This window comes from Enterococcus sp. DIV0800 (assembly GCF_050559735.1).
In the GTDB taxonomy this organism is placed as follows: domain Bacteria; phylum Bacillota; class Bacilli; order Lactobacillales; family Enterococcaceae; genus Enterococcus_A; species Enterococcus_A devriesei.
Window position 1 is genome coordinate 288358 of sequence record NZ_CP187899.1, and the last position, 57671, is coordinate 346028.

General features: G+C 42.1%; 54 protein-coding genes (2 of these 54 only partly in view). 16 read left to right on the plus strand and 38 right to left on the minus strand.

What is annotated here, in order from left to right; translation table 11 throughout:
- Positions 1–41 carry the end of a galactokinase gene (locus tag IGI54_RS13285; RefSeq protein ID WP_430621932.1) on the plus strand. It extends 1129 nt beyond the left edge of the window, so 41 of the gene's 1170 nt are visible here — the last part of the coding sequence; the start codon falls outside the window, past its left edge; its stop codon occupies positions 39–41.
- 135 nt (positions 42–176) lie between these two features.
- Positions 177–1070 carry an EamA family transporter RarD gene (rarD, locus tag IGI54_RS13290; protein WP_430621933.1) on the plus strand — a complete coding sequence of 298 codons (894 nt, stop codon included), beginning with the start codon at positions 177–179 and terminating at the stop codon, positions 1068–1070.
- A gap of 15 nt (positions 1071–1085) precedes the next feature.
- Here the strand turns inward: rarD and IGI54_RS13295 are convergent, their stop codons facing one another.
- The 5 genes from IGI54_RS13295 to IGI54_RS13315 form a co-directional block, all read right to left on the minus strand.
- A complete protein-coding gene (locus IGI54_RS13295) occupies positions 1086–1250 on the minus strand; it encodes a hypothetical protein (RefSeq protein WP_216429986.1) in 165 nt (54 codons plus the stop codon).
- A gap of 187 nt (positions 1251–1437) precedes the next feature.
- Positions 1438–2337, minus strand: a complete 900-nt coding sequence (locus tag IGI54_RS13300; RefSeq protein WP_430621934.1) for an NAD(P)-dependent oxidoreductase — start codon at positions 2335–2337, stop codon at positions 1438–1440.
- A 119-nt stretch (positions 2338–2456) separates the two neighbouring features.
- Positions 2457–3290 (minus strand): diaminopimelate epimerase, encoded by an 834-nt coding sequence (dapF, locus tag IGI54_RS13305; RefSeq protein WP_430621935.1) that lies wholly within the window; start codon positions 3288–3290, stop codon positions 2457–2459.
- Positions 3291–3311: 21 nt separating this feature from the next.
- Positions 3312–4610: a diaminopimelate decarboxylase gene (lysA, locus tag IGI54_RS13310; protein ID WP_430621936.1), complete on the minus strand. Its 1299-nt coding sequence runs from the start codon at positions 4608–4610 to the stop codon at positions 3312–3314.
- A 2-nt stretch (positions 4611–4612) separates the two neighbouring features.
- Entirely contained in the window at positions 4613–5776 is a 1164-nt protein-coding gene (locus tag IGI54_RS13315) for a M20 metallopeptidase family protein (RefSeq protein WP_430621937.1), read from the minus strand.
- A 212-nt stretch (positions 5777–5988) separates the two neighbouring features.
- Between IGI54_RS13315 and IGI54_RS13320 the strand changes: the two genes are divergently transcribed.
- A complete protein-coding gene (locus tag IGI54_RS13320) occupies positions 5989–6198 on the plus strand; it encodes a hypothetical protein (RefSeq protein WP_430621938.1) in 210 nt (69 codons plus the stop codon).
- A gap of 54 nt (positions 6199–6252) precedes the next feature.
- Here IGI54_RS13320 and IGI54_RS13325 read toward each other — a convergent pair whose 3' ends face one another.
- A complete protein-coding gene (locus IGI54_RS13325) occupies positions 6253–7653 on the minus strand; it encodes a glycoside hydrolase family 1 protein (protein WP_430621939.1) in 1401 nt (466 codons plus the stop codon).
- A gap of 146 nt (positions 7654–7799) precedes the next feature.
- On the opposite strand from IGI54_RS13325, the gene celB reads away from it, so the two are divergent.
- From celB to IGI54_RS13355, 6 genes are all read left to right on the plus strand, one after another.
- Entirely contained in the window at positions 7800–9071 is a 1272-nt protein-coding gene (celB, locus tag IGI54_RS13330) for a PTS cellobiose transporter subunit IIC (protein ID WP_430621940.1), read from the plus strand.
- A 96-nt stretch (positions 9072–9167) separates the two neighbouring features.
- Entirely contained in the window at positions 9168–9884 is a 717-nt protein-coding gene (locus tag IGI54_RS13335; protein WP_430621941.1) for a GntR family transcriptional regulator, read from the plus strand.
- Positions 9885–10064: 180 nt separating this feature from the next.
- Entirely contained in the window at positions 10065–10952 is an 888-nt protein-coding gene (gene dapA, locus IGI54_RS13340) for a 4-hydroxy-tetrahydrodipicolinate synthase (RefSeq protein WP_430621942.1), read from the plus strand.
- Complete coding sequence (gene dapB / locus IGI54_RS13345; RefSeq protein ID WP_313631510.1) at positions 10952–11707, plus strand: 4-hydroxy-tetrahydrodipicolinate reductase; 756 nt, start codon at positions 10952–10954, stop codon at positions 11705–11707. The genes dapA and dapB overlap by 1 nt, the downstream gene beginning before the upstream one ends.
- Before the next feature lie 526 nt (positions 11708–12233).
- Complete coding sequence (gene dapD, locus IGI54_RS13350) at positions 12234–12935, plus strand: 2,3,4,5-tetrahydropyridine-2,6-dicarboxylate N-acetyltransferase (protein ID WP_430621943.1); 702 nt, start codon at positions 12234–12236, stop codon at positions 12933–12935.
- Between the two features lie 199 nt (positions 12936–13134).
- Positions 13135–13800 (plus strand): hypothetical protein, encoded by a 666-nt coding sequence (locus IGI54_RS13355; protein ID WP_430621944.1) that lies wholly within the window; start codon positions 13135–13137, stop codon positions 13798–13800.
- Positions 13801–13845: 45 nt separating this feature from the next.
- On the opposite strand, the gene IGI54_RS13360 is transcribed toward IGI54_RS13355, so the two are convergent.
- The 18 genes from IGI54_RS13360 to IGI54_RS13445 all read right to left on the minus strand — a co-directional run bounded on the left by IGI54_RS13360 (position 13846) and on the right by IGI54_RS13445 (position 31846).
- Positions 13846–14388: a TetR/AcrR family transcriptional regulator gene (locus tag IGI54_RS13360; protein ID WP_313631507.1), complete on the minus strand. Its 543-nt coding sequence runs from the start codon at positions 14386–14388 to the stop codon at positions 13846–13848.
- Positions 14389–14472: 84 nt separating this feature from the next.
- Entirely contained in the window at positions 14473–15162 is a 690-nt protein-coding gene (locus IGI54_RS13365; protein WP_313631506.1) for an ABC transporter ATP-binding protein, read from the minus strand.
- A 34-nt stretch (positions 15163–15196) separates the two neighbouring features.
- Positions 15197–16258, minus strand: a complete 1062-nt coding sequence (locus IGI54_RS13370; RefSeq protein ID WP_216429976.1) for an ABC transporter permease — start codon at positions 16256–16258, stop codon at positions 15197–15199.
- A 198-nt stretch (positions 16259–16456) separates the two neighbouring features.
- Complete coding sequence (locus IGI54_RS13375; protein WP_216429975.1) at positions 16457–16819, minus strand: MoaF-related domain-containing protein; 363 nt, start codon at positions 16817–16819, stop codon at positions 16457–16459.
- Between the two features lie 120 nt (positions 16820–16939).
- Entirely contained in the window at positions 16940–17725 is a 786-nt protein-coding gene (locus IGI54_RS13380; RefSeq protein WP_430621945.1) for a DUF4931 domain-containing protein, read from the minus strand.
- A 96-nt stretch (positions 17726–17821) separates the two neighbouring features.
- A complete protein-coding gene (locus IGI54_RS13385) occupies positions 17822–18310 on the minus strand; it encodes a GNAT family N-acetyltransferase (protein ID WP_379947383.1) in 489 nt (162 codons plus the stop codon).
- A gap of 6 nt (positions 18311–18316) precedes the next feature.
- Entirely contained in the window at positions 18317–18775 is a 459-nt protein-coding gene (locus tag IGI54_RS13390) for a MarR family winged helix-turn-helix transcriptional regulator (RefSeq protein ID WP_430621992.1), read from the minus strand.
- A gap of 128 nt (positions 18776–18903) precedes the next feature.
- Complete coding sequence (gene pnuC / locus IGI54_RS13395; protein WP_313631502.1) at positions 18904–19647, minus strand: nicotinamide riboside transporter PnuC; 744 nt, start codon at positions 19645–19647, stop codon at positions 18904–18906.
- A gap of 54 nt (positions 19648–19701) precedes the next feature.
- On the minus strand, positions 19702–20409 hold the full coding sequence (locus IGI54_RS13400) for a deoxynucleoside kinase (protein WP_430621946.1): 708 nt from the start codon (positions 20407–20409) through the stop codon (positions 19702–19704).
- A 222-nt stretch (positions 20410–20631) separates the two neighbouring features.
- On the minus strand, positions 20632–21846 hold the full coding sequence (locus IGI54_RS13405; protein WP_430621947.1) for an MFS transporter: 1215 nt from the start codon (positions 21844–21846) through the stop codon (positions 20632–20634).
- A gap of 3 nt (positions 21847–21849) precedes the next feature.
- Positions 21850–23022, minus strand: a complete 1173-nt coding sequence (locus IGI54_RS13410; RefSeq protein ID WP_430621948.1) for a M20 metallopeptidase family protein — start codon at positions 23020–23022, stop codon at positions 21850–21852.
- Positions 23023–23212: 190 nt separating this feature from the next.
- Complete coding sequence (dhaM, locus tag IGI54_RS13415) at positions 23213–23581, minus strand: dihydroxyacetone kinase phosphoryl donor subunit DhaM (protein ID WP_216429968.1); 369 nt, start codon at positions 23579–23581, stop codon at positions 23213–23215.
- Positions 23574–24152, minus strand: a complete 579-nt coding sequence (gene dhaL / locus IGI54_RS13420; protein WP_071862496.1) for a dihydroxyacetone kinase subunit DhaL — start codon at positions 24150–24152, stop codon at positions 23574–23576. The genes dhaM and dhaL overlap by 8 nt, the downstream gene beginning before the upstream one ends.
- Before the next feature lie 73 nt (positions 24153–24225).
- A complete protein-coding gene (dhaK, locus tag IGI54_RS13425) occupies positions 24226–25209 on the minus strand; it encodes a dihydroxyacetone kinase subunit DhaK (RefSeq protein WP_430621949.1) in 984 nt (327 codons plus the stop codon).
- A 72-nt stretch (positions 25210–25281) separates the two neighbouring features.
- Positions 25282–26004 carry an MIP/aquaporin family protein gene (locus IGI54_RS13430; protein WP_071862494.1) on the minus strand — a complete coding sequence of 241 codons (723 nt, stop codon included), beginning with the start codon at positions 26002–26004 and terminating at the stop codon, positions 25282–25284.
- A gap of 134 nt (positions 26005–26138) precedes the next feature.
- On the minus strand, positions 26139–27650 hold the full coding sequence (gene glpK / locus IGI54_RS13435) for a glycerol kinase GlpK (protein ID WP_430621950.1): 1512 nt from the start codon (positions 27648–27650) through the stop codon (positions 26139–26141).
- Between the two features lie 21 nt (positions 27651–27671).
- Positions 27672–29453 (minus strand): type 1 glycerol-3-phosphate oxidase, encoded by a 1782-nt coding sequence (gene glpO / locus IGI54_RS13440; protein WP_430621951.1) that lies wholly within the window; start codon positions 29451–29453, stop codon positions 27672–27674.
- Positions 29454–30049: 596 nt separating this feature from the next.
- Positions 30050–31846: a heavy metal translocating P-type ATPase gene (locus tag IGI54_RS13445; RefSeq protein WP_430621952.1), complete on the minus strand. Its 1797-nt coding sequence runs from the start codon at positions 31844–31846 to the stop codon at positions 30050–30052.
- Positions 31847–32115: 269 nt separating this feature from the next.
- On the opposite strand from IGI54_RS13445, the gene IGI54_RS13450 reads away from it, so the two are divergent.
- Positions 32116–33105: an aldo/keto reductase gene (locus IGI54_RS13450; RefSeq protein WP_430621953.1), complete on the plus strand. Its 990-nt coding sequence runs from the start codon at positions 32116–32118 to the stop codon at positions 33103–33105.
- Positions 33106–33157: 52 nt separating this feature from the next.
- On the opposite strand, the gene IGI54_RS13455 is transcribed toward IGI54_RS13450, so the two are convergent.
- Positions 33158–34165 carry an LPXTG cell wall anchor domain-containing protein gene (locus tag IGI54_RS13455; protein WP_430621954.1) on the minus strand — a complete coding sequence of 336 codons (1008 nt, stop codon included), beginning with the start codon at positions 34163–34165 and terminating at the stop codon, positions 33158–33160.
- 176 nt (positions 34166–34341) lie between these two features.
- Between IGI54_RS13455 and IGI54_RS13460 the strand changes: the two genes are divergently transcribed.
- On the plus strand, positions 34342–35886 hold the full coding sequence (locus IGI54_RS13460; protein ID WP_430621955.1) for a helix-turn-helix domain-containing protein: 1545 nt from the start codon (positions 34342–34344) through the stop codon (positions 35884–35886).
- 34 nt (positions 35887–35920) lie between these two features.
- On the opposite strand, the gene IGI54_RS13465 is transcribed toward IGI54_RS13460, so the two are convergent.
- The gene (locus IGI54_RS13465; protein WP_430621956.1) at positions 35921–36811 is read right to left on the minus strand and encodes a glycosyltransferase family 8 protein; all 891 of its coding nucleotides are present in this window, start codon (positions 36809–36811) and stop codon (positions 35921–35923) included.
- The gene (locus tag IGI54_RS13470) at positions 36808–37662 is read right to left on the minus strand and encodes a glycosyltransferase family 8 protein (protein ID WP_313631491.1); all 855 of its coding nucleotides are present in this window, start codon (positions 37660–37662) and stop codon (positions 36808–36810) included. The genes IGI54_RS13465 and IGI54_RS13470 overlap by 4 nt, the downstream gene beginning before the upstream one ends.
- A gap of 291 nt (positions 37663–37953) precedes the next feature.
- Between IGI54_RS13470 and IGI54_RS13475 the strand changes: the two genes are divergently transcribed.
- Complete coding sequence (locus IGI54_RS13475; RefSeq protein ID WP_430621957.1) at positions 37954–38763, plus strand: Cof-type HAD-IIB family hydrolase; 810 nt, start codon at positions 37954–37956, stop codon at positions 38761–38763.
- Between the two features lie 54 nt (positions 38764–38817).
- Here the strand turns inward: IGI54_RS13475 and IGI54_RS13480 are convergent, their stop codons facing one another.
- Positions 38818–39789 carry a Gfo/Idh/MocA family protein gene (locus tag IGI54_RS13480; protein ID WP_430621958.1) on the minus strand — a complete coding sequence of 324 codons (972 nt, stop codon included), beginning with the start codon at positions 39787–39789 and terminating at the stop codon, positions 38818–38820.
- Positions 39790–39802: 13 nt separating this feature from the next.
- Entirely contained in the window at positions 39803–40822 is a 1020-nt protein-coding gene (locus IGI54_RS13485; protein WP_430621959.1) for a Gfo/Idh/MocA family oxidoreductase, read from the minus strand.
- A gap of 144 nt (positions 40823–40966) precedes the next feature.
- On the opposite strand from IGI54_RS13485, the gene IGI54_RS13490 reads away from it, so the two are divergent.
- Entirely contained in the window at positions 40967–41827 is an 861-nt protein-coding gene (locus IGI54_RS13490; protein ID WP_430621960.1) for a MurR/RpiR family transcriptional regulator, read from the plus strand.
- 40 nt (positions 41828–41867) lie between these two features.
- Here the strand turns inward: IGI54_RS13490 and yghU are convergent, their stop codons facing one another.
- The 7 genes from yghU to IGI54_RS13525 form a co-directional block, all read right to left on the minus strand.
- Positions 41868–42647, minus strand: a complete 780-nt coding sequence (yghU, locus tag IGI54_RS13495) for a glutathione-dependent disulfide-bond oxidoreductase (RefSeq protein ID WP_430621961.1) — start codon at positions 42645–42647, stop codon at positions 41868–41870.
- Positions 42648–42770: 123 nt separating this feature from the next.
- Positions 42771–43460, minus strand: a complete 690-nt coding sequence (locus IGI54_RS13500) for a response regulator transcription factor (RefSeq protein ID WP_313631485.1) — start codon at positions 43458–43460, stop codon at positions 42771–42773.
- Positions 43461–43481: 21 nt separating this feature from the next.
- A complete protein-coding gene (locus IGI54_RS13505) occupies positions 43482–46064 on the minus strand; it encodes a DUF4118 domain-containing protein (RefSeq protein WP_430621962.1) in 2583 nt (860 codons plus the stop codon).
- 82 nt (positions 46065–46146) lie between these two features.
- Positions 46147–46683, minus strand: coding sequence for a potassium-transporting ATPase subunit C (locus tag IGI54_RS13510; protein ID WP_430621963.1), 537 nt, complete (start codon positions 46681–46683; stop codon positions 46147–46149).
- 12 nt (positions 46684–46695) lie between these two features.
- Entirely contained in the window at positions 46696–48726 is a 2031-nt protein-coding gene (gene kdpB, locus IGI54_RS13515; protein ID WP_430621964.1) for a potassium-transporting ATPase subunit KdpB, read from the minus strand.
- 15 nt (positions 48727–48741) lie between these two features.
- The gene (gene kdpA, locus IGI54_RS13520) at positions 48742–50418 is read right to left on the minus strand and encodes a potassium-transporting ATPase subunit KdpA (RefSeq protein WP_313631480.1); all 1677 of its coding nucleotides are present in this window, start codon (positions 50416–50418) and stop codon (positions 48742–48744) included.
- A 255-nt stretch (positions 50419–50673) separates the two neighbouring features.
- On the minus strand, positions 50674–51075 hold the full coding sequence (locus tag IGI54_RS13525) for a VOC family protein (RefSeq protein ID WP_430621965.1): 402 nt from the start codon (positions 51073–51075) through the stop codon (positions 50674–50676).
- 142 nt (positions 51076–51217) lie between these two features.
- Here IGI54_RS13525 and IGI54_RS13530 point away from each other — a divergent pair, with 142 nt between their 5' ends.
- Positions 51218–51547, plus strand: a complete 330-nt coding sequence (locus tag IGI54_RS13530) for an ArsR/SmtB family transcription factor (protein WP_071862480.1) — start codon at positions 51218–51220, stop codon at positions 51545–51547.
- A 77-nt stretch (positions 51548–51624) separates the two neighbouring features.
- Positions 51625–53181, plus strand: coding sequence for an MFS transporter (locus IGI54_RS13535; protein ID WP_430621966.1), 1557 nt, complete (start codon positions 51625–51627; stop codon positions 53179–53181).
- A 55-nt stretch (positions 53182–53236) separates the two neighbouring features.
- Here IGI54_RS13535 and IGI54_RS13540 read toward each other — a convergent pair whose 3' ends face one another.
- Both IGI54_RS13540 and IGI54_RS13545 read right to left on the minus strand, forming a co-directional pair.
- On the minus strand, positions 53237–54652 hold the full coding sequence (locus tag IGI54_RS13540) for a glycoside hydrolase family 1 protein (RefSeq protein WP_430621967.1): 1416 nt from the start codon (positions 54650–54652) through the stop codon (positions 53237–53239).
- Between the two features lie 573 nt (positions 54653–55225).
- Positions 55226–56683: an alkaline phosphatase gene (locus IGI54_RS13545; protein ID WP_430621968.1), complete on the minus strand. Its 1458-nt coding sequence runs from the start codon at positions 56681–56683 to the stop codon at positions 55226–55228.
- 410 nt (positions 56684–57093) lie between these two features.
- Between IGI54_RS13545 and IGI54_RS13550 the strand changes: the two genes are divergently transcribed.
- Positions 57094–57671, plus strand: partial view of a histidine phosphatase family protein gene (locus tag IGI54_RS13550; RefSeq protein WP_313631475.1) — the 5' portion only. 16 nt of this gene lie beyond the right edge of the window; 578 of the gene's 594 nt are visible here — the first part of the coding sequence; the start codon lies at positions 57094–57096; the stop codon falls past the right edge of the window.

The window sequence follows — 57671 nt, forward strand, 5'->3', positions numbered from 1 at the left end:
ACGTTGCCCATATCGGCAGCGGCACCACTAAAATCGACTAAAAATTGCTCTCAAAACTTCTCTGTCATTTACGGCAGAGAAGTTTTTATTTTGCTCAAAGAGAGAATCCTTTTATGTTAGAATGAACACATGACATTGAATATAGTGCATGGCATTCATGCTTGAAGGAGGGCAAAGTGAAAAAAGATTCGGGATTGTTATATGGTTTCAGTGCTTATATCATTTGGGGTATCCTACCCCTTTATTGGAAATTATTAGGCGAAGTCGGTTCGGTGGATGTGTTGTTCTATCGGATTTTTTGGTCATTGATTTTTATGACGCTCTACTTAATCGCTTTAAAAAAAATTCCGCTATTCATTCAAGAAGTCAAAGAGTTGCTAAAAAGTCGGCGCCACACCATCGCGATTATTTCAGCCGCTTTTCTGATTTCAATCAACTGGGGTGTCTTTATTTACACCGTCTCCATCGGCCAAGTCCAGCAAGCCAGCCTAGGCTATTACATCAATCCGTTGTTAAATGTTTTAGCCGGCGCCTTTTATCTGAAAGAACCTTTATCAAGACAAGCCAAGCTAGCGAGTCTGGCCGCATTGACCGGCGTCGTTTTACTAACGATTCAAACTGGCGTCTTCCCTATCAACTCGCTGCTGCTAGCTACGAGCTTTTGTCTCTACGGATTAACTAAGAAACAGTTGAATTTAAGTGCAGCGACCAGCATCACCTTAGAGACATTGATCATTGTACCAATCGGCTTAATTTATTTATTTTTCTTGTCAGATGTAGGCTTCATGAATTATTCATTGATGACAAATCTGCTGCTGATGGGAGCTGGGATCGTAACAGCGATTCCCTTATTACTATTCGCTACCGCGGTAAAAAAATTATCCTATATCACGATCGGCTTTTTACAATACATCAACCCTACGATCATGCTGATTATGGCGATCTTCCTATTTCATGAACCTTATCAGTTACCGCAATTTATTGCTTTCGCCTTTATTTGGCTAGGAATCATTATTTTTGTCGTTGGCAACCTAATTGACACACGCCATAAAAAAAGGATTCGCTCGTAAGCGGATCCTTTTTTATTAATAATTAAATTCGTTAACTAATTCGCCCAACTTTAAAATCTTACTCATTTTGACCCGTTCGTAATTGGTCGCACAGCACAATGCTTCACGATAGGTCTTGAAATATTCTTCTATCCGCTCTCCCACCAATGTTTCTACCTGCACGATATAGCGATACTCCATTGCTTTTCCCCATTTCTTTTTAATCGACGTGTTCTCATACATAGCAGCTTTTTTTAATCATAGCGACTCTCAATTAAAAAGGCAATAACCTATGCAAGGTTATATAACACGAAATAAAAATAATTTTGAAAAAGAAACAAAGTGTGTAACATCTCATTACATTTAGTTGGGAAATCGATTGAATTGTTTATCCTTTAGTTTGGAAGACTTCGATGTTTTTTATTACTTTTTGCGCCAATCGCACTTTAGCCAGTGACGTCAAGCCCGCGTTGGTTTTCCCCGTGAAAGCATTAGATAAATCAATCACTTCTGCACCTAACCCAGCTTCCGTATCGCTGAAAGCAAAATTTCCCGGTTGCGCCAACCAGTTTTTCAAAGCTGGTATTTCATGGGAAGGGGCGATCGAGACATTCATCAAAATTTTTCCATTGCCGAATGTTGCAAAAGCCGCTTCATCAAGTAGCACCACATTTTTATTCAAACAAGTAATCAATATATCGACGTTTCCTAATAACTCAGTTAGCGGCAAATAATCCATGCCCAATTCCTTTTCAAGCCCAGGCTTACGAGTTCGGCTGAAATAATTCACATCCATCCCAAAAAATTCCATTGTTCTGGCAAGTAAGCTGCCTACCGTTCCCATACCAACAATCCCAACTTTGACATCCGTCAATTCCAACGGCTCCTCTTTCCACATCGCGGGCCCCCGTCCTTGCAGCAGACGGACCAGCTCACTAATCGCATATTCCTTGACGCCTTCATCGCCATAATCCCGCACGCCGGTCACTACGATGCCCTTTTCATTGGCATACAAAATATCAACGTTAGCATTTTCCGGCGCATACAAACTGGCACAAATTCCAATGTAGCGAATATTCGGACAAGCATCCAACACTTGACGATCAATAAAACTAGTAAAGCTCAGCATCACGCAATCCGCGTCGCCAATCCGCTCAATGATCGTTTGAGCATCTTGCGGGATATCAGTGTAAAAAATCGCTTCTTCCGCGTACTCTTTCAATTTTTGATCCCACTCTGGCAGTAGTTTCGTTGGTTCGATCGCCACCATCTTCTTGAATTTTTTCATTTTGTCCTCCTAAAACTCGTTCTTTTTTTATGATAAGTTTTGTGGGATACGACGTCAATAACGATTATTGGCTAAAAAAAGATGCTTGCTGAACTTTCGCAAGCACCTTTTTCAAATGTTTAATCTAAGAACAAATCATCATCCAAAATCGTCCCGGCAGCCACCATATTAGTATCACCGATCAAATAAAGTTCTTCAGCCACGACTTCAACTTGCAACGCACCGCCTAGTACTTCGATGGTGACTGGGTTTACTTGAGTCAATTCTTTTTTGTTTAAGACATAAGCAGTCGAGCCTGTTCCGGTTCCACAAGCTAAGGTGAAATCCTCCACTCCTCGCTCATACGTCCGTTCCACGACCGTTTGATCAGAAAGGATGTCATAAAAATTGACATTTGCCCCCTTTTCAAACGCTGGATGGTTACGCAGCTTCCGGGCTAAATCAAAAATGGTTTCGAGCTCCGTCATGGCTAAGTCCGGCTGATAGACAACTAGATGGGGAATTCCAGGGTCGCCTAGTTCGACATAATCAACGGTTAGCTCTTTGCCATCGACTTGGATTTTTTTATCCGCTTCAAAAACCGTTGGCGAATTTAGCTGTACGCGATATGTTCTAGTATTGATTCGCTCTGCTGGGACATTGCCGGCAATCGTTTCAATCACCATTTTTTCATCAGCCAAGCCTTGTTCATAGGCATAGCGGGCGACACAGCGAGCGCCGTTCCCGCACATTTCTGCCTCAGATCCGTCAGCGTTGAAGAAGCGGGCATAAAAATCCCCCATCCCGCGTGATGCTTCAATCACGATCACGGTATCCGCACCGACTGAGACGCGACGAGTACAGACGCGAGCAGCAAATTTAGTTAGTACTTCCGTAGAAAATTGCAAGGCTTGATTGTCAATTAAAATGAAATCATTGCCTGCTCCTTGCATTTTATAAAAAGGAATCTCCATTTCATACCCTCATTTCAATTTTTACTGTAAAAAATCCGGGATCACTTCATTTTGGATGATTTGATCTAAACTTTGACGTTTGACGATGACTTCCGCCTTCCCGGCTTTGGTTAAAACCACCGCTGGAATCGCCAATTTATTATAGTTATTGGCCATTGAATAGCCGTATGCTCCCGTTGAGAAGGTAGCGAAAATATCCCCTGCTTCAACCTTAGGCAGTTGGATATCTTTGACTAAAATATCGGTACTTTCACAGGCCTTACCGGAAACAGTGACCGTTTCTACCGCTGGTTGATCGGCTTGATTGGCTAAAACGCCGGTATACTCCGCTTGATACAAACCCGGTCGAATATTGTCCGTCATCCCACCGTCGATACTGACATATTTCCGTAAGCCCGGCAATTCTTTGATTGCACCGATAGTATGCAAACTGATTCCCGCTTCAGCCACGATACTGCGGCCCGGCTCGATCACCACTGCCGGTTGAGGATAACTTTCTTTTTCGCAAAAAGCTAAGACAAGCTTCATCATTGGATCCGTGAAATAGCTAAACGGCTTCGGCTGGTCCGCATCAGTATAACGCACCCCAAAACCGCCGCCGAAATTCAACTCCTCAATCACATAATCATAACGTTCTTTGACCACTTTGACTAAATCCAGAGCGATTCCCACCGCCGCCAAGTGAGCTTGATTATCAAACAGCTGGCTGCCTACGTGAAAATGAAAGCCTAAAAAATTCACTTCGGGTGTGTCGATCGCTTTTTTTATTTGCGGAAATAAAATTTCTTCGTCAATTGGAATCCCGAATTTAGAATCCTTTTGGCCGGTGGAAATAAAAGAATGAGTGGTAACATTGACTTCGGGTGTGATCCGAAACAAAATGTTGACGACTTTTTGCTTTTCTTTGGCGATCGCCGCAATCAGATCTACTTCCTGCAAACTGTCGACAATGATTCGTCCAACGCCGTAATCGATCGCCATTTCTAATTCTTCAATCGATTTATTATTGCCGTTCATCTCGATCTGCTCCGCTGGAAAAACTGCTTTGATCGCGGTATACAGTTCGCCGTCTGACACGACATCTAGCGAAAACCCTTGCTGCTGAATGATCTTCAGCATGGCCAAAGTTGAGAAGGCTTTACTAGCAAAGGCCACACGAACCTTGTCATACTTCTCAACAAAGTCACGTTGCAGCTCCTGACATTTCTCTTCGATCATTGTTTGGGAAAAAACATACAGCGGTGTGCCGAATTTTTCTGCTAAAGCGACGGTATCGCAGCCATCCCAGATCAAGTGCCCATTCTTTGTTTCAAATTTCATAATTAGCCCCCTCTATTTTCATTCAAACCAGCGATCAGATTGACATAGGTTTGGATGCCTAATAATAAATTCACTTCATCAAATTTCATTTTTCCACTATGGAGTGGATAAGTGTAGCCCTTGGCTTCATCGCGAATTCCTAAGAAGAAAAACATGCCAGGGATTTCTTGCTGATACCAAGAAAAGTCTTCTGCAATCAAATACGGTGGTGTCTCAACATAATAATCAGCAGCGACCTTTTCCAAGACCGTGACCATTTCAGCATCATTATCCACGACCCGATACATATGATTGAAGATGACTTCCGCTTCACAGCCGTAGCCCTTAGCGATCTCACCGGCTAATAATTCCACTCGCCGCACGACTTCATCATAAACCTTGTCATCAAACGCCCGCATCGTGCCATGCAAAACGACCTCTTTGGCAACGATGTTCATCGCTTCGCCGCCATGGATCGTGCCAAAGGTTAAAACGACATTGTCTAATGGGCTAATGTTTCTAGCTAAAATACTATTTAATCCAGAGATCACACCGCCGGCCGCCACAATCGCATCTTCGCCTAATTGCGGCTGAGCCCCATGTGTGCTGACGCCTTTGATCGTGATCGTTACTTCCGCATTTCGAGCCATCATTGGGCCCGGCCGACAAGCAATTTTCCCCGTTGGTAAATCAGGAAAGACGTGCAACCCAACGATTTCTTCAACGCCGAGTTTTTGCAAAATCCCCGCCTTCATAATCAGCTCCGCTCCACCCGGACCTTCTTCCGCCGGTTGAAAAACAAAGACCAACGTCCCTTGAAGCGCTTCAGGATGTCGATGAAGATACGCGATAAAGCCAAGCAAGGTCGCCATGTGACCATCGTGTCCGCAGGCGTGCATTTTTCCCGGTATCTTTGAGGCAAAATCATACCCTGTTTGTTCTTCTACCGGCAATGCATCGATGTCTGTGCGAAAGGCCAACGTCTTCCCAGCTTTTTCGCCTCGAAGAACAGCGATCGTACCGGTTCCTAACACCTCATAAGTCTCGGTGACACCGAATGATCGTAATTTTTCGCGAATATAAGCCGCTGTCTGCACTTCCTCTAAACCTAATTCTGGCATCTGATGTAGCTCACGGCGCATTGTCGTGACTAATTCTTCCAACTCTTTGACCTGCGTATCAATCATCGTCTCACTCATTTCCAGCTTATAATTATGTTCATTTGATTAAAAAACCATTGATAGTTTCTCATATTATAGTACAGAAAGTCGCTGAGGTCATCAATTTGTTTTCATAATTATTTGTCGAATTTCAGAAAATCGAACAGGAAGTTCTTTTCCTTTTTAATCTGCCTTAACAGCAGTACACTTTAAGTGAAATTCTTTTGGAGGGACATACGATGAAACTTTATAAAAACCAACAAACCGGTCTGATCTTATCCGAAGCCGATTTGAAAACCAACTTCACTCGCGAAGCACTCACGTTATGGGAAGATGATCGCAACGATTTTCCTGAACACTATGAAACCTTTGAAGTATTTTTGATCGACTACCAAAATCAGCAGCAAGCCAATTACCGATCCTTTGAGAAAGAAAACTTGAATAAATAAATAGTAAAACAAACGGCGAAGACAATCAAAAGGTTGTCTTCGCCGTTTGCTTTACTATTCTTCTATTATAAACCCATTATTATCAGCAACCGTTTTAAACCAATGACCTGATTTTTTGATGGTTCGTTTGCCTTCATTTTTGATGTCCACAGAGATAAAGCCATAGCGATTTTTGTAGGCATTGGTCCACGACCAGTTATCCATGCAAGTCCACATATGATAGCCCAAACAGTTGGTGCCTTCTTGGATCGCTTGGTGAACATATTTCAGATGCTCGGTTACGAACTCGATTCGGTAATCATCATCGATCTGACCCTCAGCATTGATGTAGCGTTCCTCACCTTCAACCCCCATCCCATTTTCGGAAATGAAGCAGCGAATGTTTCCATAATTTTCCCGCGTATTGGTTAAAATATCATAGATGCCCTTTTCATAGATTTCCCACCCGCGATAAGGATTGATTTTCTTGCCTGGCAGATCATAATAATCGAAATAATCATCCGGCAGTGGGCCGTGAGTATGATCGATCGGTGTTTCTTTGGCCTTGATCCGGCGCGGCTGGTAATAATTGATGCCTAAGAGATCCACGGTATTATTTTTGATCAGCTCCAGATCGCCCTCTTGGATATCTGGTAAAATGTCCAATTCCTTGACTACCTCAATTAATGCTTGCGGAAATTCGCCTTTGATGGCCGGGTCTAAGAAAGAACGATTAAAAAAGACATCCGCCATTTCCGCGGCCTTGACGTCGGCCGGATTCTGTTCATCCCGGGGATAGCTTGGTGTCAAATTTAGAATAATTCCAATCTCGCCGCCTAAGTTCATTTCATGATAGGATTTGATCGCCTTTGCACTGGCCAGATTTTCGTGATAGCCCACTGCGACCGCTTCTTTAAAGCTAATCTGATTTGGGTAATGGAATTGATACAAATAGCCGCCTTCAACTGGCACAATCGGTTCATTATGGGTGAACCATTTTTTTACGCGGTCGCCGAATAATTTGAAGCAGGTCTTAGCATAGCTCACATATGCATCGACTGTCTTACGATTGGTCCAGCCGCCGATTTCTTGCAAAGCCATCGGCATATCAAAATGATAGAGATTCAAAAAAGGTTCGATATCATTAGCGAGCAGTTCATCGATATAATCGTTGTAAAATGCGACAGCTTTAGAATTCACCTCGCCTGTTCCATCGGGAATCAGTCGGCTCCACTGGATTGAACTGCGAAAAGAATTATGCCCAATCTGTTTCATTAATTGAATATCTTCTTGATACTTCTGATAGACCCGTGAAGTTTTGTCTGGACCTACTTGGGCAAAGAATTTTTCCGGTTCTTCTTGGTACCAATGATCCCAAATATTTTCTCCTTTACCGTCACTGTCGAAGCAACCTTCTGTTTGCGGCCCGCTTGCAGAAGAGCCCCACCAAAAATTTTCTGGAAATGTATACTTCATTTTTCTCGTCCTCCTATTCTTTCATCACCATGATAAACAATTTAAAAATAAAAATCAATCATTAAAAATAAATGACTAGACATAGTTAAAAAATCGTGCTAAATTAAACTCGTAATCGATTACAAAAAAATATAGAGGTGAAGAAAATGAATGGGTTTATGGATAAACTAGCGGAAAAAATCATGCCTTTAGCCAATAAGCTTGGGCAAAATCGTTACTTGATGGTACTTAGAGACGCTTTCATGTTATCATTCCCGCTGACCATGTTTGGTTCGATCGTTGTTGTTATTAATAATCTGCCCTTTTTCAATGATGCGACGAAAGGCATTTTAACGAATCTTTTCGGTAATGGACAAAATGCTACGATGAGCATCATGTCCGTATTCGTCACATTTGGTATTGGCTATTATTTATCTGAATCGTATGAAGTAGAAGGAATTTTCGGTGGCGCTGTTTCATTGGCCAGCTTCTTGATTTTGACGCCCTTCGTCATGACTTTAGAAAATGGCGAAGACATCAGCGGAGTCTTATCTTTAGATCGCTTGGGGGCTAAAGGGATGTTCATCGGAATGATCGCCGCCTTTATAGCTGCGGAAATTTATTGTCGCGTCACTAAAAAAGGCTGGCAGATTAAAATGCCGGACGGAGTTCCGCCAGCAGTTACGAAATCATTTGCGGCTTTGATTCCTGCTGTGTTGACTTTGACTGTTTTCTTATTGATTAATGCACTTATGACCGGGGTTTTCCACGTCAATCTACATGATGTAATCTATGAAGTGATCCAAAAACCTTTGACTGGTCTTGGCAGTGGCTTGCCAGCAACCTTATTAGCGCTCTTTTTTGTTCAATTTCTATGGTTCTTTGGACTTCATGGTCAAATCATCGTCAATTCTGTAATGGACCCGATTTGGAATACCTTGATGCTAGATAACTTAGAAGCTTATAAAGCCGGAAACCCATTGCCTCATATTATTACAAAACCTTTTATGGAAACGTTCACAGTCGGCTTAGGCGGTTCCGGCATGACCTTGGCTGTTGTGTTATTGATGGCTTTTGTTTTGAAGAAAAAACAATACCGTGATGTTGGTCGGTTAGCTTTAGCGCCGGGGATCTTCAACGTCAATGAACCGGCGATCTTTGGCTTACCGATCGTTTTGAACGCGACGATTATGATTCCATGGATCATCGCGCCCTTAATTGTCACCACCTTGAATTATTTAGTTATGGCAGCCGGCATCGTGCCGCCGCCAACCGGAGTCTCCGTTCCTTGGACGGTTCCGATTATCGCCAGTGGTATTTTAGCGACCAACTCTTGGCTAGGCGGTGCGTTACAAGTCATTGATTTCATTATCGTTGGCTTGATTTGGTATCCATTCTTGCGGGTGCTTGATCGTCAACCAAATTTCGATGTAGAATAATAAAAAAGTTAAGGCAAACCCAAAAAGTTTGTCTTAACTTTTTTAGTCATTGTATAGACATTTAAACTTAGGTATAATCATATTGAGGTGGTCGAATTGCCAAAATACGAAGAAATTGCACATACCCTAAGAAATCGCATTAAAAGTGAGGCTTACCCTGCTGGCTCGCTTTTGCCAAAACAAATTGATCTCGTAAAAGAATTCTCTGTTAGTCGGATGACCGTTCAAAAAGCCTTAGAGATTCTAACGCTAGAAGGCTTGATTCTATCTAAAAAAGGTGTGGGAACGACGGTACTACCTCATCCCTTTTTAACAAAAGATACGTCCGTCCTATCCTATTACGAAGGCCTAAGCATGGAAATGAAAAAAGCCAAGCGAAAATTAGAAAGTCAGATTATTGAATTTAATGTCGAATTTCCCGACGAAACAATCCAAGAAAAACTGCATCTGACAGCGGAAGAACCGGTTTATAAAATCATTCGTCTACGTATTTTAGAGGATAAGCCTTTTATTTTAGAGCATACCTACATGCCGATCCAATCCGTTCCTAATTTAAAAAAAGAAGTTATTGAATCTTCCATCTATCAATATATTAAAAATGATTTAGGGATCAAAATCACTGGTGCCTATCGTACCATACGCGCGGATAGAAGCTCAGAATATGATCAAATCTATTTGAATTGTTCGGAAAATGATCCCGTTTTAGAGATACGTCAGATTGCCTATCAGCAAGATGGGACGCCAATCGAGTATTCTCGCAGTCGCAATCGATTTGATGTCAGGGATTATTCTTATCTGGATATGAAAGGATAAAAGATAATGAATCAAGAGCAATGGCTACGGTCATTGCTTTTTTTCTTTTATTGACTAAAATTTACATTAGATTTACATTGGCAGATACTCATAATTGAGCTATAATTCTACTATTAAGGACCTTTTCCAGTCGAAATCGTCTTTGAACGAAAATAAAAATGAATGAAGGAGTTGTTTCTTTTGAGAATATTTGAAGGATCTGCAGTTGCGTTAGTCACCCCAATGAAGGCCGATGGTGCGGTTGATTTCAAGAAGATCGACGAACTGGTCGAATGGCATATCAATGAAGGAACCGACGCGATCGTTGCTTGCGGAACGACAGGTGAAGCCTCTACTTTGGCAAACGCGGAACACATTGCCGTAATCGAAGCTGTAGTCAAAAAAGTCGCTAATCGGGTGCCGGTCATCGCCGGAACTGGTGTCAACGATACTCAACATGCCATCGAATTATCCACGGGTGCCGAAAAAGTCGGTGCTGATGCTCTATTGATCGTGACTCCTTATTACAATAAAGCTTCTGATGAAGGACTATTTTTACATTATCAAGAAATTGCGAAAAGCGTGAAACTGCCAATTATTTTATACTCAGTCGCCTCGCGAACCAACATGAATATTGAGCCATTGATGGTGAAACGTTTAGCGCAAATTCCGAATGTCGTTGCTATCAAAGAAGCCAGTGGCAATATTTCGCAAATTGCTGAGATTGCCCGTCTCTTACCAGAAGATTTTACGATCTACTCCGGCAACGACGATCAAGTCTTACCAATCATGGCGTTAGGTGGACGCGGCTCCATTTCGACAGTCGCCAACATCGCGCCAAAACAGACACACGAATTAACCCAAGCTGTTTTAGCTGCTGATTTTGCGCTTGCCAAAGAATTACAGTTGGCACAACTGCCTTTAATCCATGCGATTTTCTGTGAAGTCAACCCGATTCCAGTCAAAACCGCGGTAGGTTTATTAGGTAAGATTGAGCCAAATTTCCGTCTCCCGCTTTCTGCTGCTAAAGGCGAAACCGTTGAACGATTGAAAAAAGAAATGACTGCTTACGGACTGGAGGTCAACTAATGATCGACATCCTTTTAAGTGGCGCCAACGGGCGGATGGGCCAGGTTTTACAGACTATGATCGCTCAGCAATCAACTATGCAAGTCGTAGCCGGTGTGGATCGCGAAGCTTTTGAAGCCGACTTTCCTACCTATCAATCCATTGCTGATTGTCAGGTGGCTGTTGATGTGATCATTGATTTCTCACACTACACCGCCGTACCTGCCGTTTTAGATTACGCCGTTGAAAAAAACGTTCCCGTTGTGATCGCAACGACTGGTTTAACCGATGAAGTAAAGAATCAGTTATTCGCTGCCAGTGAAAAAACCGCCGTCTTCTTCTCTGCTAATATGTCTTTAGGCATCAATTTGTTAGCCAAAGCGATCCGCGAGATCACACCAGTCTTAGAAGATGAATTCAATATCGAGATCGTAGAAAAACACCACAATCAGAAAAAAGATTCTCCTAGCGGAACGGCTTTATTGTTAGCAGATGCTGTCAACGATGCCGTAAGCGAAAAGAAAACGTATATCTATGGCCGTCACGGGAATGATCTAGAAAATCCTTTATCAGAACTTGGTATTCACGCCGTTCGCGGTGGAACCATTCCCGGAGAGCACACTGTGATTTACGCTGGACCAGATGAAGTGATCGAATTAAATCACTTGGCCCTCTCTCGTAATATTTTCGCCAGCGGTGCCGTCAAAGCCGCGAAATATATCAGTACCAAAAATACTGGCTTATACGATATGGAAAAATTAATTGACGAGAAATAAAACGATTAAGTAAGAAAAAATAGTTACATTATTATGAGATAGGATCTCAGTCCAGCTTTTCGTAGTACCTCATAAACAAAACACAGAATCGATAGTTGAGCCAATCAATGAGTAAGCTGTTTAGTTGGACAATATACGTAATGAAAATAAAATCTATTTTTTGGGGGCTTCGAAAAAATAGTTACATTATTATGAGATAGGATCTCAGTCCAGCTTTTCGTAGTACCTCAGAAATAAAACACAGAATCGATAGTTGAGCCAATCAATGAGCAAGCTGTTTAGCTGGATGATATATGTAACGAAAATAAAACCTATTTTTCTGAGCTCTAAAAAAATAGTTACATTATTATGAGATAGGATCTCAGTCCAGCTTTTCGTAGTACCTCATAAACAAAACACAGAATCGATAGTTGAGCCAATCATTGAGTAAGCTTGTTTAGCTGGATGATATACGTAACGAAAATAAAATCTATTTTTTCTGAGCTCTGAAAAAATAGTTACATTATTATGAGATAGGAGTAATTCAATGACTTTAACTGATCCTTATGAAATTGCAAAATATATTAAAAATGCCGAAAAAAAAACACCGGTCAAAGCCTATGTTCAAGGTGATCTGACAGGTATCACGAAAACGAATGTTCAATTTTTTGGCCAAGAAAAGACTTGGATCTTAATTGGTGAAAGTCAGGCAGTAGCAGAAGTTTTAAACGAACAACAAGACAAAATCAGTGATGTACACCTTGAAAATGATCGGCGTAACTCAGCGATTCCGATGCTGGATATTACTTCAATCAACGCCCGAATCGAGCCAGGAGCGCTGATTCGTGAACGCGTGGAAATTGGCGACAAAGCGGTCATTATGATGGGCGCAATCATCAATATTGGCGCATCCATCGGAGAAAGTACCATGATCGATATGGGAGCAATTTTAGGTGCTCGTGCCACCGTCGGCAAGCATGCCCACATTGGAGCCGGTGCTGTTTTGGCTGGTGTTCTTGAACCGCCTAGTGCCTCCCCTGTGGTTGTTGAGGATAATGTTTTAGTAGGGGCAAACGCCGTGGTGCTGGAGGGTGTTCATATCGGCAAGGATGCCGTAGTCGCTGCTGGTGCGATCGTGACAAAAGATGTTCCCGCTGGTGCAGTCGTCGCAGGTGCTCCCGCTAAAATAATAAAGACAAAAGATGAAGTCGCTGCAAATAAGACCGAATTTTTAGATGATTTAAGATAAACAAGTGCTGTTACGAAAAACCGGTATAATTTTCGTAACAGCTTTTTTGTCTTTAAAATCGGTACTCTGCTTCAAGCCTGTCCGTCTTTTTATCATTCAAAAAATAAGAATTCAGCCCTAGACATCACGTCTTTTTTCTTATTCCTACTGCACTTTTCATGAAGTATGCTATAATACTAACGATTATAACAACTCTAAAATGAAAGTGACTGAAAAAATACTCGTGAATTTGAAAAGTATCAAGAAATCAATTAAAACTCGCAACAAACAAATCAGTAAAGCTTTTGCTCAAGTAGAAACTACTTTAGCTGACCACATTCATAGTGATGTTAAGCTTTATTTTGATAAGGCCGACAACTATCGGATTCATCTCGATGAAAAAACTCCTGAAGGTCAAATCCGCCATGTTGAAAGCGCAGAGGGCGATCATTCTTTCAAAAATTTGATGGATACGTATTTGCAAAAACCTCAAACGGATACACTGAATCAGTTGACCAATAGCATTTATAATCTTTGGTCTGAGAGCTTCAAGAATACGGCGGTCAAAGTCAGCGCTGAAACAGAAAAAGCTAGCGAACTAGCGCAAGATATTTTAGCTGACGTTGTGAAACAACCCGCCAACCCAGAAGTGGCTCCCGAACAAGCAGAAGCATTGAATCAAGCCTTAAAGGGTAAAGCAAATTACTCGGCTGAATGGTCAGATGTCGATCACGCCATTGAAGTTTTCTACAACCCACCAAAAAAAGACCGTCAATTATTAGCCACTATCGCTAATGATCAAACGGTCACTTATACTGATGCCTTAAACACTAAGCGGGTCATGAAAAAGGAATTACCTGACATGATCGCAGCGGTATTAGCATAATTCAAAAACGACTTAGACGAGCTATTGTTCGTCTAAGTCGTCTTTTTATTTTTCCAAGATTCCGTAAAAAAAGAGTTCCATCGTTTTTTTCAAACTTGCGACTTTGGTGGCTTCCGGCAGATCAAGATTGGCTGAAATCAATATGAACAGCTGCCGGACGGCGAAATCTGGTTCAACCGTTGCACGAATCCGTTGCTCTTGCGTAAATAATCCGAGAAACGGCTGCTTATAGGAACTCTCCCATAAACCAAACAATTTGTTCGCAATCTCTGGCTGAAGTGTGTGTTGAAGGTCATGCATCATCATGAATAAACTGAAGGGATGGCGTTTTTGCAAATAAAAAGCCATCTGCAACAGCTTCTCATCAAAATCCCGTGTTTCGTCTGCAGCGATTTGGTTCAGGTTTTCCCCGACTTCTTTAGCTAGCCGTTGCATGACTTGGTAATAAATCTCTTCCTTATTTTTAAAATGATAATAAATATTTGGTTGCGTAATGTTTAAGATATTGGCGATCTGCCGTGTCGAAGTATCGTTGTATCCTTGTTTCATAAACAATTCTTCCGCGGTATCTAAAATTTCTTCATACATTCGAAGGCCCCATTTTTATCGATTTGATTTCCAAATCCATTATACCTTGATTTCCAAGCTAAAAGCACGGCTCAATCAAGTAATTTATTCCGCCAGCTCCTCGGGATTTTCTTCTTCTTTCAAAGTCCCATCTTTCATGACTAAGACACGATCACAATATTTCACCAGTCGGGTATCGTGGGTCACCATGATGGTCGCCTTATTTTTCTCTTTCGTTTCTTTGGCAAGGATCTTCACGACCTCATAGGCCTTCTCTGAATCCAGACTCGCAGTCGGCTCATCCGCCAAAATAATCGTTGGATCATGATACAGCGCACGGGCGATCGCCACCCGCTGCCGTTCGCCACCGGAAAGTTCTTCGGGGTATTTATTCTCCAAACGATCGATCCCTAGCTGTTGAAAAAGCGATTCCGCGACTTCGTCATTATTTTTTTTACTGACTTTGTCCACTAGTTTCAACTGTTTTTTTACCGTTAAAAAAGGTACTAAATTCGATGCTTGTAAAATAAACCCAATTTCTTTAAAACGTAATTTAGCCCGTTCCTTTTCCTTTTTCTCACTGAAAGACTCACCGTTGATCTTCACTTCTCCCTCAGAAGGAGCTTGTAAGCCACCAGCAATCGTTAAAAAAGTACTCTTGCCGGAGCCGGAAGGGCCGATAATGGCCACAAATTCGCCTTTACTAACGGAAAAATTGGTTTCCTTCAAGGCTTCAATGATAGAGTCGCCATCTTTAAATGATTTCTTTACTGCTTTAAATTCAATCGCACTCACGTTTTTTCCTCCTAAATTTCAGATTCCTAAATTCTTAGCCAATCGCTTTCAACGGATCGATCTTCACAATCGTCCGTACCGAGAAGAAGGCGCCCACCAATGCCACTAGGATCATCAAGACACTGATTCCCGCAAAGAAAATCCCGTTGACTTGGAATGGTACGGCATCCGGCAGAACCAGCGCGGTGCCTAATGTCGCAAGCAAGCCGATACTAACACCGACGGTCGCCAGTAAAAAGGTCTGAGCAATCACTGAAGAGGAAATGTAGCGACTGGAAATTCCTTGCGCCTTCATGACGCCAAAAATTTCTGATTTTTGCATCGTTAGCACATAAATAAAAATACCAATCACGATCGCCGCAATCACAATCAGGAACCCGATCATAAAGCCGAAGGTCAAGACTTGCGCGCTATAGCCTGGCAATTCATTGATAAAAGATTTGATACTGGTCTCTTCCAGATCGTCAGGAACCGTTTGGACCTTACCGCGAGTAATGATCGCATTGATGCGAGTATTCTCCGTACTCCCTTGCGTTTCAAAGCGAATCTCTTGGTAAGCGCCGATCGTAGTGTAGAGCACCGGTGCCACATTGAATTTTGCGTTGTCGGTAAAGCCGACGATTTTCAGCGTTTTATCATTTCCCGCCATTTTAACCGTCTCGCCAAGTTTGATCTGGTATTGATCCTTCAAGGTACTGTCGGCCACGGCTTCGTCATCATTAGAAAACATTTTTCCTTCAGTGAGCTTCGGCGCTAAAAATTGATCTTTGTCGATTCCAAAAAAGCTGACATCAATTTTTTCTCCGCCATCGCCTTTTATGACGCCTGCCGTTTGAGCAAGATAAGCTTTTTCATCCGCCTTCACGTCATCGAAAGTTTTCAGCGGAATCATAGACATATTTAAATTGTTGTTCGCCTCTTCTGTCAGCAGAATATTGTCGGCATTCCATTTGTCTACCGCTGTCCGATTGTCTTGTGCCAGCCCATAGGCTAGTCCCGTTAGAAAGAATACTAAATACGCGATCAAAAACATCACACCCATAACAAGGGTATAACGTAACTTTGAATGGCGAATTTCATTGATTGCCAAAAACATAATTAAAACCTCCACTTATCATTTGATAAAATTACCGTAACATGATTATTTTAAGAAGGAAAATGAAATGCTTGAAGAATGAAACCGACTCAAAAAATGAATGCTCAACTTTAGCGATTGACTATTTTTGTTAAAAGGCCTTTTACACTTAATGAATTACAAAAAAACAGCCTACAATGAATGTAAGCTGCGTTACTTCTATATTACTGCCAAGTCAGGCTCACCATTTTCTAAAATAAAATGGAACGGCCCTTCATGGATAAAGGGTCTCCGACCACCACGATAACTGTCATCTGTAAACGTCATAAAGCTTTTCACGAAATGATTGACCGTGTCTAACGTATAAGAAACACATAAACCAGATTCCTCGACCCAATCAATCGAAAAAATCCCGCTAGGATAAGACTCAATGTGAATCGTTTCGACATCGGTAGCCCCGGCATCAGCTTCCCGTGTCGAGGTCCAGCGCATTTTATGATCCGCTAAGAAATCCAGCCGAAATTCTAACCCGGAATCAAATTTTACTGTTGCTATCTTGCCTTCTAATGGATGGTTTTTCATCTATACACCTGCTTTATCTGGAATAGTACTGCTTACTATTTAGCATACAGGGTTCCTCACTAAATTATATAATTTTTAGAAAGATTTCATTTAATTAATCCGCTTACACGGCGATTTTACTCAGCTTCTAACCCGCAAAAAAGTCCGAAATTCTTCACCGATCGTCGCTAAGTGCGCATCACTAAAATTCTGAGCCAAACGATAGCCGACGAAATAAGGTGAATCAACAAAGCGGGGCACGATTTTAGCAATTAGTTTCCCTGCTCGTTCAAAGAAAAAGAGATTAAAACTGTCACAACGGCCGTGGTGATAATGATTCAAGACAAAGACCACAATTTTTTGCAGATAATCCGCAAAAGCATCCGTATCTTGTCCTGATTCCATCAGCAAATTGATCTCTAGAAAGCCCATTGTCGGAAATTTGGAGAAATTGATCGTTACATCAGCATCCTTTAAAACCCTAATCCCTACAAAATTCTTTGCTTGAACATTGCGCTCGCCATCCATTTCTTCCAAGCCAACGATCTGCATATGTGGATGCTTCAAGGAGCCACCAGACAAAGGGCCGTGATTTTTATAAAATAAGACCGAACGGTAACGGTGATCAGCTTTCATTTGCTGCCAACAGCTTAGGGCGAAACGGATCAAATCACGATTTTCTTGCTGTTTATAAGTGGAAATATCGCCGTTATGATCCTTGCTTTCAATAATCAACGTTTGATTGGTATGTTTCAGCGTTGGAAATTTATTTTTGATCCACAGAAAGTTTCCTTCCTGCTTCAAAACATTCTCCGTCTCCTGATAATCGCAAAATGGGCAGCCGACTGTTTCTGCCTGCATATGCATCGGTTTGCCTTGTGCTGCTACATGAGAAAAAATCAGCGGTGTCTCGTTCTCTTCCATCATTACAAAACTCCTTCATTCAGACCTTATTTATCCAGTATAACAAAAAGAAGACCGCTCGCCGTCTTCTTCTGTTCGTATTTGAATTTTGATCTACTCTTACGTCAGATCCTTCTTAAAAAAGACCGTATCCACATCCATCAAATGATAGTCCTGAGGCATTTCTGCTTTTTCCCACAGTTCAAAGCCATTCTTCTTATAAAATTTTTGCGCGGCTTTCAAGACATCGACCGTCCCTAAATATAACCGTTCATATCCTTGCTCCTTACAATAGGAAATCAATGTGTCTAATAATTTTTTTCCGACTTGTTTTTCTCCTCGATATTCTTTAGCCGCGAACATTTTTTTAATCGCGCCGTTATGATCTTGCAAGGCGACTAAAGCAATTGTCCCTACGACTTTGCCATCTGCCAGCGCGATCCAGAAATTACCACCGGTCTCGATATATTCTTCCTTAATGTTTAATAAATCTGGTTGATCTTTGATACTGATGTCGATCCCGAATTCTTCCTGTTGGATCGGTAAAATCAACTCAACTACCTGTGAAGTATACTGCTCTTCAAAGGGAATGATCGTTACTTCTGACATTTCCACTCACTCCTGTTCTTCTTCATCGATCTCTAATTCATTAGGAACGACTTTGTACAAAATTTTCTCGACAGTCACCATCGCCGCCACTAATGTTTCAAAATCTTGCTTGTCCAAGGGATCTAAGAGCTCGATCACTTTTCTATCCGACTGCTCTTCCACATATTCATTCAATTTCTGTCCTGACTCGGTCAAATAAAGACACATACTGCGGCTGTCCTCGGGATTTTTTTCCTTGAAAACATAGTGATCGCGTTCTAATTTACTCAATTTACGACTTAAATAACTTTTTTTGATGTTCAAATATTTAGTCAGCATATTGGCAGTGATACTAGGGTGCCGACCGATTTCCCCTAAGATCCGCATTTCAATCATGGAATAATCCAAATCAAAGACTGTTTGATCAAAAACACCCATGATTCTCGTGTAATAGCGATTGAACCGTCTGACATCGTGGGTATCCACCAAAACTCGCGCCCTTTCAAAATAGTTTACTTTGTCAACTAAATTGAGTATAAAACCGGTAGTTTACTTTGTCAACTAAATCAGTTGCAAAAAAGCCTAACAATAAATCGTTAGGCTTTTTTCATAGTTTAATGACTCAAATGATAATATTCGTCTTCCATCTTCTGCATTCTTGCCCGTTCTTTCTTGTTGTACCAAGGTGAAACGGTAAAGGCCAAGACATCATTGATCAGATAGACCGAGCTGTTGACGAACATCGCCAGACTAGCTGAGCCGTGGGTAAATGAAATATACCAAAGGACCATTTGCGCCAGGCCAGACGCCAACCACCAATAATATTGATTGTTGTAGCGCAAGAAGCTGATGATGCCCGCACTTAGACTGATTGAAAAGGCGATGGCATCGATCCAAGGCCGAGGATCATCCGTGAAGCGTTGGATCAAATAACCCGAAACAAAGTACATCAGAACGGTACAAATAATAGCGACGATCCATGTTTTTCCAGTAAACTTGCGAATTTTTGACGCCATGTTGCTGTTCCATTCTTTACTTAATAGAACCGGAATATCCAATGTGATCATGTAAGCGATCTGTTCGCCAATACTTAGATAATTTTTAGCTGAAAAACCGACATAGATAAAACAAATCGCAGAGATAATCCCTAACACACCGTTCACTGATTTCGCAGCATTGATAGAAAGAATACATAGCACACCTAAAGTAGTTCCAATAAAAGTAACCACTGTCAGTAAATTGATCGGTTGATTGACTAAGGTCATGATCTGACAACCGAGGCTGAAGAAAAATAAATAATAATTTTGCTGTGGCCAGCCTTTTAGTTGATGCAATAAAAATTTGAAATAATTTAACATAATTAGCTCCTTCTAAAAACGGTCGTTCTTTTAAATTTCATAAAAAGAGAAATACTAAAAAATTCCTTTTTCAATATTTCTGTGTGAATAATAGCTTGATTCTTTCAATCCTGTTTGATTTAATTTGTCTGTTTCTTCTTTGATTTGTTGGATCACTAGCTCCGCCGCCTGCGGATCAGTGACAAAATCATAGCGGTCACCATCGATTTGAATCTTGGGACAAAGATCAAAGTTGTCGTACCACTCTTCGTAACGATCGTTAACCATTTTATAATAGTCATACAGCTCCGGCTTAGCCGAAATTTGTTCGTAATCTCGCCCGCGTTTTTCGATCCGTTCCAGCATCACATCAAAAGATACTTTGATATGAACCAATAGATCCGGACGTTTTTTGGGTGCCATCAACTCCAGTTCCTTCAACATCGTATCCAAGAGATTATCGTATTGCAACACTTCCTCTTGGCTGACCCGTCCAAGGTCGGCGTTCAAATGAAAGAGCAGGCTATCTTCGTAGATCGAACGATCCAAAACATTATCCGCCTGCTTCAAGGCGTCTTTCATCGCCAAAAAGCGTTTATTTAAAAAGAAAATTTGTAATAGAAACGTATATTTTTCCGGATTCGAGTAAAACAGCGGCAGAACTTCGTTATCATCCACATTTTCATAAAATGGCTTCGAATTCATTTCCTGCGACAGCATATCTGTCAGACTGCTTTTCCCGGCACCGATCGTACCAGCGATCAATAACATCGTTTCATCCATCCCTTCTCACTAAGATTGTTCTTTCAAATCCTTGATTATAGTACTCCTAAATTTTTTTGAAGTAAAGACTAGATTTTGTGTATTTTTAGTGTTATGAAAAAAAACAACACAATATATAGTGTTGTTGAAATACAAATAATGAAGGTGCTTTCTTATTTTTTAAAACAATTATTTATTCTATCACTGAAAAAAGCCATCATTTTCATGATGGCTTCAAACTCTTTATTTTTGACCTTCCAGCTCTCCAACAACTTGCTTACTATCTTTCGTTCGTATACTCAATGAGACAATTCCCGCTAAAACAAATACACATGCGATAAAACTGAAGGCTCCTCCATATGAACCGCTAGTTTGTACCAACCAGCCAATGATCATGGGAGCAAAAAAACCACCAGAGACGCCGATCGCGTTGATGATCGAATATTTCGTGGAGACTTCTCGTTCGGCGAATAATTTTACTGGTAAACTCATCAATGTTGCAAATCCGATGCTTGCAGCAGCGACAGCGATTGCTAAAAACAGCATACTTAAGACTAATGAGTGACTACGCGCTAGTAAAAAGGCTACCACTCCGCCACTGACAGAAGCGACTAAAATCACTTGCTTTTCTCGATCTTTAAAATAGCGTTCCATCATTGAGCCGGCAAACATGGCGCTAACCATCATTACTAAGCCAATCAATGCGCTCATCATTGCCATCGTGTTCATCGTTAACTGAAATTCGTCCACCAAATAAGAAGCAATCCAGCCCGTCATACCATAGACTGCGGCATTGATAAAGAAAGCTGCCAATACCATGATCCAAACATTCCGATCCTTGATGACTTCAGTAAAAGAAATGTTAGCTTGATTGGCGGTGACTAGTGGTTTTCCTTTGGACTTTGGAATCCCTTTGACCATTAGTAAACCAATCGCTAAAACGATCCCACCGTAAATAAAATAGGTCATTTTCCAACCAACGAGTGTTAGCAGTGGGGCCACTAACAGCGGTCCCACGATCCCGGCAAAGCCAGAAGAAGCGATCATGGAAGACTGGACCGAGCCTCGCTTAGTTGGCTCCACTTCTTTTGTGACAAAGGCACTTACCGCTGAAGGATAACCAGCATGAGCAAATGACCCGGCGGCAAAACGAATCACTAATAAATAAAGCAATGAAAAACCTAAGCCTAAGAAGATCATTAAGCAACCAATCAAAAGAATCGCAAAGGTCATGATCTTGCGACTACCGACCCGATTGCCTAAGAAGCCAAAGGGAATCTGAAACAAAGTATAGCCTAAGAAAAAGGCACTCAAGATCAAGCCCTTCTGCCCCGCGTCGATTCCTAAATCTTGCGCAATCGGTATGACGGACAAGCTGATAATATTTTTATCTAAATAAACACAGGTATAGCCTAGAAAAATTAGAATCAATGACCGATCCATTTTTGGTTTGCCCATCGGCTAATTCCTTTCTAAATAAGCGAGAGCGGCTTCGACATAGACTTTGGCACCCAATTCCATAATATTCTCACCTAAGACGATTTTAGGATTATGCAGCATCAGCTCTGTATCGGCTGCGGTGATCAGTAAAGTTGTCGTCGGAATCTGATGGCTGATTTCACCAAAATCTTCACTACCCATTAACGGTGGCGCCACAATCGTTTCTGGGGCTTGATCCTCCGGAAAAACTTGTGCTAACCGCTCTTTAACGATTTCTGTCACGGTTGGATCGATCTCATTACTGCAGCAGCCATTCGTGAAATCAACCGAGATCTTCGCGCCAAAGGCTTGGCCAACTGCTTCGGAAATTTCTACCATTCTCTTTTTAATTTGTTGACGAACGTCCTCTTTCAAGGTCCGTAATGTCCCTTTCATATAGGCAGAGTTAGGAATAACATTGGAAGAACCAGGGGTACCGCCGACAAATTCACCGATGGTTAACACAAAGCGTTCGGCTGAACTGATTTCTCGTGCTGAAAGAGTCTGCAATGCATCGTAAATTTTAGTCGCGACATTAATCGGATCGATCGAATACTCTGGCATTGAACCATGACTACCGACGCCTCCCACCTTAATTTCATACCAATCTGCGCTAGCCATAAAGGTGCCAGCAGGAGCAGTAAAAATCTTGTTGACTGGTTGTCCTTTAAACGGAAAAACGTGCATCATCGCGCCCGCGTCGACTTTGGGGTTTTCCAATAAACCATCTGCTAAACAGTCTTTGGCTCCTTGTAAAATTTCTTCACCAGGTTGGAAAAGTAATTTGACGACACCAGTCAGATCAGTTTCTTGCGCTTTTAATAATTTAGCGGCTCCCAGCAACATGGTAGTATGCATATCGTGTCCGCAGGCGTGCATTGCGCCATTTTCCGAGCGAAATGGCAAGTCTGTATCCTCAACCAATGGAAGCGCATCCATATCTCCGCGTAATAAAAAAACTTTTTCGCCTTGTCCCACAGTACAAGTGATTCCCATTGAGCCACAGGCTTGCGGTTCATAACCGTATTCTACTAACTTATCCCACACAAATTTTTTCGTGGCTGGTAATTCCATGCCGACCTCAGGATTTTGGTGTAAATGCCGACGAATTGCTACCAGCTCCCCTTGTAACGTTCTTTCTTTGATCATTTCCATTCTGATTCCCCCTTTTAAAAAAGCATAGCACAACTAGGAATTTAAAGTTGTTTATCTTTTGAAATGAAATATATAAAAAATGAAATTTTTTTGAATTTCTATTATTATAACGCAGAAAAAACGAGGAACCAGTTGATTTACAACTGACTCCTCGTTCTGTTAAAAAAATCCAAATACAACTAACGTGTTATTATTTAACTTTCAAACTGGCTAATTGATCCTCGATCATTTTTTCATCTGCATCTGCTGCTAACAAGGCACAAGCGGTATAGGCACTTTCAACAAAAGCAGTATCGAATAAAGTAACTTTTTTATCGGTCATTTCCATCGCCATTTCAAGGTTCATTTTGGCACTGCCCAGATCATAAAAAGCTAAAAGCTCATCGGCGGTATTTTCTTCAATCGCTTTTGAGATACGTTCCATCGACGTACCGATGCCGCCATCCTCTAAACCGCCTGCGGTCGTAACTGGTACGTCCTTCGCCACTTCGCCGATCAAACGCTTTAAACCCTCGGGCATTTCTTTGGTGTGTGATACTAAAATTACGCCTCTAGCCATTGATCACACCTGCCTCTAATAACGATTCAAAGAAATAGGCGGACGACATCGCACCAGGATCAATGTGTCCAATCGAGCGATCCCCGACATAAGATGCCCGACCTTTTGTCGCTTTAATGTCTTTGGTTTTTTCAACTAAAATTTCGATCGTTGCTGGATTTAATGTCCCATTATTTAAATTTTCCACCGCTGGAACCCAGAGATCCAACATCGTTTTTTCGCCTTCTGTTGAATTTCCCCGCTTTTTAATACCTTCAATTGCTGCCTTCAACAAAATCTCAGGATCATTCGATTCTTTACTGGCTTTCATCATTTCCATCATCGCGGTGCCGTAAAGTGGGCCTGAAGCGCCGCCAACTTTACTAATTAAAGCCATCGCTGTTGCCTTGAAAATATCCGGTAAGTCTCCAGAGAGGTCTGCCGCCATTACAGCATCCATGCCGCGGGCCATATTATTCCCGTGGTCGCCGTCACCAATTGGTGTATCTAATTCACTTAGATAGTCTTTCTTGTCTTGAATTTTTTGATTAAATAGTTCTAAGGTCTTTCGTAAATTATCTGGTGTAAACATAGTGCTCCTCCTTGAATACTTTTTTTGACAAACGATTGCTTTTAATTAGCGAACTGTTTGATCACAAAATAGGTTACCAAGCAATCGTATGAACAGGTTCGTTTAACAAACGTTGCCGTTCGTCGTCTAGTTTGATCATCGTAATGGATGCTCCCGCCATTTCAAGCGAGGTCATGTAGTTACCGACTTTACTGAAGGTTATTTCGACACCTTCATCAGCCAATATCTTTTTCGCGTCATTATAATAGATAAACAATTCCATTAATGGTGTCGCTCCCATACCATTAACGAACAAGCCATATTTATCTCCAGCTTGCCAGTTAAATTCACCTTTCAGCTTAGCGATGATCTCTTTGGCGATCTCTGCTGATGGTTTGATTTTTTCCCGACGGTAGCCAGGTTCGCCGTGGATACCGACACCAAACTCCATCTCATCCTCTGCCAATGTGAATCCCGGTTTGCCGACTTCCGGCACGGTCGCGCCTGATAAAGCGATCCCCACTGTCTTGATATCTTCTACCAAAGACTTGCCGTAGCTTGCCAACTCGGAAACAGATTTTCCTTCACGAGCCATACCACCTAAGATCTTGTGGACTAAAACTGTTCCCGCCACCCCACGGCGACCTTGCGTATACGTACTATCTTCGACTGCAATATCGTCATCTACTAAAACAGAATCCACTTCAATGTCGTCCATTGCCGCCAGATCCTTCGCCATATCAAAGTTCATCACGTCACCGGAATAGTTTTTGACGATCATTAAAGTTCCTTTGCCTTTGTTCGTCGCTTTGATGGCTTCATAGATTTGATCTGGTGTTGGCGAAGTAAAGACTTGGCCGCAGACTGCCGCACTCAACATCCCATCTCCGACAAAACCTGCATGAGAAGGCTCATGTCCGCTACCACCTCCACTGACTAAAGCCACTTGATCATAGTCATCATTTCGTGCAACTACGAGGGTTTCGGGAACTTGCGTCACATAGTCTGGGTATGCGCCGACTAATCCGCTGACCATCTCTTCCACGACATTCTTTGGATCATTGATAATTTTTTTCACTGATTCTTCCTCCCGTCACGTTTTTCTGAAAAATATACGAGGGTAATGGAAGCTTCCATTACCCTAAAAGGTTTAGATAGGCAATGCCATAAATAATAACGCTGCGATAATCCCACCGATAATTGGACCAACTACTGGTACCCAAGAATACCCCCAGTCGGAATCGCCTTTACCAGGGATTGGAAGGAAGGCATGAGCGATCCGCGGTCCTAAGTCCCGAGCCGGGTTGATCGCATATCCGGTCGTTCCACCAAGGGACAACCCGATAACTAAAATCAAGATACCTACTGCCATTGGGTTCAAACCATCGCCAAATTTACTCATACCGAAAGTCAATAACGCGAAAACTAATACAAAGGTTCCAATAATTTCACTGATTAAGTTAGCTCCTAGGCTACGAATCGCAGGACCAGTAGAGAACACGCCAAGAATCGCTGCTTGATCTTTGGTTTCTTTCCAATGTGGATAGTAATGAATAAAGACTAAAATTGCTCCGATGATGGCACCAATCATTTGACCTAAAATGTACGGAACTACCATATCCCAACCTATTTTTCCGGCAATCGCCATACCGATAGTCACCGCTGGATTCAAGTGAGCAAACGACATATAGCCTGCTGCATAGGCACCGATCGTTACTGCCGCGCCCCAGCCTAATGTGATTGCAATCCAGCCAGCACCTTCCGCCTTGGTTTTCCGTAAACTAACACCTGCAACGACTCCATCCCCTAATAGAACTAAGACCATCGTCCCAATAATTTCTCCAACTACTTGCGTCATCATGCTTGTATCCATTGACATCTCCTCCTGTATTCTTTTTATTGTATGTCAGTAGGCACAGTAAATAACTGCTTTATCTTCACTGCACCACTGACTTTCACTACTTTTTCCGCAAAGTCGCGGACAATTGTTTAAATCTAGGAGTTCACTTATTCTTTTTCTTTGGGTTGATGTTTGTATTGCATCGTTGCTTGGACTGCTTCTTGCCAACCAGCATAAAGATCTTCAGTGATTTCTTCATCCATTTCTGGATCGAAGCGTTGCCCGTCTGCAGCGAATTTTTTAATTTCGTCAATGTCTTTCCAATATCCAACAGCTAAACCAGCAAGGTAAGCTGCGCCTAGGGCAGTTGTTTCTAAATATGGTGCTCGTTCGACTGGTGTTTGCAAAATATCCGCTTGGAATTGCATCAACAAATCATTTTTTGAAGCGCCGCCGTCTACTCTCAATAATTTGATTTCTGTGTCAGAATCTTTCACCATCGTTTTAACAACATCGGCTGTTTGATAAGCCAATGATTCTAAGGTTGCCCGAATGAAATGTTCTTTGGTCGTTCCACGTGTCAATCCAAAGATTGCGCCGCGAGCTTCTTGATCCCAATAAGGCGCTCCTAAGCCAGTAAAGGCTGGAACCATATAAACATTTTCAGAGCTGTCGACCCGTTTTGCATACTTTTCTGAATCTGGAGCATTTGTAAACATCCGTAACCCGTCACGCAACCATTGGATCGCAGAACCTGCCACAAAAATACTTCCTTCTAATGCGTAGGTTACTTTTCCATCGATACCATAGCCGATCGTTGTCAATAACCCATTCTCGGAAAGAATTGGTTTTTCACCAGTATTCATTACGATAAAGGCCCCGGTTCCATAGGTATTTTTTACCATCCCTTTGTCAAAAGCTAATTGTCCAACTAAGGCCGCTTGCTGATCTCCGGCCATGCCGGCGATTGGTACGTTGTTTCCATAGAAGTGATAGTCTTCGGTTTTGCCATAAACCTCGGAGTTTGATTTTACTTCTGGTAAAATTTCTTTTGGAATATCTAATAAATCCAGAATCTCTTGATCCCATTCCAAATCATAAATATTGAACATCATCGTCCGACTGGCATTGGTATAATCCGTTACGTGCACTTTGCCGCCGGTTAATTTCCAAACTAACCATGTATCGATCGTTCCAAATAACAGCTCACCTTTTTTAGCTTTTTCGCGAGACCCTTCCACTTTATCTAAGATCCATTTTACTTTCGTTGCTGAGAAATAGGAATCAATCAGTAGACCGGTTTTTTTCTGGATCATGTCTTGATGACCTTGTTTTTTCAAGTCATTGGCAATATCGTTGGTTTGTTTCGATTGCCAGACAATCGCGTTATAGATTGGATGACCGGATTCTTTTTCCCAAATGACGGTCGTTTCACGTTGGTTGGTAATCCCGATTCCTTCGATTTGGCTAGGTTTCAATCCACTTTCGATTAAAGCGCCCGCAATAACCGATTGAACGGAGTTCCAGATTTCATTGGCGTCGTGTTCGACCCAGCCTGGTTTTGGAAAGTGCTGTGTAAATTCCTTTTGTGATGAGCTGACTTCTTTGCCGGCTTTGTTAAAGATGATCGCCCTTGATGAAGTCGTTCCTTGATCGATTGACATGATGTATGATTCCATGTTTCCACTCCCTTTATACATTTATTTTTTTTGTTGCTCTTTTAAATCCGTTAATTGGGTTTCACGAATCTGCTGATCCAATTCTTTTTGATATTGCTCTTTTAAATGGTCATCCCAATCAAGGAACTTCGCCATCGCTTCAACCACCGCATCTTTAATTTCCATCAAGCGATGACTGATAAATAGCATGTAATTCGTCCGACGCAATAAGTAATCCACCGGCGTCAAAGTCATCTCCGCCTCCATCGCGTAGCGCAGTGACATTGATTCGGCTAATGACAAGCCGTCGAAGCTGCCTTGATCTTTCAAATCAAAAACTTTTTCTGCATTTGAGCCATATAGCTCCGCGATAAAGTTTGCATCGGCCTGATTTAATCCGATTTCCTGTCCCTTTTTCGCAATTTTTTCCAATTCGCTTTCGACATTGGCTGGATCGAGCTTACCGCCAGAGACTGCGTAATGTTTTGAATCTACCAGCTCCACATCACGATCTAAGATAGAAGCAATTTTTTTCATGGCTTCCGCCGACATCAAGCGATAATCCGTCAGCTTACCACCGGATAAGATCAACAAACCATCTTCGGCAACGGTTAGATCACTGCCACGGGAGACGGCAGAAGGATTGTCCTTCGGCTCTTCTTTAGCTGCTTGAGTAATGGTTTTTTCTACGGCTGGTCGTGATTGCTTACCATTTTTATAATCGTTTGCCGCCTGAATGATCTTCTCAAAGTTTTCGTCGCTGATTTTTTCTTTTTTCGTTCCATTGTAATCACCGGAAGCATCACTGATTAACGGACGCAAGCCGGCCCAAGAAGCTTCAATATCGTCAATAGTCAAATCCACCTCAGGATAACGATGATTGACCACTTTCAATAAGTAATCGACATCTGCCTGTTCCACTGTCGGATGATCAAAATCACCTTGATAATCAGTGTCAGTCGTTCCAAAATATGTTTTGCTTTCCCGTGGAATTACAAAAATCATTCGACCATCTTGTTCACCAGTATCAAAATAAGTCGGCTGCGGCACTTTTAGTTTTTCACCATCTACTACTAGATGCACTCCTTTAGTCGGTCGCATGTGTGGTTTGTGGTCGATTTTTTTGTCTAATTTTTTGACGATATCCGACCAGGGTCCCGCTGTATTAATGACTAATTGACTATCGATAGAAAAACTCTCTTCAGACAAAAGATCTTTTACTTTGACGCCGGAAACTTTTCCTTGATCATCATGTAAAATCTCTTCTACTTTGATGCGGCTGACCGCAATTGCGCTATCCTCTACTGCTCGTTTAATATTCTCAATCACTAACCGCGCATCGTTGTTACGATAATCTAAATAAACTCCGCCGCCTAGTAACCCTTGTGCTGCTAATTGCGGCTCCCGCTCTAAGATTTCTTCCTTACTTAACATGTAGTTCGCGTACTTCCCAGTCACATTAGCTAACTGATCGTAAAGATCCATCGCCACTTTGACTGAGAACATATTAAAAGTCGAACCCGGCTCATCGTAAATCGGTAAGATCATCGGATCTGCTTTGGGAATATGTGGCGCGATGCCTTGAATAATTGCTCGTTCACTGACTGTATCTGACACCACTTCCACATCGAAAGTTTTCAGATAGCGGATGCCGCCGTGAACCAATTTAGTTGAACGTGACGACGTTCCTTCCGCAAAATCCTGCATTTCCAATAACGCAACGGAAAGTCCTGAAGCAGCCGCCTGTAACGCTACGCCGGCTCCTGTGATTCCGCCACCGATGATTACTAAATCAAATGAATCATTGCTTAACTTTTCCATCATTTTGGATCGTTCTTTAAAAGAAAACACTTTTACGCACCTCACTTTTTACTTTAAAGGGTTCCTAAAACATTCAAATAAAAATTTTAAACGAACGCTTCCGGTTAAAACTTCCTCCTTCTTTCTAAACTTGTGATTATTTTTAAAGAGTACAGAATAAGTGTATCACAACGAAAAACGCTTTCAAACGATTTAGATTTAAAATAAAAATTACCTATTTTGACAAAACATTCCTGTTTTGCATGTGAAAAAGATTCCTAATCGCTCATTTTTATATTCCTTCCAATTTTTTTAATACAAACTAATTATTCGCTGTTTTTGAATAATCTGTTCGCTTTTCTTCTTTAATTTAGCCTATGAAAGGAAGCGCTTTAATAAAGAAATCACATTTAACTACACAACTTGTTACTTAAAGCCCTCATAAAATATTACGGAATCTAGTCTGAAAATCTTTGACAGAAAAAGAGGTTGGGACAGAAGTGTTCAGCTTCGAAAAATAAGACGGGATTTCCGAAGAAGCTACTTCTGGATCACCGTTTATCCGTAAATAGGGAGTTGGGATTATATTAATATCCCAGCTCCCTAGAATCATTCTTAAATTAACGATCCTTTCGCGCCCTTAACGCCGATAAAATTGAGATGGTATCAATGACTTCTTGCAGGGCGGCACCAAGTAATGCCGGGATGGCTCCTGTACTGGCAATCAACATTAGAATGACACAAATTACGATACCTATCAAAACAGATTGCTGGGCAATTCGCATGGTATCTTGTGATAAATGAACAGCCGTGGAGACTCGGCTCAGATCGTCCTTTAGAATCACAGCGTCGGCACTTTCACTGGCCGCCGATGAGCCGTGAGCCCCCATTGCGATACCAACATCCGCCACAGCCAACGCTGGCGCATCATTGACCCCATCACCTACCATGATTGCTGGACGATCCACTTCTTTTAATTCATTCAAGACTTGAATTTTTTCTTCCGGCAAACATTCTCCATGGACCTCTGAGATACCTACTTCTTTGGCAATTGTATTTGCGATAGAGGCATGATCGCCAGTCAACATAATTGTTTTTTGAATTCCCAGCGTGTTTAGTTCCTTGATCGTCGCAGCTGACTCTTTCCGCACAATATCAGCGAAAGTGATTGAGCCAATGTAGTGATGGTCGATGGCAACATACACGGCGGTTTGTTTAGTCCTTAACTCATTGGCTGATCCCGCAAAAGCTGCTTTCCCGACGCGAACATTTTTGCCATTGACTTGTGCCTCAATCCCTTGCCCAGTAATTTCTTCCAAGTTCGTCACTGGATACAAGGAAAGCTGTTGTTTTTTTGCATAGCTAACTAACGACCGAGCCAAAATATGACTTGATTCTTGTTCTCCACTAGCCGCATACTTAATTAGTTCATCTTCAGAATAATGAGAAGCTATTACTTGAATTTCTTCAACAGAAAGCTTGCCTTCAGTCAATGTCCCAGTCTTATCAAAGGCGATGCTCTTGGCTCGCGCCAGCTTCTCAATTGTCGTACCTGTTTTTACCACTATCCCATTCCGACTTGAACGACTCATTCCTGCAACCAATGCGACCGGTGCTGCTAAAATCAATGGACAAGGAGACGCTACGACTAATACTTCAGTGAATCGAACGGGATCTTTTGAAACAAACCAAGCGACTCCGCCAATCACATATGCAATCGCTGTAAAGGGGACTGCGTAACGATCAGCCAAACGCACAAAATGGGCTGGCTTAGCTTCTGATTCTTTGACTAATTTCACCAATGTCTGATACTGACTGTCCTTTGCGGCTTTGATTACTTTTAGTCGCAATGCGCCATCACCATTGACCGAGCCCGACATAATCTCGTCATTAAGCTTCTTTTCAACTGGTCTTGATTCTCCTGTCAGTGAGGATTCATCCACCAAAGATTCCCCAGCAATCACCCGACCATCCACCGGAACTAATTCTCCGGGTTTTACTAAAATGAGATCATCCACCTGAACCGCATCTACTTCAAGATCCTTAATCGTCTCCTGATCAATCCGATGAGCGATTTGCGGTGAATGATCCAAAAGAGCACGCAATTCGCGACTGGCTTGATGACTGGCATAATCTTCCAGACTATCTCCACCGGTCAACATGATCAAAACCATCAAGCTAGCCCAATACTCTCCGACTAATAAGGTAGCGATAATCGCCGTGATGGCTAATATATCAACTCCATATTTTCCTGAACGTAAGGTCTTTACCATTCCCATCAGCATGGTGATCGTCATAACGCCACCAACGATTGCAACCAGCCAATAAGCCAGACGATTTTGCTGGAAGCCAAATTCCAGAATCAACGCGACTAGCCCGATTATCATAGTTAACAAAAATTTTTTTACATTACTCATTCCAACGCCTCCATCTTGCTTCAAACTTAGCGTAGCACTGGAATTCCTTTAATGAAAACAAGAACCTTCAAACGAGAAAGAGAATCATTAACGAAGCCAGAACAAGCTTTTAGTCTCTTGAATTAATTTTATTTAACGATTCTGCTTAAAGAAAACTTTCAAGTTCTAATAAAAAGACTTTAGTTGTTTTTTTAGAAAAACAAGTATAAAACTACTTAGGTAACCGGTTTCCAAACTTGAGTTTAAATTAAATAATTGGAGGAATCTATATGTATCAAGCAAATGAACATCGCTATGAAAAAATGAGTTATCGCAGAGTCGCCAATACTGGCTTGGTTCTCCCTGCTGTTTCTTTAGGTTTGTGGCGTGGATTTGGTGATGAACGTCCTTTAAGCAATACCCGAAAAGTTCTTTTGGATGCTTTTGATAGCGGTATCAATCATTTTGATTTAGCGAATAATTATGGTCCCAAGCCTGGGAGTGCCGAATCTTCTTTTGGAGCAGTCTTTCAATCAGATTTGAAACCTTATCGCGATGAAATGATTGTCTCTTCTAAGGCAGGCTTTGACATGTGGCAAGGCCCTTATGGTTCTATGAGTTCAAAAAAACATTTAGTCGCTAGCATGGATCAAAGTTTAAAGCGAACCGGCTTGGATTATTTCGATATTTTTTATACTCATCGTCCCGATGAACAGACAAGTTTTGAAGAAACAGCTGATACACTTGATTTATTTATAAAACAAGGAAAAGCCTTATACATCGGTATTTCAAACTATTCAAAAGAACAAACAGAAAAAATGATCAGACTCTTCAAAGAGCGTCATACACCCTTTGTCATTCATCAAGTTTCTTATAACATGCTAAATCGAGAGGCTGAAGAAGGATTATTAGATGTTCTGCAGGAAAATGAATTAGGTGCGATCGCTTATGGGCCACTGGCGGAAGGCCTTTTGACTGATCGTAGCAGCCAGGAAATTCCCGCTGATTTCCCTGCTCATCGGACAAACAGCAGCCTGCTTGCTCCAGAAAATATCGCCTCAACTCAACAGAAATTACGTTCATTGAAAAAAATCGCGGATGCACGTGAACAAACACTTTCGCAGCTGGCCTTAGCCTGGTTATTAAAAGATCCAATCGTTGCCAGTGTAGTCATCGGTTCGACCAATATCGATCACGTCCACGATAATTTAGCGGCATTGCAGCATTTAGAGTTTAGTCAAAGTGAATTAAACGAAATCAAAACCATTCTGCATAGTTAAACCACAAAAAAGGTGTACTGAAAATTTTCAGTACACCTTTTTTGCTAACCGATTATTTAGTTCGTTTCAACAATAAAATTACCCCTAATAAACTAATCAATCCACCGGCGATCATAAATAAGCTTGTATCGCTTTCTCCGGTCTTTGGCAGTAAACTATAGCCGGATTGTTTAGCTTGTGAGCTAACTTTTTTTGATTTATTTACTGAAGAGCGCGGCGGTCTTGACTGATTTTCAGATCGTTTTTGGCTAGGCATGGAAGAGCTTTTAGTATCCTTTCGAGAGCTACTATTTGAATTTTCTCCGATATTGCTACTTGGTTCTGTAGTTGATTCCGTACTTGTGTTTGTGCTTGGTTCCGTGCTTGGTTCCGTGCTTGGGTCAGTACTTGGCTCCGTACTTGTGTCTGTGCTTGGCTCCGTGCTTGTGTCTGTACTTGGATCTATGCTGGTATCTGTGCTTGGTTCCGTGCTTGTGTCTGTACTTGGCTCCGTGCTTGTGTCTGTACTTGGCTCTGCACTGGTATCTGTCCGATGATCTCCGCTAGAATCGGTACTGCTGGTTGATCCACCATCATCTCCTTGAATGATCGTTTGACGCTGGCTATACGGCGTCAAATGATTTTTATCGGTAGGATTGTTGTCGGAAACTTTTACTGTAAACAAGCGTGACCCGCCTGCTGGAATTGGCTCCGTCAAAGTAACCGTAAATTTAAAACGCGCTTTCTTAGTGTCTGGATCGAAATAAATCGTATGATTATAATCAATCTGAATTCCTTGATCGACATTCTCAAAACTTACGACTGCTTGCTGGATTGCGGCATAATCACCTGAAAACGAAATCGTAGCCGAAACTTCGACTGGCGTTCCTACAGTTAATTTGGCTATACCTGAATTAAACTGCGAAAAATTATCGGTAAAATGAATGTTATTAACATTCCCCCAGCTTGCTTCACTTGCAATGACAGAGGGCTGGTTGATAGCATTTGCCTCAATCATACGGTAAGACACGGGCGTGACAGACAACAGTAAAGAGGCGGCAAGTAAATGTGATAATTTCAAAATGATTCTCCTTTTCATCTATGATCGTTTCAAGGATAAATCAAATAACAGTTACTATATTATGATTTTCTTGTGAAAAACGAATGTGTTTTAAATAATTTGGGAGCATATTTCTTTCTAAAAATCGCTTTCCTTCACTATACTAAGCAGTGAATAGATTGGTTAGGAGGATTTTGATGCAGACAAAGGAAGCAATCAAAACTTATTTATTAAGTCGAAAGGTTGGCAGTAAGCTGGCAGTATTCCAATATTTATTGAAATATCCCGCTTACCTTAGTCACAGCTATTTGATCAAAAATTGTCATATATCAGAGAATACGTTGACACTTTATTTAAAAGAATTAAATCAAGATCTGCAGCAAAAAGTCGCTCCTACAATCCGGGTTATTAGCCGACATGGTTTTACTGCCCTTGATCTATCTGGACTGGACAGCGCAGAATGCTATTACAAACTTTTAGGTGCTTATTGTAAAGAAGCAACGAATTATCGGATCGTGACTTCGTTGCTTAATCGCAAAGTGAATTCGATTGTCGCGCTCAGCCACGAAACCAATTTTAGTGTTCCATATCTTTATTCACGCATGAAGGAAATCGACCAATTTTTAGCACTCTTTGGGCTGGCGATTTCTTTTACTAAATCTGGGGAACGAAAGATTGTCGGAACAGAAATTCAGATTCAATATTGTTTAATCGATGTTTACTGGCGAATTTTTGCGAATACTGAACTGCCTTTTAGAGAAAAGGAAACATTGAATACTTTTCAGTTAGTTGACCACTATCTTGATTTTCATCTAGCTGATCGCTTAACCAGCGGCCAATTAGATAAAGTCGCCTTAGTGTTGATGTTGTGTACGGATAATTTTCCTTTCACGTCTTTTGAGACCGTAAAAACGAATATCGCAAAATACCCAAGTAATCGAATTTTTCTGCAGCCAGAGCTGGATTTCTTAAAATCTGATTTAGACCTCTGCGATGAGCAACGGATTATTTTAAATATCCTTCTGCGTTTGACTACCGCAAAAGTTGGGACTGATGAAGAAAATTATCGACATTACATCATCTTTCAAGAGAATCACTCACCCTTCTTCGATACTGCCAAAGATCTGGTCGATGCTTTAATGAAGCAATTTGATTTAGCGATTCCAGAAAACAAACAAGTCTTAGCGATTTTGAATATTTGCAGAAATCGTTTATTTAACACCTACCTCCATCCGGCTCAGCCGAATATGGTATTACCAAGTGTATCGATGCAGCAAGATGATCCAACCTTTCGTTCGTTTATGAAGCGGCTGCGGAAATTCTATCAAAAATTTGATCAAGAAAACCCACAATACTCAGCCGATTTGGAAAAGGAAAATGTCGATTGGATCATGGAAGATTTATTCCATCTTTATGACTGTTATCGCCAAATTGAACCTTTGAGGGTCGGTGTTAACTGTACCAGCAACTACTATGTCAGCGATGATATTATTGGGAAGATCCAACAAGTGTTTACTGATGATTTGCAGCTGCAAAAAAGTCAGATGGCGGAGTGTGACATCGTCATCAGTGATTGTCCTTTGCCTGATCTTGCTCCTGAGACCAAAAAAATCTACTTCATCGATGGTCTAGCAAATCGTGATAGTTTACAGCTGTTAATGGAAAGACTTGCTCAAGAAATCTTCGCTTTGAAAAATCAGCTGCCTACTGAAGTGACATCAAAAAACCGTTTGAAGCACTAGGCCTCAAACGGTTTTTCTCAAATCTTCATCGAGCTCATCCTGATTTTCTTTGAAAAAGATAGTTGGTCTTTTTCTTTTTACAAGCGAAACTTTCAGGGAATTCGGTTAATTCTGCGTACTTCTCATAATATTTCTTCGTTGGGGAAGTAAATTCTTTACTCCAGGGCTTGATATGACCAGAGTAGTGAATAATCTTCGGTTGTTTCCGAGTCTCAACATAGGCACGCTCCCCTTCTGGCCGAGGATTTTTGACTTCCTTTTGCATGATATAGCTTTGGGCATTCCATTTTGGATGAATCGGTAACCATTGATCATGCAAAATCGCGTTTAACGCATCTTGATCATGGAAACGCAATTTTTCAGGGTTTTCTTGAATGAATTTCAAGACACGGTTCGTCACGTCTTGTTCCAGCCATTTGTTGACATCAATCAACATGAAGCCGGAATTGAAGTAACGATAGGATTCGGTTTTGATTTTCATTTTTTCCAAACGATGGTGAAAACCGGCATCCTCTACCGCAGCTAAAATATTTCCCTTTAAATCCAATTGCCATAATTTAGAAGCATCCGTCAAGGCAATCATGTCACAATCTAAATACAACAAACGCTCGACACCTTTGCCACGGAATAACTGCGGAATCGCGATCCGGAAATAAGCTGTTTGGGGAATCCGGTCACTTTCGACAACATTTTCAAAATATTTTTTATCAATCGTCAAGAAATGCACAGAGGAATCAAAATCCTGTAGTGTCTCTCGCATCAATTTTTTATTAGCCATACTAATTTCATCATCGATCACGTAAAAATCATACTGACTCGCGTGTTTTGACCCATTTTCTAAGATCGATACAAACAGCGCCGAAACGTAAGGTGCGAATCCATCATTACAACTAGAAACGATGGTCATTTTATCTTGTTTACTCATCGTACATTCACCACTTTCTCGAAAACACTCTCTTGTAACACTTTCATGTAGGCATCTTGGAAAGGATGTCCAGTCAGTGTGTTCCACGGTTTATCGTGGCCGGTAAAATGAACGATTGCCGGATTTGCTCGACCTTCTGCGTATAATTTTTTATGATAAAGCGTTGGTGCGGGATGCTTATCGGTAATCAATGAGCTTTGCATATTCCAACGGGGATGAATTTGCGTCCAATCTTCGTACAATACAGCATTTAATGCATCTTGATCATGAAAAATAATTTTATCACTATTATTTTTTAAATAATCAATGGTCTTTTCTGTAATTTTTCGTTGGTTCCAACGTTTGATATCGATTACCATCACACCGGAATTAAAATAATAATCTTTCGAGTCAATCCCCAAGCGGGCCAAGGCTTTCGTTTGGCCAGGATCAATGATAGCTCCTATTGTTTTATTGTTCAAATCAGTTTGATAAAGTTTTGTGACGTCATCTAAAATAAACGTATCGGCATCAATATAGAGGATTCTTTCGTAACCAGAATTTTTGAACGTCTTCGGCAACGAAATACGATAATAGGCGGTAGTCGTGATGTGGTCGCTCACTAAAAAGTCTTTGTAAGTTTCTTTGTTAACAGTCATGAATTCAATGACCGCTTTAGTCGAATATAGTTGCACCGTTTGTTCCAATTTTCCTTTACTTTCCATTGATAAGTCATCATCAATGATATAAAAATGAATTGGGGTCATCCGATTGGTGTGTTCTAGCAACGTTCGGATCATTACGCTTAAGAAAGGAGCATAATTCTCATCAGATGCTGTCACGATTGGTAACTCTTTTTGGTTAGAAAACATACTATCTGCACTCCCTTATTTAGTTTTGTTCGTTTTCTTACTGTTTCTGAAACCAACATACGCCCCTGATTATGAATTTCCAAAGAAATTGCTTAAAGGTCTAGATATTTTTTAATAAAAATGATTAAAAAGCTTGATATACTTAACTTTTTTTGATAAATTCCAATTTTTTCTCTCAATCAGAAAAAATTGATGCTGTCTTGTCACCTACTTTTTCTAAGCGTATTAGTTTAAAAAGAGCCCCATTTGTTCTATGGTTAAATTAGAATACTTAATAAAGGAAGGGTTTCAATGAAACTGGCAGCAATTGATTTAGATGGAACATTATTAAATTCGCAAGGAGAAATTCCAGAGGAAAATCTCCAAGCATTACGGAAATTTGACGCTCAAGGTGGAATCGTCGTATTAGCCACCGGCCGTTCGATCCATTCAGCCACTGAAGCCTTTGCCAAACTGGCTATTAATGGCTACACCCTAGCCTCTAATGGCGCTTATGTCGCTCGAATCGAGCAAGGCGAGATTGCTGAAGTATTGAATGGTTTCACGATCCCTACAGCAATCGTCGAAACAACATTCGCCTTAGCAAAAGCAGAAAAAGTAACGGTCGTTGCTAGCCGGGCTGAAAAAGACGACCGGATCGTCTTTGATCCAGCTAGTGCTGAGGTCAACAGCCCTTACTATGCGCAATTCAAACTAGCGGACACTTCTCCCAAAGAACTGATTGAGCATCTGAAAAATGCCGACATCAGCTATTTCAAACTGGCTTTTAATAGTCCCGACGTCAAAAAGTTAGCCGCCTTACGTTCGGCTTTTAACGTAAAAAAAATCACCAGCACATACTCCGCCAAATATTGGCTGGAAGTCATGGCTGATGGCGTGAATAAAGGCGCAGCGTTGAAATTTTTATTGGACTATTTAAAGATCGCAAAATCCGAGATTATCGCTTTTGGTGATCAGGAGAATGACTTGGAAATGCTGCAATTTGCAGGTACTAGCATCGCCATGGAAAATGCGGTCACGTTGATTAGACAAACTGCCGCAAAAACCACCAGTAGTAATGATGAAGCCGGAGTAGCGGCAGTTATCAATACGTATCTTTAATCGTTGAAACGCAAAAAAGGAGCTGAGGCAAAGTTTTGCCCAACTCCTTTTTTCTTAGCCTAATTCTAAACCAGCTTTGGTCGAAGCTTCTTCCACGACTTTCATGACTGCCAAGCTATGATCCAGTTGCTCCGCGGCAAAAGTAAAATTCTTTTCGCGGATCACCGTATCAAATTTTTTGAACTCATCATACATCCGGTGATGTGTTGATTTTTCGGAGATCTTCTGCTCACTGCCTTTGTGCTGCAGCACGGTTTCAATAATGGTGCTGCTAGGGCTTTTCACAATAATCGTGCCGTCTTCTCCTTGGATCGTCGCATGACTTTCCGTGAAAGAATCTTTAGCTCCGATACACGCCGCCTTGAAAGAACCATAATCCAACATCAAGATACCCGAAGTATCGACCCCTTTTTGAATATTTCCATAATACTCAACGCCTTTTGGCAGGCCGAACAACCCTAAAACAAAATGGATATTATAAATATTGATGTCCATCAAGGCGCCGCCGCCAAATTTTGGATTGAAGGCCGGTAAGACCTCCCCTTTACGAAACGCATCATAGCGAGAAGAATATTGAGAATAGTTGCATTCGATCAAACGAACTTGACCGATTTCCGGCAACGCTTCTTTGATTTTTTGATAATTCGGTAAATATTGATTGGTAACGGCTTCGATCAAAATCAATTCTTTTTCCTCGGCGATTTCTTTCAATTCAGCTAGTTCGCCGTATTTCAAAGTAAAGGGCTTCTCACAAATCACATGTTTGCCAGCCAGCAGCGCTTGTTTGGCAAAACCATAATGCAAATGGTTTGGCACGGCGACATAGACCGTATCGATCTCAGACGTTAAAAAGTCTTCCGTCTTTGAAAAAGTCGCGCCGATCTTGTATTCCTCTTGCAATTTCTCGGCCTTAGGCACACTTCGTTCAGTGGATAAAATCGCTGATAGTTGGATCTCCGGAAGCTCCGCGGTCATTTTTAAAAATTCATTGACGATCATACCTGTTCCAATAATCCCTAGTTTCATCGTTTTCCCTCCATTATTTTTCTTCTAATGTAGCAATTCCCGTTTCTAAAATCTGCAGCTGCAAAATCGTTTCTTCGTCCTTGACGATTTTTTCCTGTCCATTGACGATGGCATCATAAACCCCTTGATAGATGCGGCTGTAATCGCCCACTTCGGAAACTACCTTCTCTTCATGATAGCCCGCCTCATCGACATAGGTCAAGAGCCCATAATGCTCAGGCAAATCAATCCCAAAATCCGCATGATTCGGTAAGTAGAACAACTTCAAATGTTCTTCCTGACGGTCTTTCGTCTGCTTCGTGAAAACACCTTTTTTGCCATAAACGACAAAGCTTGGTCGTTCTTTCAATCGGAAATAACTGGATTTCACCGACACCTTCAGCTTGCCATAATAAAAATCCAAGTCAAAATAATCATTCATCCGATCCTCACCCAGTAATTGCCGCACATCATAACGAATCTCATCCGGCTCACCAAAATAGCTCAAAACTTGGTCGATCGTATGACAACCATGTCCATACAAATAGCTGTCCTCTTTCGAAAAATGGGGCACATTTTCTGGTACTTCTGGACGAAAATAATCATAGTGCATCTCGATTTCGATCAAATCTCCCAGTTTGCCGCTTTCGATAATTTTTTGAACCGTTAGAAAATCCGAGTCAAAGCGACGATTCTGGTAGCATTGTAGAAACAAATTTTTGCTTTTGGCCAATTCAAAGAGTTCGACAGCTTCTTCAGACGTTTCAGTGAAAGGCTTCTCCACTAGGACATGTTTGCCTGCTTCCAACACTTTTTTGGTATACTCATAATGAAACTTCAAAGGTGTGGTGATCACCACTAAATCGACCGCTGGATCGTCCAAAATATCAGCTAGCTCTGTCGTATACTGAACTGCGGGTAAAGGGGCCCAATTTTGCCGGCCAGATGGCGAATAAATCGTTTTAATCTTAATTTTATCTACCAGTTTAGTAGCAAATGGGATGTGGTAGCGATTGGTGCTTTTGCCGTTGCCTAGATACGCGATAGTTAACATGAATCCGCCTGCTTTCTTCTATTTGATAGCTTCATTATAGCGAGAAAGCCCGGTGGAAAGGTTTATTTCAACAAATAAAAAAATAATGTTTACAAAAAAAGCCGTTAGCCTTCTTTTTGTAAACATCATGTTCAGGAGGAAGCCATGCTCATCGAAAAACTCACTCAACAAGACAATTTCAGCCTCGCTGAAAAACGGATCGCCGACTATATTTTGGCGCATTTGACAACTATTCCCACGATTTTTATTCAAGAATTAGCGGAAAAAACTTTTTCCTCCCATTCCACGATCATTCGTCTATGTAAAAAAATCGGCTGCAGCGGTTTCCGCGAATTCAAAGAAACGATCGCCGAAATCGTTTATACCCAGCGCCGTGACAGCGCAGCGGTCAATGTAAATTTCCCCTTTGAGCCCTCAGACACCGCCAGTGAGATTGCGCAAAAAATGTCGGACCTGACCATCAATACGCTCCAAAAAGCCAGTCGCCAAATTGACGCGAACCTTTTGGATCAAGTCGCTGACCAGCTGCTGAAGGCTGAACGAATTTTTCTCTTTGCCCAAGGTGACACTCAGCTGAGGGCCCGCAGCTTTCAAAATAAATTGATCAAAATCAATAAATTCGCGATCCTTGCGGAAGAATATGTCGATACCCAATGGAACGCGGTAAATCTGACGGATAAAGACTGCGCCCTATTCATTTCCTACGGTGGCAGCAATCCCGGCTATGAAAAAATCATGCGCTATCTAACAGAAAAATCCGTGCCACTGATCCTGCTAACTGGAAATCCCAATTCTGTCCTTGTTCCCTTAGCCACCAAGACACTTTTAACGATCCAAGAGGAATATGATTTCGCCAAGATCGCGACCTTTTCTTCTCAAACCGCCTTTGAGTATATTTTAAACAGTCTTTTTTCCATTATGTATACCCGCGATTACGAAAAAAATATCCGCACGCTGAGAGAAAACCAGATCGCCATGCAGGACGGACTGTTGGCAGGCGAATAAAAAACAATGCTCGAAATTCGAGCATTGTTTTTTTTGCTATTTAATCAATCGGTTGATACGTGACCGCCAAACCTCTTTTTACCGCTGGCCGTTCCGCGATTTTCTGCGACCATGCCATTAAATGAGGGTACTCCTCGACACTTAGGAATTCAGCGGAACCCGAATAGCTTCTGCCTAGCATGATTTCACCATACCAAGACCAGATCGCGATATCCGCGATCGAGTAGTTATCACCAGCGATGTAGGCGCGATTCGCTAAGGTTTGGTCCAACAAATCCAATTGTCGCTTCGTTTCCATTGTATAGCGATTGATCGAATATTCCATCGGTTCAGGGGCGTATTCGAAAAAGTGCCCGAAGCCGCCGCCGACAAATGGTGCCGCGCCCACTTGCCAAAACAACCAATTCAACGTTTCTGTCCGTGCATGCAGCTCAGTGGGCAGTAATTGTCCAAATTTTTCCGCCAAATAAAGTAAGATCGCTCCCGATTCAAAAACATTCACTTGCAGGCTTTGATCCACTAGTGCTGGGATCTTCCCATTCGGATTGATAGCGCTAAAATCAGAGCCGAATTGATCGCCTTGACTAATATCGATTTTGTACAGATCATAGTCCACCTCAGCTACGCCTAATTCTTTCAGCTCTTCAAACATGATCGGAATCTTGATACCATTCGGTGTTCCTAGTGAATACAGCTGAAAAGGCGCCGTTCCTACCGGTAAAGTTTGTTCAAACCGGCTTCCTGCAGTGGGACGGTTGCCGCTGATGCTATCATTTTCATTCTGCCATTGCCAAACCTTTGGTAATTTATAGTTAGACATTTGTTCGCTCCTCCTAGAAAAAAACTTTTTCTTTTATTTTACCCTTTCTAATGAGTAATTCTAACTATTCGGCTTGAAGGGGATTTTTCAGCTGTCTATAATCATCGTAAAAAATTATTTATTTTATTCTAAACGATGATCTCGAAGTCGATAACCGACACCGATCTCGGTGATCAAATACTTAGGTTTCAGCGTATTGTTTTCGATTTTTTTGCGGATATTCGACATATTCACCCGCAACGTCTGGGAATCATCACTGTAAGGGCCCCAAACCTCCGTCATCAGCGTTTGATAAGTCACGACCTTGCCTAGCTGTCTAAACATCAACGCTAAGATGCGATACTCATTTTTGGTGAGATGAATCTCATGGCCTTCTTTATAAACTAGTTGCTTGTCAAAATCGATCTTCAAATCCTTATTTTCAATCACTGCCTGCTGATCAACATTCGTGTCTTGATGCCGTAACGCCGTGCGAATGCGAGCCAGAAGTTCGCCGGTACCAAAAGGCTTTGTGACATAGTCGTCTGCTCCAAGGTCCAAGGCCTTTACCTTCTCATTTTCATTTTTACGAGCCGAAATAATGATGATTGGCAGCCTCATTCGCTTGCGCAAAATTTTCAACAGATCGATCCCGTCAATATCCGGTAGACCTAAGTCCAGCAGCACCAGATCAAAGGAGGTGGTTTGAAAGGCATTCAGCGCCTCCATTCCGTTGGCCGCGACCGTCAGCTGATACCGCTCTTGCTGCAAAACCACCTCCATGAAGTCAGTGATATTCGGATCATCCTCAATCAATAAAATCGTTTTCCCCATCCGTCTCCCTCGCTTTTTCAATTACTTCAAATACAATTTTGCGATCGTGCGACCGGCAGCGACGATCATTTCCATTTTTCCATTATGAGCGTGAATGATCGTTTTAACGATACTCAAGCCGATCCCTAACCCATTTTTTGAATCCACCGGCACTTCACTAGTGCTGGCCAGATTATTTTGGATTTTTTGGAACTGCTTCAACGGGATCTCGCCCTGATTCTCCACTTGAAAAATCGTTTGCCCCGCCGCTTGATAAACTCCTAGTGACACTGGATGGTCTTGTTGACCATGACGCAGCGCGTTTTCTACTAAATTAAACAACGCCTGTTCAATCAAAATGGGATCGACTTGGATAAAAATCATGTCTTTCGGCAACGTCACCTCAACCTGTTGATCAGGATAAACCTTTTTCAAATGGTCATAGACCGCCTCAATGATCTCTTCCACTGGTTCGGCGCTTTTTTCCACCTTCATTGTATCCATATTGATTCGAGTGATCGACAATAGATTTTCTACCATGCGAATTAGCCATTGAGCTTCACTTTGGATATCTTTAAGTAATTTTTTTTGAGTGGCTTTTTTCAGATCAGTAGTGTCCGCTAACGTCTCCGCGATTCCAGAGATCGCAGTTAAGGGACTGCGCAGATCATGTGAGACTGCCCGCAGTAAATTACTGCGGACCTTTTCTCGTTCATTCTCTAACTCGATTTTTTCCTTTTCATTTTTCAAATCCGTCTGTTCCAAGATCGCCGCCATTTGAGTCAAGACTAGTTTCAAATAATTCAACTGATCATTTTCCAACTCACGCTGACTACTACGCTGAATCCCCAGCACTGCTAACGTTTTCCCGCTGGCAATCACTGGCAGATAAAAGCCTTTCGCGCCAACTAGTGTATCTGTTCCATTGCCTGCCTCCATCTGATTTTTGGCAGTCCAAAAGGCCACCGCCGCTTCTTCCTTGCTGCTAAGTTGAGAGCTTTGACCCGCCGGAAAATGAACGCTTTTGACTTGTCCCTTGGAATCAAACAGCACCACCTCCCGCTCTAGCAGTCGCGCAAGATACGTAGAGCTGATCTCAAAAATCTGCTGACGGCTCTCGGCCAGAACATATTGTTTGTTCAATTCATGGAGAATCTCCATTTGATGTTCCTTTTCCATTGCCGTCTCCGCTTGTTTTTTTAGGCGAACCATCAAATTGCTGATCATGATCGCCACAACGCACATGATCACAAGAGTAAAGGGATAGCCCTGCTTATAAACAGTCAAAGAATACAACGGTTCGACGAAAAACCAGTTAAAAGACAAGACACTTAAAATCGACGCCAACGCGCTCCAAAAATAACCCGAAGTCACACGAGCCACTAGCAAAATGAAAAAAATATACATCAGCATCAGATTTTGATCACCAACATGCAAGTATTGCATCAATTCCGTCACAAGCGTCGCTAAAAACACACCGCCTAAAGCGATCACCAGATCCTTTCCGCCGCCTTCGATTACTTTATGGGTTCTAAACCAGAAAGATGTTTTCACTTCTTGAAAAGGGATCAGATGCAGCTCGGTATCTGCCAAACGTTTCAACAGCCGATCCTCTAAGTCTTCAGCAAACATTTTTTCATACCACGGCTGCTGCAAATTTTTCCCCATAATAATATCCGTGATGCCAGTCATTTTGGCATACTCAACAATGGTTTCAAAACTGCCGTCCTCTTCAATGCTGATCACCTCCGCCCCCAGCTTCTCAGCCAAAGGTATCTTCGTCATCGGCAATTCTTGGGAACGAATCTGGATCACCATCCATTCGGCGCCTAAACCTTGTGCTAGTCGGGCGGTCCAACGGAGACATTTTTCTGTCATTCGGGGAAACCCATTGTCTACGATAGTCAGCAACTTACTTTGAATTCGGATCGTCTTACCGCTGAAGCGATTGATATGGTCAGAGGCTCGTTGAATCGCTAAGCCTCGCAGCTGGTCAAGCTTTTGTGGGATAAAAAAATTCTGTAATGCTCGCTGCGCATTGACATCTGAATAGATTTTTCCCTGCTCTAGCCGAGAGATCAATTCATCCGGCTCGACATCGATCACTTTCAAAGTCGCCTGCTGAAAAAAAGTATCGGGGACCGTCTCCTTCACCTCGATACCAGTAACTTCTTCCACGATGTCATTCAAGCTTTCAATGTGCTGAACATTGACGGTTGTAAAAACATCGATTCCCGCGTGAAGCAGCTCTTCGATATCCTGATACCTTTTTCGATTACGAGAGCCTTCCGCATTGGTATGGGCCAGCTCGTCGATCAAAACGATTTCAGGAGCTTGACGAATGATTTCATCGATATCTGGTTCAGCTAATAAAATCTGCTTATACGGGATTTCTTTAGGTGGAATCTGAGGCAAGCCGGCCAGCAAACAATTCGTCTCCGGTCGATCGTGAGGCTCGATATAGCCTACCACGACATTTTTTCCCGTTAATAAAAGCTCATGGGCTTCTGACAGCATCCCGTACGTTTTTCCTACTCCCGCAGCAAAACCGAAAAAGACCCGCAGCTTGCCGCGAGCACCGTCACCGGCTGGTGCGCGGTCCGCTTGTTGTTCCTTCCCATCCATTCTGTTGATCCCTCTTTTCTGCTTATTTTCTACCTATATAGAACGATTCTCTAACCACCACTGACTAGAGAATCGTAAAAAGCTATTTTATTGGCATTGCGCGGTCCAAAGCCAAATTCAAGGCTAAGACATTCACGAAACGCCGCTGTGAAAACCAGTCCTTCTGGCTATTTTTTTCTATTATAGCATGGATCTTGCCAGGATTCGTCTGACGCTCCTTGGCGATCCGATTGGCTTGAAATTCCGCCGCTGCTACACTGATATCGGGATCGACCCCACTGGCTGAAGCCGTGACTAAATCATTCGGCACTTGTTTTTCAGTGGGATTTTCTTGCAATTGCTGCTTGGTTCGATCCGCAACTTTTTTCCTTTGTTCTGTAGAAACCGGTGAAAGCTGGCTGACTTTTTCCGGTCTACCAGAAAAGTAACGCGGCTGATCAAATTCCTGACCAATCAACTTTGAACCAACAGTCTGTCCTTTGACAATTATCTGACTGCCATTGGCTTCTTGAGGAAAAAATAATTGTCCTAAACCAGTTACCAACGCGGTATAAAGCCCGCCGAAAACCAATATGCTTAACAATAGAAAACGCAAGCTGCTGGCGATACTTTTTTTCATCGTCTATTCCTCCTATAAAATAATCAGTGACAGAAGTAGGTCGATCACTTTGATAAAGATAAAGGGCGCAATAATCCCACCCAAACCATAAATCAGTAAATTATGACGTAAAATCTGGCTGGCGGGTTTTTCTTTATAGGCCACCCCTTTTAACGCTAAAGGAATCAAGGCGACGATCACCAGCGCATTATAGATTACCGCCGAAAGAATCGCGGTCAAGGGACTGCCTAACGCCATAATATTCAACCGCTCTAGCTGCGGATAGATGCCGTAAAATAATACCGGAATGACCGCGAAATATTTCGCGATGTCATTGGCGATACTGAAGGTCGTCAGCGCCCCGCGAGTCATCAACAGCTGCTTACCGATACGAACGACCTGCAATAATTTCGTCGGACTTGAATCCAGATCAATCATATTGCCCGCTTCTTTGGCCGCTTGGGTCCCCGTATTCATCGCCATTGCTACGTCAGCCTGGGCTAACGCGGGAGCATCGTTGGTCCCATCGCCAGTCATCGCGACCAAATGACCCTTCTCTTGGTATTGGCGAATTAGATCCATTTTATTTTCCGGCGTCGCTTCAGCTAGAAAATCATCGACCCCCGCTTCAGCCGCGATCGCTGCGGCAGTCAAAGGATTATCTCCGGTGATCATGATTGTTTTGATGCCCATTTTTCGCATATCCGAGAATTTTTCCTTTACGCCATTTTTGACGATATCTTTCAAATAGACAACACCCATTACTTGCTGATTCTTGATGACCACAAGAGGCGTCCCACCGGCACGAGCGATTTTAGCAACGATTTCGTCACATTCTGCTGGATAATTTCCACCTTGACTAAGTACATATTTTTTTATAGTATCCGCGGCACCTTTACGAATTTCATCGCCACGGTAGTCGATCCCGCTCATACGGGTCTTTGCGCTAAAATCAATAAATTTAACTTCCGTCTGTTGAAATTCTCGTTCCCGCAAATCAAATCGTTCCTTCGCTAAGATCACGATACTGCGGCCCTCCGCCGTCTCATCTGCCAATGACGATAATTGTGCGGCGTCACCTAACGCTTTTTCGCTGATCCCATTCACGGGTAAAAATTCGCTGGCTCGGCGATTCCCCAAAGTGATGGTTCCTGTTTTGTCCAGTAAAAGCACATCCACGTCGCCCGCTGCTTCGATCGCTCGGCCGCTCATGGCGATAACATTCTCCTTCGTCAAACGACTCATGCCGGCGATCCCGATAGACGAGATCAATGCTCCAATCGTTGTCGGCGCCAAACAAATCAGCAACGCAATCACGATGATCAACGACAACGCACTACCCTTACCAGAAAGCTGACTGCTAAACTCGGTGAAAGGAACGAGCGTGATAGAAACCGTAAGAAAAATGATCGTCAAGGTAATCAGAAAAATCTGCAATCCGATTTCATTGGGCGTCTTTTTCCGTTGGGTTCCTTCGACCATCGCGATCATTTTATCTAAAAAGGAATGTCCATTTTCAGAGGTTACGCGAATCACCAAATAATCAGAAACAACTGTCGTTCCACCGGTGACGGCACTGCGGTCCCCACCAGATTCTCGGATCACCGGAGCGGATTCCCCTGTAATGGCACTTTCATCCACCGAAGCCGCGCCTTCAATAACGTCACCGTCGGCAGGAATCTGTTCGCCAGAGCGAACATAGACGAGGTCCCCTCGCTTCAAATCTGAAGAACGCAGCTCCGTGAAGTTTTCCTCTTTAATGTCCGAAAGCTGCGTGATCATATAGGTCATGACTTCTTTCTTCGCTTGCTTCAAGCTGTCCGCCTGAGCCCTTCCCCGGCCTTCTGCCACCGCCTCCGCAAAGTTGGCGAATAACAGCGTCAGCCATAAAAAAACGGTGACCGATAGACTGAACCATAAAGGTACGCCTGTCTGGTAAAAACATAAGATCGTCGTCACGAGTGCGCCTAGATAGACCACAAACATAACAGGATTTCTAATTTGTTGACGCGGGTCTAATTTTCTAAATGCCTGCTTCGCTGCCCACAAATAAATTTTTTTCATTTCTATTCGCTCCCTCTACTTGACTGTGAAAAATTCGGCGATCGGTCCTAACGCCATCGCTGGTAAAAAGCTCAAGGCACCGATCACTAAAATCACAATGATCAGCATCGACATAAAGGTCGGACTGACGGTCGATAAGGTACCGGAGCTTAACGCCGCTCGTTTCTTGCCTCCCATGTTCTCCGCCAGTAATAAAATGGCGACAATCGGTAAAAATCTTGAAATCCACATCATGAGACTGCCGACTAGATTCAAATAAGTCGTATCCGCCAATAACCCGCCAAAGGCACTGCCGTTATTATTGCCCAATGAGGTAGCTCCATAAAGCAGCTCGCTAAACGCATGAGGCCCGCGATTGGTCAGCCAACCTAAAACATCGGGATGCAGGACCAGCGCCATCGCGCCAAAAAGCGTCAGCATCAAGGGCGTCAAAATAACTAAGCTCGCCATTTTGATGTCAAAGGCGTCGATTTTTTTACCTAAATATTCCGGCGTCCGGCCGACTAATAGTCCGGCGATAAAAACAGCTAATAAAATGAACGCCAGCATGCCGTACAATCCGCTGCCGACCCCGCCAAAAATAATCTCCCCCAGCTGCATCAAAAACATCGGGATTGCTCCGCCAAAAGGCGTGAAACTGTCTAGCATGGCATTGACCGAGCCATTGGAAGCGGCGGTCGTCCCGATCGCCCACAAACTGGACCATCCCACCCCAAAGCGGACTTCCTTTCCTTCCAAGTTGGTGGACCCCAGTACATGGGCAAACTGCGGGCCATAATATTCGTTGAAGGCCACTCCAATGAAAGCCAGCGATACAAAAAACACTGACACGATCAAAATTGTACGACCTTGTTTCCAATCCTTCATCCAAAAGCCAAAGGCAAAAATCAAGGCCGCCGGAATCAAGAGGATCGCTAAGTTTTCTAAAAAGTTCGTCATGAGCGTCGGATTCTCAAAAGGATAAGCCGAATTGGCACCGAAGAATCCACCGCCATTCGTCCCTAATTGCTTGATTGCCACTTGGCTGGCTACCGGACCGAGATACAGCCAGAGATTTTTCCCTGCTAAACTTTGATAGCTCTGTCCTGTTTGAAAGGTCTGGATCGTCCCTTGAGAAATCAATACAAGGGCTAAAATAAGGGAAATTGGCAACAAAATATAGACCAAACTGCGGGTCATGTCTTGCCAAAAATTTCCCAGTAAGCGTTCCTTTGTTTGTGATAGTCCTCGCAAAAATGCGGCTAATACCGAAATTCCTACCGCTGCGGAAACAAAATTTTGTACCGTCAGCCCAAACATTTGTGTCGTATTGGATAATGTGGTTTCGCCGGCGTAAGCCTGCCAGTTCGTATTCGTTACGAAACTGACCGCGGTATTTATTGCTAAAGGCAGTGACAAATTCTTTACGTCACTCCCTCCCGGCAGCCAATGCTGCGTCAGTAATATCACTATCAGCAGGATCAAAGAAAAAATACTCAGCACAATGACGTTTAACGCATAGCGCCGCGCCGTCATCTCTTTTTTACTAAGTGGACCGATCGCTTTATAAAAGAAGCTCTCCACCGGCTGAAGAAAACGAGCTCCTCGCGGAAGTTTGCCCTGCATTACTTCTTTGATGTACCAACCTAGTGGAACTGCCAAAATTATTAGAACAGCTAAGAAGAATAAGCCTTGATAGATGATACTACTCATAAGTCTTCCCCCTTAAACAAGCACCAAAAAAGATAGACCATTAATAAAAAACCAATAATTCCTAAAATAATCGTCATACGACTCCTCTTCCTTTCCCAATGAAACTCTTCTTTACACTCAAAGCATAAAAAAAAAGACCTAAAGATAGTGTGAAACTTGAAGAGTTTTCTTTACACTATCTTTATAGGTCTTGAATTTTTAAAAAAACAACAGCCAAGCCATGAATCATTGGTGGCTTGGCTATTGTTAACTTTTTTATCCCATATTCATCCAAACTGGCTCAAACTGATTACCGTCAAGATCAATGACTTCCAAACTAAACATTTGATCTTCTTGCATATCCATTTCAACAGAATGGTAACTTCCACCGTTGGCCTTCGCGGCTTCCGCAATTTTTTTAACCACCGCTGGACTTTCCACTGAAAAAGCTGTCAGCGTTCCACTTTGTGTTCGAGTGTCTGCGATCTTCTTCCCTTTCAAAAATAAATTATAAAAATCGTATTCTAACAACATAATCCAAAAATTATCATCCCAGACCATTGAGCTAGATTGCTCATTGGAGAAATCTTCGTTCTTCTTAAATCCCAACTTTTCATAAAATTCTGTGGAGGCCTGTACATCTTTCACGGGATAATTAACAAATACCATTGTCGCCATGTTCTTCACTCCAATCAAATTTTCGTTTAGTATGAACTGCTAACGTAAAAAAGACAATGAAAACGCTTGTATTAAAATGAACGATAGATTTTGATTGACATGTGCGCACAGGTGCATATAATAAAAAGTGTGGAGGTGCCCCATGAAAGCAAAATATGATCCTGAAAAATGTCGTCAGCTGATTCAAGACAGTGTTGATATTGATTTCTTTCGCGCGATTTGTGATCCTGTTCGTAGTGAACTGCTGATTTTTTTAGCAAGTACCGGCGAATTATCCATCGGTGAAATCGCAGAGAATTTCCCGCAAAACCGTTCAGGAATCTCACGTCACTTAGACTATATGAATCGCTTTGGCGCTGTACATCGCAGAAAAGAAGGACGCGAAGTCTATTACAGAGTCGATAAAGAACAAATTGCCAATAAATTTGAGTCTGCTTCAGACAATATGAAAGCACTCCTGAATCAAATCTAAGGAGTGTTTGCTTTTGGATCATATATGCATTTATGCGCACAAATAATTATTAATGATTGAAAGAAGGATTTTTGAAAATGAAGGAAACACGTAACAAATGGTGGATTTTAGGAACAGTTAGTTTGGCAGTCTTTATGGCGATGTTGGATATTACGATCGTCAATGTCGCGCTGCCTGAGATTCAAAAAAGTTTTTCCGGCAGCTTCAGCAATTTACAATGGGTATTGAATGCCTATACGCTAATCTATGCGATTGCCCTACTGCCTTTATCTAAATTAGGCGATCTGCTTGGTCGGAAAAAAGTATTTTTGCTTGGCTTAGCAATCTTTATGGTAGGATCATTAGCCAGCGGACTCGCTAATAGCAACCTGGCTTTAAATATTTTCCGCGGCTTCCAAGGAATTGGCGGTGCGGCGATGATGTCGCTTTCGTTATCGATCGTTACTTCAGCTTTTCCTGAAAAACAACGGGGATTAGCTCTGGGAATTTGGAGTAGCGCGGTGGGTCTGGCGGTTTCCGGCGGTCCACTGATCGGTGGCGTTTTAGTTGACGCACTTGGTTGGCGCTCGATTTTTTTGATTAATTTACCGGTAGGATTGCTAGCATTGATTCTAGGTACGATCACGATCCAGGACACCAACAAAAAGTCCGCTGGAAAAATCGATCTGCTTGGTTTGCTTTTTAGCACGTCCATGATTTTCAGCACTGTGTTCGCCTTGATTCAAAAGGAAACCCACAGTGATTATGCTTGGACGAATTGGCGGATCATGACCTTGTTCGCAGTCGCTGTCCTTTCATTGGTATTCTTCATTTTGGTTGAGGGAAAAGTCAAAGAACCAATGATTGATTTGAAAATGTTCCGTTCGTCTTCTTTTGTTGGCGCGAATATCGCCGCTTTCACGCTAGGGGCGGGACTCTATGGTGGCTTTACTTATCTTTCGATCCTGTTGCAAAGCTATATGGGCTATAGTGCTTTTGAAACCGGACTAAAATTATTAGTCATTAGTGTCTTTACGCTAGTTTTAGGTCCGATCACTGGTTTGATCTCTGGGAAGATCGGAAATCGCTGGTTGATTTCCATCGCTTTATTAATTGGGATGGCGGGTGTCTTAGTCATTAATCAGATGATTAAGGTCCCTTTCAAATGGGATTATCTAATGCCCGGCTTTATTCTTTTAGGGATCAGCAACGCCTTAGTCAATCCACCGATTTCAAACGCAGCTATGAGTGCGGTGAATGAAGAGCAAGTCGGAATGGCTTCAGGAATTTTAAATGTCTTTCGTCAAGTGGGAATCTCCTTTGGCGTGGTGATGCTAGGGATTAGTGTTACAAACGGTTACAACAGCAATCTTAACCAAAGTTTAGTTAAATTAACGATGGTCCCAACAGCCATCAAAGAACAACTAACGGCCTTACTACACAAAGCCGGCCCCTTTGCCGGACGCCAGCTTTTTGAAAATACGCAAGCTAAGGCATATAGTCAGTTGCCGATTTTTGATCAAGTGAAAGAAATGGTCTTCACGGCCTATAATCATGGTATGAAAAACGCCAATTTCTTAATCGCTATCTTGTTATTGATTGGCGCCATTTCTAGTCTTGTTTTAATCCGAGACAAGCAAGTGAAATCCGTTTAAGTTGAATAAAAAAAGATGGACCCTCGGCTTTAAGGTGTCCATCTTTTTTTTATTTCTAAGCTAAATCTGCGCCGTTGGTTGCAATCACTTTTTTATACCATTCAAAGCTATCTTTTTTGCTGCGATTGAAAGTTCCATTGCCCTCGTCGTCTTTATCAACGTAAATGAAGCCGTAGCGTTTCGACATTTCCCCGGTTCCGCCAGAAACGAGATCAATGCAGCCCCACGGTGTATAACCAATCAGATCCACCCCATCTTCGACTGCTTTATCCATTTCCTCGATGTGACGGCGGAAGTAATCAATTCGATAGTCATCATGGATCGAACCGTCTGCCTCGACTTTATCGACTGCCCCCAGACCATTTTCCACAATCATCAGTGGAATTTCATAACGGTCATACAGCTCATTCAACGTGAAACGCAGTCCAACTGGATCAATTTGCCAACCCCACTCGCTCGTTTCTAGGTATTCATTTTTCACACCGCCAAACAGATTGCCACCAACACGATCGTCGCTTTCACCAATCGTTGCGGCCACACAGCTGGTCATGTAATAAGAAAAAGTATAATAATCCACCGTTCCTTCTTGCAAGATCTCTTCATCGCCAGCTTCAAAGTCAACTTGAATACCGTGCTTCGCAAAATAATTCTTCATGTAGTAAGGGTATTTCCCTTTGACTTGAACATCACCACAAAACCAGTTCAGCTTTTTCACTAGCTCTTGACTAGCCAAAACATCTTCTGGTTTACAGGTCAAGGGATACATTGTGATATAAGCCAACATACAGCCAATTTGGAAATCGGGATTGATTTCATGACCAATTTTTACAGCTTTGGCACTAGCGATAAACATATGATGCAAGGCTTGATAACGGCGCTGTTCGTCATCTTCACCTAAAATTCCTAATAAATTACGCCCACCCATCGGCAAGGTTCCGAAGTTGATTTCATTGAAGGTCAGCCAGTATTTGACTTTGTCTTTATAGCGTTTGAATAAGGTCGTCGCAAAATTAACGAAGAAATCAATTGTCTTGCGATTCGCAAAACCGCCATGGTTTTCTGCCAAAGCATACGGTAGTTCAAAATGACTGATCGTAACTAAGGGTTCAATATTATATTTTTTACATTCATCAAAGACTTTATCATAAAAGGCCAAGCCTGCTTCATTTGGTTCCGTTTCATCGCCTTTGGGAAAAATCCGCGACCAAGCGATACTCAAACGGAATACTTTGAAGCCCATCTCTGCAAACAGTGCAATATCTTCTTTGTAGCGATGATAAAAGTCGATCCCATCATGATTAGGATAATAGCCGTCCGGCTCGATCGTTGGCGTCATTACGCGGCGTTTATGTAACCCTCCAGCCCGCATATGATCAGGAATACTCTCGCCCTTTCCGTCTACGTCCCAAGCCCCTTCACATTGGTTGGCCGCAGTGGCCCCGCCCCATAAAAAATTTTTCGGAAATGTCATTTGTTCTTCCTCACTTATCTTAAAATTTGGCGTTTTTGCATTCTAAACGTCAAAAACCTGCCAACAAATAAGCGTTCAGAACGCTCCATTTGTTAACAGGTTTAGCTTGCTACATGCAATCACTATCCATTGTATTTATTTCTATAAGAATTATAGCACTCCTCTAGCAGGAAAGGCAACCGCTTTCCAAACCGAAAAAACGAAGTATTTGGCACTTCATTTAGTTATTTGATGCGTGGTACATGAAGACCGGATCGCGAATCAATCGTTCTTATTATTAATCAGATTTCAGCCCATATTATCCGGGTAATCATGATTTTTGTAATTTTTTTCATTTTATTAAAAAGATTCGGTTTGAATGTTTCCATTCTACCGAATCTTTAGTTAGATCATTTTCGCTTTTGATAAATTTCAGCTATGATTTGATAGGCCGCTCTCCTAAATTATTTAAACGACCTCTATTTTTTTTAAGGACAACAATACTTGTCCAGCAATCCCCTGATCCTGCTGCAGCTCTGTACACTTTTTTAGGCGCTATGTCTTGATTATCGCTTTATAAAATTATTTTTCAGATCACTTCCCGATTTTCACATCCATAATTTCCGCAAGCGTCTGAGGAATGTCTGTATTGTCTTCACACTCACCAAAGTCCTTGCTACCGACTCCAATCGCAGTAAGCGGAACAGTTTCCGCAGTATGGGCTTGCGTCGTCCAGGCGATTTTTGTTTCCTTTGAAAGGATCGGTGAAGCCGCGTAGCCACCAATTCCCATCATATGCTTCATGCCCTCAGCTTTTTCTTTTTCTGATTCAGGAATCCCCATATCTGCCATTAAATCAGCGATTGGAAAGGTGTTTAAGCGATTTTGGACTAACGCTTTGTCATCATCAGATAACTTGACATGCCATTCCTTTTCCATTGTCTGGTACAAGCCATCGTAATCCTTCTTCTCAATGTAGGATTCCATTGTATTTCCGAATGAAGATTTCACCCGATCGACTGCTTCGAAATCCATTTTATAAGAATTATAACCGAGACTTAATCCGCCCGTTTCATGATCTGCTGTTACCAGAATCAACGTTTCATCAGGATGTTTGTCATAGAATTTTTTGGCTTCTGCAACAGATTCTTCAAAAGAAAGAACCTCATTCAGCACTGCCGGCGTATCATTATTATGGGCCGCACCATCAATATAACCGCCTTCCACCATCATGAAAAAGCCTTTGTCATTTTGGGAAAGGACATCGATTCCACCTTTGACCATTTCAGCCAAGGTCGGTGATGTTTTTTCAACGTTTTTCTGAGTGATTACGTCCGTTAAATACTTTGGCTCATAGATTCCTAAGTATTTATCGGTCTTAGTGAAATCTGTCTCCTCAAAATCTTTTAAACTGCTATCTACGTCGTAGCCTTGTTCTCCAAACGCTTTAGCCAGGTCTTTGCCATCCTCACGTTTTCCACCTGCATCTTTCGTTTGAAAATACTGGGCACCGCCGCCTGCTAAATAGTCATAATCGGCTTTTAAGTATTGATCAGCAATCGTCACCTCGTCATTTCGATCAGGTACGTGAGCTCCGAATGCGGCAGGCGTTGCATGCGTAATAGAAACAGTCGTAGCCATTCCAACACCGTAGCCGTCTTTTTGCATGGACTCAAGAATGGTCGTATAGTTGTCCTTTCCCTTCTCATCCATTCCGATCACACCAGTAGCCGTCTTGATACCGGTACTTAAGGCCGTTCCAGCCGCAGCCGAATCCGTAATCGTACTGGATAAAGAATTTGTCGTAACGTTAGCCGTTACCGGCATTTGGTTCATGGACAACTTGTAATTTGCATCTTGATTTTTCCACTGCATATAGTTCTCTGCTAACCCTCTATGGGAGGCACCCATCCCGTCGCCGATAAAATAAAAGACATACTTGGGCTGTTTTGTTTCTGTCTCCTTTTTTGCTGATTCTGAGCTGGCGGTACTGCAGCCCGACAAGCCGATGGCTGCCAATATCATTAAACTAATCCACTTTTTATTTTTCATGATCGTCCTTTCCTTTACCTAAGTTTTGATGTGGTTTTCAAGTACTTGATGGTTCTTTCTGAAAAACTGTAAAACGGAACAGTAACGGTGAGCTTTTTACTTCATTGGATAATATAGCAGCAGGTGAATTGCAATAGGTGTACCGAAGAGGTAGAACTCAAAAAAATAAAAGCGACACCAAATAAATGTAATTACTTACATCATTCGGTGTCGCCTTCTTCAGTAACGATCCTATATCCAATGTAGCATAGTCGATATTTTGTTGCAACCGCTTTCTTTTTATACAATCTGTTTTTTTATTTTGTGGACTTATGTCTTAAATCAACATTTACTGATCCTTTTCCAAATTTTGATGCGTTTTCATTTTTTATTTGCTAGTATTGAGTTAATGAATCAACGGAGGATATAAAATGAAGAAAAAATTATTTTTAATGCGTCATGGGGAAACGTTGTTTAATCAATTAAAAAAAGTTCAAGGGGCTTGTGATTCCCCTTTAACCGAAAAAGGAATCCAACAAGCAAGACGGGCAAAGGACTATTTCAAAGAAAACAACATCGCTTTCGATCATCTTTACTCATCTACCCAAGAACGGGCCAGCGATACTTTGGAGATCGTTTCTGGCAGTCAAAATTATCAGCGTCTCAAAGCATTGAAGGAGATGGGGTTTGGTTCTTTTGAAGGTGAGCAGCAATTTTTACAACCGCAAGGACAGGAATATTTTGACTCTTTTTATTTACAATTTGGTGGCGAATCGATGGTCCAAGTTCAAACAAGAATGACCAAAGCCCTCCACCAAATCATGGAGCAAGATGATCATCAGACGGTTTTAGCAGTCTCTCATAACGGTGCTTGTATTAGTTTTTTGCAGACGATTTGGCAGAAGGAGAAACAGGATTTAATCCGCGCATTTCCTAATTGTGCGATTTTCACTTTGGCTTACGAAGATCAGCAATTTCAACTGGAAGACATCATTGATCCAGCGACGAA

What these genes read in the sequence shown, in the direction of transcription:
- kdpB (WP_430621964.1), bottom strand. Translation starts at nt 48,726, where the DNA reads ATGAAAAAAATTTATTTGTGGGCAGCGAAGCAGGCATTTAGAAAATTA.
- kdpA (WP_313631480.1), bottom strand. Translation starts at nt 50,418, where the DNA reads ATGAGTAGTATCATCTATCAAGGCTTATTCTTCTTAGCTGTTCTAATA.
- IGI54_RS13500 (WP_313631485.1), bottom strand. Translation starts at nt 43,460, where the DNA reads ATGGGGAAAACGATTTTATTGATTGAGGATGATCCGAATATCACTGAC.
- dhaM (WP_216429968.1), bottom strand. Translation starts at nt 23,581, where the DNA reads ATGGCTAGAGGCGTAATTTTAGTATCACACACCAAAGAAATGCCCGAG.
- IGI54_RS13480 (WP_430621958.1), bottom strand. Translation starts at nt 39,789, where the DNA reads ATGAAACTAGGGATTATTGGAACAGGTATGATCGTCAATGAATTTTTA.
- IGI54_RS13545 (WP_430621968.1), bottom strand. Translation starts at nt 56,683, where the DNA reads ATGAAAAATAAAAAGTGGATTAGTTTAATGATATTGGCAGCCATCGGC.
- dhaL (WP_071862496.1), bottom strand. Translation starts at nt 24,152, where the DNA reads ATGTTTACACCAGATAATTTACGAAAGACCTTAGAACTATTTAATCAA.
- glpO (WP_430621951.1), bottom strand. Translation starts at nt 29,453, where the DNA reads ATGATGGAAAAGTTAAGCAATGATTCATTTGATTTAGTAATCATCGGT.
- IGI54_RS13505 (WP_430621962.1), bottom strand. Translation starts at nt 46,064, where the DNA reads ATGGATGGGAAGGAACAACAAGCGGACCGCGCACCAGCCGGTGACGGT.
- IGI54_RS13485 (WP_430621959.1), bottom strand. Translation starts at nt 40,822, where the DNA reads ATGTTAACTATCGCGTATCTAGGCAACGGCAAAAGCACCAATCGCTAC.
- lysA (WP_430621936.1), bottom strand. Translation starts at nt 4,610, where the DNA reads ATGAAATTTGAAACAAAGAATGGGCACTTGATCTGGGATGGCTGCGAT.
- IGI54_RS13370 (WP_216429976.1), bottom strand. Translation starts at nt 16,258, where the DNA reads ATGTTTTTGGCAATCAATGAAATTCGCCATTCAAAGTTACGTTATACC.
- IGI54_RS13405 (WP_430621947.1), bottom strand. Translation starts at nt 21,846, where the DNA reads ATGGGCAAACCAAAAATGGATCGGTCATTGATTCTAATTTTTCTAGGC.
- IGI54_RS13430 (WP_071862494.1), bottom strand. Translation starts at nt 26,004, where the DNA reads ATGGATACAAGCATGATGACGCAAGTAGTTGGAGAAATTATTGGGACG.
- IGI54_RS13360 (WP_313631507.1), bottom strand. Translation starts at nt 14,388, where the DNA reads ATGTATGAAGAAATTTTAGATACCGCGGAAGAATTGTTTATGAAACAA.
- dapD (WP_430621943.1), top strand. Translation starts at nt 12,234, where the DNA reads ATGACTTTAACTGATCCTTATGAAATTGCAAAATATATTAAAAATGCC.
- IGI54_RS13470 (WP_313631491.1), bottom strand. Translation starts at nt 37,662, where the DNA reads ATGTTTTCTAACCAAAAAGAGTTACCAATCGTGACAGCATCTGATGAG.
- IGI54_RS13325 (WP_430621939.1), bottom strand. Translation starts at nt 7,653, where the DNA reads ATGAAGTATACATTTCCAGAAAATTTTTGGTGGGGCTCTTCTGCAAGC.
- celB (WP_430621940.1), top strand. Translation starts at nt 7,800, where the DNA reads ATGAATGGGTTTATGGATAAACTAGCGGAAAAAATCATGCCTTTAGCC.
- IGI54_RS13380 (WP_430621945.1), bottom strand. Translation starts at nt 17,725, where the DNA reads ATGATGGAAGAGAACGAGACACCGCTGATTTTTTCTCATGTAGCAGCA.
- pnuC (WP_313631502.1), bottom strand. Translation starts at nt 19,647, where the DNA reads ATGTTAAATTATTTCAAATTTTTATTGCATCAACTAAAAGGCTGGCCA.
- IGI54_RS13315 (WP_430621937.1), bottom strand. Translation starts at nt 5,776, where the DNA reads ATGATTGATACGCAGGTCAAAGAGTTGGAAGAATTAGTCACGACAATG.
- IGI54_RS13490 (WP_430621960.1), top strand. Translation starts at nt 40,967, where the DNA reads ATGCTCATCGAAAAACTCACTCAACAAGACAATTTCAGCCTCGCTGAA.
- IGI54_RS13510 (WP_430621963.1), bottom strand. Translation starts at nt 46,683, where the DNA reads ATGAAAAAAAGTATCGCCAGCAGCTTGCGTTTTCTATTGTTAAGCATA.
- IGI54_RS13445 (WP_430621952.1), bottom strand. Translation starts at nt 31,846, where the DNA reads ATGAGTAATGTAAAAAAATTTTTGTTAACTATGATAATCGGGCTAGTC.
- IGI54_RS13300 (WP_430621934.1), bottom strand. Translation starts at nt 2,337, where the DNA reads ATGAAAAAATTCAAGAAGATGGTGGCGATCGAACCAACGAAACTACTG.
- IGI54_RS13410 (WP_430621948.1), bottom strand. Translation starts at nt 23,022, where the DNA reads ATGGAAATGATCAAAGAAAGAACGTTACAAGGGGAGCTGGTAGCAATT.
- IGI54_RS13295 (WP_216429986.1), bottom strand. Translation starts at nt 1,250, where the DNA reads ATGGAGTATCGCTATATCGTGCAGGTAGAAACATTGGTGGGAGAGCGG.
- IGI54_RS13535 (WP_430621966.1), top strand. Translation starts at nt 51,625, where the DNA reads ATGAAGGAAACACGTAACAAATGGTGGATTTTAGGAACAGTTAGTTTG.
- IGI54_RS13450 (WP_430621953.1), top strand. Translation starts at nt 32,116, where the DNA reads ATGTATCAAGCAAATGAACATCGCTATGAAAAAATGAGTTATCGCAGA.
- IGI54_RS13460 (WP_430621955.1), top strand. Translation starts at nt 34,342, where the DNA reads ATGCAGACAAAGGAAGCAATCAAAACTTATTTATTAAGTCGAAAGGTT.
- IGI54_RS13530 (WP_071862480.1), top strand. Translation starts at nt 51,218, where the DNA reads ATGAAAGCAAAATATGATCCTGAAAAATGTCGTCAGCTGATTCAAGAC.
- IGI54_RS13320 (WP_430621938.1), top strand. Translation starts at nt 5,989, where the DNA reads ATGAAACTTTATAAAAACCAACAAACCGGTCTGATCTTATCCGAAGCC.
- IGI54_RS13385 (WP_379947383.1), bottom strand. Translation starts at nt 18,310, where the DNA reads ATGTCAGAAGTAACGATCATTCCCTTTGAAGAGCAGTATACTTCACAG.
- IGI54_RS13475 (WP_430621957.1), top strand. Translation starts at nt 37,954, where the DNA reads ATGAAACTGGCAGCAATTGATTTAGATGGAACATTATTAAATTCGCAA.
- yghU (WP_430621961.1), bottom strand. Translation starts at nt 42,647, where the DNA reads ATGTCTAACTATAAATTACCAAAGGTTTGGCAATGGCAGAATGAAAAT.
- IGI54_RS13465 (WP_430621956.1), bottom strand. Translation starts at nt 36,811, where the DNA reads ATGAGTAAACAAGATAAAATGACCATCGTTTCTAGTTGTAATGATGGA.
- IGI54_RS13400 (WP_430621946.1), bottom strand. Translation starts at nt 20,409, where the DNA reads ATGGATGAAACGATGTTATTGATCGCTGGTACGATCGGTGCCGGGAAA.
- dapF (WP_430621935.1), bottom strand. Translation starts at nt 3,290, where the DNA reads ATGGAGATTCCTTTTTATAAAATGCAAGGAGCAGGCAATGATTTCATT.
- dapB (WP_313631510.1), top strand. Translation starts at nt 10,952, where the DNA reads ATGATCGACATCCTTTTAAGTGGCGCCAACGGGCGGATGGGCCAGGTT.
- IGI54_RS13375 (WP_216429975.1), bottom strand. Translation starts at nt 16,819, where the DNA reads ATGAAAAACCATCCATTAGAAGGCAAGATAGCAACAGTAAAATTTGAT.
- IGI54_RS13540 (WP_430621967.1), bottom strand. Translation starts at nt 54,652, where the DNA reads ATGACATTTCCGAAAAATTTTTTATGGGGCGGGGCCACTGCGGCCAAC.
- glpK (WP_430621950.1), bottom strand. Translation starts at nt 27,650, where the DNA reads ATGGAATCATACATCATGTCAATCGATCAAGGAACGACTTCATCAAGG.
- IGI54_RS13355 (WP_430621944.1), top strand. Translation starts at nt 13,135, where the DNA reads ATGAAAGTGACTGAAAAAATACTCGTGAATTTGAAAAGTATCAAGAAA.
- IGI54_RS13525 (WP_430621965.1), bottom strand. Translation starts at nt 51,075, where the DNA reads ATGGCGACAATGGTATTTGTTAATTATCCCGTGAAAGATGTACAGGCC.